General features: G+C 42.5%; 46 protein-coding genes and 1 riboswitch (2 of these 47 only partly in view). Of the genes, 7 read left to right on the top strand and 39 right to left on the bottom strand.

What is annotated here, in order from left to right; translation table 11 throughout:
* The 14 genes from tsaD to DWY07_RS06890 all read right to left on the bottom strand — a co-directional run.
* On the bottom strand, nt 1-905 hold the 5' portion of the coding sequence (tsaD, locus tag DWY07_RS06955) for a tRNA (adenosine(37)-N6)-threonylcarbamoyltransferase complex transferase subunit TsaD (RefSeq protein ID WP_117808589.1). It extends 127 nt beyond the left edge of the window; 905 of the gene's 1,032 nt are visible here — the first part of the coding sequence; its start codon is at nt 903-905; its stop codon lies beyond the left edge, outside the window.
* Nucleotides 906-935: 30 nt separating this feature from the next.
* Complete coding sequence (locus DWY07_RS06950; protein WP_021943129.1) at nt 936-1,844, bottom strand: ribonuclease Z; 909 nt, start codon at nt 1,842-1,844, stop codon at nt 936-938.
* 94 nt (nt 1,845-1,938) lie between these two features.
* Entirely contained in the window at nt 1,939-2,157 is a 219-nt protein-coding gene (locus DWY07_RS06945) for a hypothetical protein (protein WP_021943128.1), read from the bottom strand.
* Between the two features lie 108 nt (nt 2,158-2,265).
* Nucleotides 2,266-2,769 carry a ribosomal protein S18-alanine N-acetyltransferase gene (rimI, locus tag DWY07_RS06940; RefSeq protein WP_021943127.1) on the bottom strand — a complete coding sequence of 168 codons (504 nt, stop codon included), beginning with the start codon at nt 2,767-2,769 and terminating at the stop codon, nt 2,266-2,268.
* The gene (tsaB, locus tag DWY07_RS06935; RefSeq protein WP_021943126.1) at nt 2,762-3,472 is read right to left on the bottom strand and encodes a tRNA (adenosine(37)-N6)-threonylcarbamoyltransferase complex dimerization subunit type 1 TsaB; all 711 of its coding nucleotides are present in this window, start codon (nt 3,470-3,472) and stop codon (nt 2,762-2,764) included. The genes rimI and tsaB overlap by 8 nt, the downstream gene beginning before the upstream one ends.
* A 4-nt stretch (nt 3,473-3,476) precedes the next feature.
* Complete coding sequence (gene tsaE / locus DWY07_RS06930; protein ID WP_181983893.1) at nt 3,477-3,908, bottom strand: tRNA (adenosine(37)-N6)-threonylcarbamoyltransferase complex ATPase subunit type 1 TsaE; 432 nt, start codon at nt 3,906-3,908, stop codon at nt 3,477-3,479.
* A complete protein-coding gene (locus tag DWY07_RS06925) occupies nt 3,905-4,384 on the bottom strand; it encodes a dCMP deaminase family protein (RefSeq protein WP_021943124.1) in 480 nt (159 codons plus the stop codon). Before DWY07_RS06925 ends, tsaE begins: the two co-directional genes overlap by 4 nt.
* 99 nt (nt 4,385-4,483) lie before the next feature.
* Complete coding sequence (locus tag DWY07_RS06920) at nt 4,484-5,698, bottom strand: homoserine dehydrogenase (protein ID WP_117822542.1); 1,215 nt, start codon at nt 5,696-5,698, stop codon at nt 4,484-4,486.
* Between the two features lie 36 nt (nt 5,699-5,734).
* Nucleotides 5,735-6,848, bottom strand: a protein-coding gene (gene prfB, locus DWY07_RS06915) for a peptide chain release factor 2 (protein WP_117822541.1) whose coding sequence is annotated in 2 segments (ribosomal slippage) — nt 5,735-6,772 and nt 6,774-6,848 — 1,113 coding nt in all. Because the reading frame shifts where the segments join, the coding sequence is not laid out codon by codon here.
* Between the two features lie 45 nt (nt 6,849-6,893).
* A complete protein-coding gene (gene secA, locus DWY07_RS06910) occupies nt 6,894-9,467 on the bottom strand; it encodes a preprotein translocase subunit SecA (RefSeq protein ID WP_021943121.1) in 2,574 nt (857 codons plus the stop codon).
* A gap of 287 nt (nt 9,468-9,754) precedes the next feature.
* A complete protein-coding gene (gene raiA / locus DWY07_RS06905; RefSeq protein ID WP_021943120.1) occupies nt 9,755-10,282 on the bottom strand; it encodes a ribosome-associated translation inhibitor RaiA in 528 nt (175 codons plus the stop codon).
* A 310-nt stretch (nt 10,283-10,592) separates the two neighbouring features.
* Entirely contained in the window at nt 10,593-11,963 is a 1,371-nt protein-coding gene (locus DWY07_RS06900) for an NlpC/P60 family protein (protein ID WP_173783995.1), read from the bottom strand.
* A 173-nt stretch (nt 11,964-12,136) separates the two neighbouring features.
* Complete coding sequence (pyk, locus tag DWY07_RS06895) at nt 12,137-13,873, bottom strand: pyruvate kinase (protein ID WP_117822539.1); 1,737 nt, start codon at nt 13,871-13,873, stop codon at nt 12,137-12,139.
* A gap of 41 nt (nt 13,874-13,914) precedes the next feature.
* Complete coding sequence (locus DWY07_RS06890) at nt 13,915-14,823, bottom strand: hypothetical protein (RefSeq protein ID WP_117822538.1); 909 nt, start codon at nt 14,821-14,823, stop codon at nt 13,915-13,917.
* Nucleotides 14,824-15,047: 224 nt separating this feature from the next.
* On the opposite strand from DWY07_RS06890, the gene DWY07_RS06885 reads away from it, so the two are divergent.
* Nucleotides 15,048-17,645: a GH25 family lysozyme gene (locus DWY07_RS06885; protein ID WP_117822537.1), complete on the top strand. Its 2,598-nt coding sequence runs from the start codon at nt 15,048-15,050 to the stop codon at nt 17,643-17,645.
* A gap of 71 nt (nt 17,646-17,716) precedes the next feature.
* Here the strand turns inward: DWY07_RS06885 and DWY07_RS06880 are convergent, their stop codons facing one another.
* The 4 genes from DWY07_RS06880 to bioB all read right to left on the bottom strand — a co-directional run bounded on the left by DWY07_RS06880 (nt 17,717) and on the right by bioB (nt 20,720).
* Nucleotides 17,717-18,433: a response regulator transcription factor gene (locus tag DWY07_RS06880; protein ID WP_117808584.1), complete on the bottom strand. Its 717-nt coding sequence runs from the start codon at nt 18,431-18,433 to the stop codon at nt 17,717-17,719.
* A 21-nt stretch (nt 18,434-18,454) separates the two neighbouring features.
* Nucleotides 18,455-18,973 carry a hypothetical protein gene (locus DWY07_RS06875; protein ID WP_117822536.1) on the bottom strand — a complete coding sequence of 173 codons (519 nt, stop codon included), beginning with the start codon at nt 18,971-18,973 and terminating at the stop codon, nt 18,455-18,457.
* 19 nt (nt 18,974-18,992) lie between these two features.
* Nucleotides 18,993-19,568: a hypothetical protein gene (locus tag DWY07_RS06870; RefSeq protein WP_021943113.1), complete on the bottom strand. Its 576-nt coding sequence runs from the start codon at nt 19,566-19,568 to the stop codon at nt 18,993-18,995.
* Nucleotides 19,569-19,724: 156 nt separating this feature from the next.
* Nucleotides 19,725-20,720, bottom strand: a complete 996-nt coding sequence (bioB, locus tag DWY07_RS06865; RefSeq protein ID WP_117822535.1) for a biotin synthase BioB — start codon at nt 20,718-20,720, stop codon at nt 19,725-19,727.
* Nucleotides 20,721-21,258: 538 nt separating this feature from the next.
* Between bioB and DWY07_RS06860 the strand changes: the two genes are divergently transcribed.
* Genes DWY07_RS06860 through DWY07_RS06850 form a run of 3 tightly spaced genes read left to right on the top strand, consistent with a single transcriptional unit; the run spans nt 21,259 to nt 24,400 of the window.
* Nucleotides 21,259-21,912 (top strand): response regulator transcription factor, encoded by a 654-nt coding sequence (locus DWY07_RS06860; protein WP_117784708.1) that lies wholly within the window; start codon nt 21,259-21,261, stop codon nt 21,910-21,912.
* A gap of 12 nt (nt 21,913-21,924) precedes the next feature.
* Nucleotides 21,925-23,346 carry a HAMP domain-containing sensor histidine kinase gene (locus tag DWY07_RS06855; RefSeq protein WP_117808582.1) on the top strand — a complete coding sequence of 474 codons (1,422 nt, stop codon included), beginning with the start codon at nt 21,925-21,927 and terminating at the stop codon, nt 23,344-23,346.
* Entirely contained in the window at nt 23,339-24,400 is a 1,062-nt protein-coding gene (locus DWY07_RS06850) for a hypothetical protein (protein ID WP_021944213.1), read from the top strand. Before DWY07_RS06855 ends, DWY07_RS06850 begins: the two co-directional genes overlap by 8 nt.
* Before the next feature lie 337 nt (nt 24,401-24,737).
* Here the strand turns inward: DWY07_RS06850 and DWY07_RS06845 are convergent, their stop codons facing one another.
* Together DWY07_RS06845 and DWY07_RS06840 are read right to left on the bottom strand one after the other, a co-directional pair.
* Nucleotides 24,738-25,091: a hypothetical protein gene (locus DWY07_RS06845; protein ID WP_117822534.1), complete on the bottom strand. Its 354-nt coding sequence runs from the start codon at nt 25,089-25,091 to the stop codon at nt 24,738-24,740.
* Between the two features lie 163 nt (nt 25,092-25,254).
* Nucleotides 25,255-32,061 carry a DUF4430 domain-containing protein gene (locus tag DWY07_RS06840; protein WP_181983892.1) on the bottom strand — a complete coding sequence of 2,269 codons (6,807 nt, stop codon included), beginning with the start codon at nt 32,059-32,061 and terminating at the stop codon, nt 25,255-25,257.
* 76 nt (nt 32,062-32,137) lie between these two features.
* Nucleotides 32,138-32,285, bottom strand: a riboswitch (cobalamin riboswitch).
* 110 nt (nt 32,286-32,395) lie between these two features.
* Here DWY07_RS06840 and DWY07_RS06835 point away from each other — a divergent pair.
* Together DWY07_RS06835 and DWY07_RS06825 are read left to right on the top strand one after the other, a co-directional pair.
* A complete protein-coding gene (locus tag DWY07_RS06835) occupies nt 32,396-33,202 on the top strand; it encodes an N-acetylmuramoyl-L-alanine amidase (protein WP_021944216.1) in 807 nt (268 codons plus the stop codon).
* A 582-nt stretch (nt 33,203-33,784) separates the two neighbouring features.
* Nucleotides 33,785-34,642 carry an adaptor protein MecA gene (locus DWY07_RS06825; protein WP_117822533.1) on the top strand — a complete coding sequence of 286 codons (858 nt, stop codon included), beginning with the start codon at nt 33,785-33,787 and terminating at the stop codon, nt 34,640-34,642.
* Between the two features lie 100 nt (nt 34,643-34,742).
* On the opposite strand, the gene DWY07_RS06820 is transcribed toward DWY07_RS06825, so the two are convergent.
* Nucleotides 34,743-34,964 carry a DUF1858 domain-containing protein gene (locus DWY07_RS06820; RefSeq protein ID WP_021944218.1) on the bottom strand — a complete coding sequence of 74 codons (222 nt, stop codon included), beginning with the start codon at nt 34,962-34,964 and terminating at the stop codon, nt 34,743-34,745.
* A gap of 250 nt (nt 34,965-35,214) precedes the next feature.
* On the opposite strand from DWY07_RS06820, the gene DWY07_RS06815 reads away from it, so the two are divergent.
* Entirely contained in the window at nt 35,215-35,385 is a 171-nt protein-coding gene (locus DWY07_RS06815; RefSeq protein ID WP_004852414.1) for a 4Fe-4S binding protein, read from the top strand.
* A gap of 125 nt (nt 35,386-35,510) precedes the next feature.
* On the opposite strand, the gene DWY07_RS06810 is transcribed toward DWY07_RS06815, so the two are convergent.
* The 18 genes from DWY07_RS06810 to DWY07_RS06725 all read right to left on the bottom strand — a co-directional run.
* Nucleotides 35,511-38,183, bottom strand: a complete 2,673-nt coding sequence (locus tag DWY07_RS06810) for a hypothetical protein (protein WP_117822532.1) — start codon at nt 38,181-38,183, stop codon at nt 35,511-35,513.
* Nucleotides 38,180-38,680, bottom strand: coding sequence for a hypothetical protein (locus DWY07_RS06805; RefSeq protein ID WP_021944220.1), 501 nt, complete (start codon nt 38,678-38,680; stop codon nt 38,180-38,182). Before DWY07_RS06805 ends, DWY07_RS06810 begins: the two co-directional genes overlap by 4 nt.
* 89 nt (nt 38,681-38,769) lie before the next feature.
* Nucleotides 38,770-39,843: a 6-phosphofructokinase gene (locus DWY07_RS06800; RefSeq protein WP_021944221.1), complete on the bottom strand. Its 1,074-nt coding sequence runs from the start codon at nt 39,841-39,843 to the stop codon at nt 38,770-38,772.
* A 50-nt stretch (nt 39,844-39,893) separates the two neighbouring features.
* Nucleotides 39,894-40,490, bottom strand: a complete 597-nt coding sequence (recR, locus tag DWY07_RS06795; protein WP_021944222.1) for a recombination mediator RecR — start codon at nt 40,488-40,490, stop codon at nt 39,894-39,896.
* A complete protein-coding gene (locus tag DWY07_RS06790; RefSeq protein ID WP_008400312.1) occupies nt 40,490-40,840 on the bottom strand; it encodes a YbaB/EbfC family nucleoid-associated protein in 351 nt (116 codons plus the stop codon). Before DWY07_RS06790 ends, recR begins: the two co-directional genes overlap by 1 nt.
* A gap of 40 nt (nt 40,841-40,880) precedes the next feature.
* Complete coding sequence (gene dnaX, locus DWY07_RS06785) at nt 40,881-42,620, bottom strand: DNA polymerase III subunit gamma/tau (protein ID WP_117822531.1); 1,740 nt, start codon at nt 42,618-42,620, stop codon at nt 40,881-40,883.
* A gap of 245 nt (nt 42,621-42,865) precedes the next feature.
* Entirely contained in the window at nt 42,866-47,464 is a 4,599-nt protein-coding gene (locus DWY07_RS13200) for a prealbumin-like fold domain-containing protein (protein ID WP_173783998.1), read from the bottom strand.
* Nucleotides 47,465-47,505: 41 nt separating this feature from the next.
* Nucleotides 47,506-48,879, bottom strand: a complete 1,374-nt coding sequence (locus DWY07_RS06775) for a DUF6382 domain-containing protein (protein ID WP_117808575.1) — start codon at nt 48,877-48,879, stop codon at nt 47,506-47,508.
* Complete coding sequence (locus tag DWY07_RS06770; protein WP_117808574.1) at nt 48,863-49,336, bottom strand: hypothetical protein; 474 nt, start codon at nt 49,334-49,336, stop codon at nt 48,863-48,865. Before DWY07_RS06770 ends, DWY07_RS06775 begins: the two co-directional genes overlap by 17 nt.
* Nucleotides 49,337-49,375: 39 nt before the next feature.
* Entirely contained in the window at nt 49,376-50,128 is a 753-nt protein-coding gene (locus DWY07_RS06765; RefSeq protein ID WP_118484732.1) for a TadE family protein, read from the bottom strand.
* A gap of 254 nt (nt 50,129-50,382) precedes the next feature.
* Nucleotides 50,383-51,771 (bottom strand): DUF5702 domain-containing protein, encoded by a 1,389-nt coding sequence (locus DWY07_RS06760; protein ID WP_021943397.1) that lies wholly within the window; start codon nt 51,769-51,771, stop codon nt 50,383-50,385.
* 18 nt (nt 51,772-51,789) lie between these two features.
* Nucleotides 51,790-51,960, bottom strand: coding sequence for a Flp1 family type IVb pilin (locus DWY07_RS06755; protein WP_117784748.1), 171 nt, complete (start codon nt 51,958-51,960; stop codon nt 51,790-51,792).
* 57 nt (nt 51,961-52,017) lie between these two features.
* Nucleotides 52,018-53,334 (bottom strand): type II secretion system F family protein, encoded by a 1,317-nt coding sequence (locus DWY07_RS06750; protein WP_021943395.1) that lies wholly within the window; start codon nt 53,332-53,334, stop codon nt 52,018-52,020.
* Nucleotides 53,335-53,337: 3 nt separating this feature from the next.
* Nucleotides 53,338-54,081 (bottom strand): type II secretion system F family protein, encoded by a 744-nt coding sequence (locus tag DWY07_RS06745; protein WP_117808572.1) that lies wholly within the window; start codon nt 54,079-54,081, stop codon nt 53,338-53,340.
* Nucleotides 54,082-54,099: 18 nt separating this feature from the next.
* Nucleotides 54,100-55,260 (bottom strand): CpaF family protein, encoded by a 1,161-nt coding sequence (locus DWY07_RS06740; RefSeq protein ID WP_117808571.1) that lies wholly within the window; start codon nt 55,258-55,260, stop codon nt 54,100-54,102.
* Nucleotides 55,261-55,310: 50 nt separating this feature from the next.
* Complete coding sequence (locus DWY07_RS06735) at nt 55,311-56,270, bottom strand: hypothetical protein (RefSeq protein ID WP_117808570.1); 960 nt, start codon at nt 56,268-56,270, stop codon at nt 55,311-55,313.
* 34 nt (nt 56,271-56,304) lie between these two features.
* A complete protein-coding gene (locus DWY07_RS06730; protein ID WP_117808569.1) occupies nt 56,305-56,817 on the bottom strand; it encodes an A24 family peptidase in 513 nt (170 codons plus the stop codon).
* A gap of 259 nt (nt 56,818-57,076) precedes the next feature.
* Nucleotides 57,077-57,671 carry the 3' portion of a hypothetical protein gene (locus tag DWY07_RS06725; RefSeq protein ID WP_117822530.1) on the bottom strand. It continues 254 nt past the right edge of the window, so 595 of the gene's 849 nt are visible here — the last part of the coding sequence; the start codon falls outside the window, past its right edge; the stop codon is at nt 57,077-57,079.

Here is a 57,671-nt window from a genome sequence, read left to right as displayed (position 1 = left end):
GGATAATATAACTGAATTCCTGCTTTTTCGCAGGCCGCTTTCATCGATGCACGAAGTGCTGAGTTGGATGCAACACCGCCTGCCAGCGCAACTTTATCCATGCCATATTTCCTGGCTGCATAGATGGTATGTTCTGTCAGTACATCCGTTACCGCTTTCTGGAAGGATGCCGCTACATCTGCGCGGTTGATCTCCTCATTCTTCATTTCCTTCTGATTGATATAATTTAAAACTGCAGACTTCAGACCACTGAAGCTAAAATCATATGCAGAATCGGAAATCTTTGCTCTAGGGAATTCAATTGCATCCGGATTTCCCTCTTTTGCAAGCTTATCTACCTTCGGTCCACCCGGGTATCCAAGTCCGATAGCTCTTGCTACTTTGTCAAATGCTTCACCTGCCGCATCATCTCTGGTCACACCAAGGATCTCAAACTGCCCGTAGTCTGTCACCTTTACCAGATGGGTATGCCCGCCGGATACAACCAGACACATAAATGGCGGTTCCAATGTCTTATCTTCTATAAAATTAGCAGCAATATGTCCCTCTATATGATGAACGCCTACCAATGGGATATTCTTTGCATAGCTGATCGCCTTTGCTGCTCCTACTCCAACCAGCAAAGCTCCTACTAAGCCCGGCCCATATGTAACTGCGATCGCATCTATATCATCCAGAGTACAGTCTGCTTCTTTCAGTGCAGCCCTTATTACCTGATTCACTTTCTCGATGTGTTTTCTTGACGCTATCTCAGGAACAACGCCGCCATACAGTGTGTGAATGTCAATCTGTGAATATATGATATTTGATAATACTTCCCTACCGTTTACGACGACAGCCGCTGAAGTCTCATCACAAGATGATTCAATTGCCAGAATCTTTATATCTTTTTTCTCCATTTTCATCTTCCTCTTTTTCCTGTTTTACCGTCTGTATCAGTCTGCAAATTTTAACGTTGTCTCCATCCGGTCTTTTCCTGCAACCGCAGCCGGGAATATTTTTCTTACTTCATCCATGTACTGCATCGGCTTGATCAGGGACGGACTATAATGTGTCAGCCACATCTGTTTTACTTCTGCCTCTTTCGCAATCTCCGCCGCCTCATACATTGTCATATGCTTATGGGAAACTGCCTTTTCGTATTTGTCCGGTTCACCATACATTCCTTCGCAGATAAACAAGTCTGAGCCTGCCGCATGTTTTGTAATAAGTGGTGTCGGACGAGTATCTGTACAATATGTGACCTTAAGCCCTTTCCGATCCGGTCCCATAACCATATCCGGTGTATAGAGCCTGCCGTCCAGTTCTATCGTCATGCCCTTCTGCAATGTATTCCAGATCTGCATCGGAACCTCCTGTGCACGTGCACGTTCCACATCGAATTTACCAGCACGGTCAAGCTCAAATGAATATCCATAACAGGTAACATTATGATTTACCCGGTACGCATTTGCACGTAAGCCACACACTTCAAATTCTTCTTCTTCCTCTGTCAGTTCTTTAAACTGTATCTCAAATGGAAGCTCCGGTGCGATCACGCGCAGAGAGTTCACTACCCGTTCCAACCGTTTTGGTCCAACCATCAGAACCGGATCCTTTCGTTCTGCATTTCCGATTGTCAGGAGTAGCCCAGGCAATCCGCTGATATGATCTGCATGAAAATGTGTGAACAGGATCACATCGATCGGTTTGAAGCTCCATCCCTGCTGTTTGACTGCTACCTGCGTTCCTTCACCACAATCAACTAATATAGAGCTGCCATTGTATCGTATCATCATGGATGTCAACGCTCTGTACGGAAGTGGCATCATTCCGCCTGTACCAAGCAAACATACATCTAACATATTCTATCCTCCAACTTCTGTTTCCACTCTGTCTGTAAACCATTTCTCCTGTAAGGAAAAAAGAGTCATTTTATATTCAAATGACTCTCTGGTTCTACATATATTCTGCCGTTTCGTCTCTCTGTACCGGTACTGCAAAGCTGTCTGCCAGCCGGTCATAACAATCTTCGCATATACAGATCCTGTGGGTTTCTCCATCTTTCTTTGAGAAGTATCCCCACTTTTTTGAAATTATAATTGCATCTTCCATCAAAATGTCATTTCTGACTGACAATTCTTTCCCACACATATTGCAACGTATTACATCCATCATAATTTCCTCCTGATCTTCCGGTTTCCCGGCGATCTCTGTATCTTTTCTATTGTCGATTATAATAGAAAAAATGCATCTTTTGTAGTGGGAATTCCTGTCATCTATGTATTATGAATGTGAACACTTCAGTTCCATGATAACAGCATCTTCTGTTGGTTTTTTATAATAATCTTTCCTTCTGGAAATCTCATCGAAGCCTAGTGATTCATACATTGATATTGCTGCGTCATTAGACTCACGAACCTCCAAGAAGATCTTTTCTCCATTGTCTTCTACACACATGCGGATCATTTCTTTCATCAGTCTGTGTCCGATTCCACATTTCCTGTAATCTTTATCAACAGCAATCCGAAGCAGTTCACAATCCTCACACGGTGCAGTAAAGATACAATAACCAACCACCTTGTCATCCTTCGTTGTGTCAACTGCTGTAAGCACGGTATCATACGTTCCATACATGGATGTCGCAACCATCTGCTCATTCCAGGAACTCATAAATACTTTTTCTCCCAGAGAAACAATATCAAGCAACTGTTCCTCATCGCCTTCTCTTATCTCAATGTTGTCTAAATAGGGCCCCGCCGCCCCGCCATCACTGACGCTATTACTCATTTCTTTCACCTTTCTCTTTTCTTTCTCTTTCTGCCTGAGACATTCTCAGATATTCAGGAGCAAAATCATCTCCATTTATATATTGTTCATGCGCATACCGGTAAGCGCCGGCATATGCGACTGATCCAGCCTTCTGTTTGTTCAGATGTGCCGGTGCCAGACGTGCATGCTTCATCTTTGACAGGATCTGAGATCCATACACCTGTATGCCATCACCTGTAAACTGCACTTCTTCATCTTTTTCAAGAAGCAGATCGATCAACTCATTTACATCCATCGGTATCTGATCCATCTCTGTAACCAGATTACCTGCTTCGTCAAATCTGTACAATCCAGTATAGACCTGATTTCTTCTGGCATCCATGATCGGACAGATCAGCCTGTCACTTCCCCAGAAATTGTATGCAAGTCCTTCCAGTGTCGGAACAGGCACAACCGGCTTATCAAGTGCAAGCGACAGTCCTTTTACCGTTGCTGCTCCGATACGCAGTCCGGTAAATGACCCCGGACCTGCTGCGATCGCGATCGCATCTACTGCATCAAGCTCAATACCTGCTGCGTTTACAACCTCGTCCAGCATTGGAAGCAAGGTCTGTGAATGTGTCTTTTTGTTATTTACTGTAAATTCTGCAACCAGATTGTCATTCTCTAATAAGGCAACGGATGCAACCAGCCCTGAGCTGTCCAGAGCGAGGATCTTCATATCTTTAAACCTCTTCTATCGTTATCTTTCTATAATCTGTCCCTTTTTCAAGGTCTTTTTCAATCGTTATCTTCTGATAATGATCCGGAAGGATCTCTTCGATCAGATTTGCCCATTCGATCAGGCATACTCCATCACCGTATACCATCTCATTGTAGCCGATCTCTTCCATCTCATCCACATCTCCGATCCGATAGACATCAAAATGATACAACGGAAGCCGTCCGTCATCATATTCTTTCACGATCGTAAATGTAGGGCTGTTCACAATATCATCGACTCCAAGACCTTTAGCAAATCCCTGTGAAAATATCGTCTTTCCTACGCCCAGATCTCCAAAGAAACAGAATACCTGTCCCGGAACCGCCTGTTCGCCAAGCTCCCGTCCGATCCTGTATGTGTCTTCTCTGCTGTTGCTTTCTTTTACAATCATCATAAATCTATCGTTATCTTCTTTCCTTTTACTTCATATGGCCGATAAGTAACTCCTGCCATATCAAACATTCTCTTGGATGCCATCGTGCTGTCGGTACTGGCATATTTATCCGACAGATAGATCACCTCTTTTATCCCACACTGAATGATTGCTTTCGCGCATTCATTGCAAGGAAATAAGGTCGAATAAAGTCTTGCGTCCTTTAAGCTGCCGCCCCTGTAATTCAGGATGGCATTCAATTCTGCATGACACACAAAGAAATATTTATTGTTCAAAGGATCACCAATCTTTCCCCATGGCATGATATCATCTTCACATCCGGCAGGCATACCATTATACCCTTCCGACAGAATACGATTATTATCGTCTACGATACATGCACCAACCTGAGTGGAAGGATCTTTGCTTCTCTCTGCTGACAACAGTGCAATACCCATAAAATACTGATCCCAGCTAATGTAATCGGCTCTTTTCATCGGTGTCCTCCTTTTCTTTCTATCTGAGCATCTCGTTATATCCATATGCTGACAACACATTTTTGAAACGGTCATCTTATGGTTATACAACTTTTTTCTCTAAAATGCTACTCTGATTATGCTGAAAATTTTATCAATTTTAGCTGTAATATCAGCAAAACTGCCCTCAGTCATGGACGAAGTGATAAATGCAAGCTCTCCGTCCACACCTTCTGCTGTTACATATGTCACATCACCAAACAGCTTCTGGATCTCATCTTTTGTGATCGCATCTGCACTTACTCGTATGAAGAAACGGTTAACCGCATCTCTGAAATCACCGATTGGAAGCGCTTCTGCATCCCAGCTTGCCATAATATCCTTACCCATATGTTTTACTTCGTCTACAACATCGGATACAACGGCGGATGCTGTTGGAAGCTTTCCGGCTCCTCTTCCATAGAACATGATATCATCTACAACATTTCCATGTACAAATATGCCATTGAATACATCATGGATACCGGATAATGGGTGGTTCTCATCCAGCATCATAGGTGCAACGAAGGAGTATAAGGTATCTCCTTCCTTTTTAGTCGTACCTACTAATTTGATCGATACGCCAAGCGCATCTGCATATTTGAAATCTTCTGTTGAGATCTTTGTGATTCCTTCTGTATGGATCTTAGTGTAATCCAGATGCTTTCCATATACGATAGAAGTCAGGATAGCGATCTTTCTACACGCATCTCCACCTTCTACGTCTGCTTCCGGATTTCTTTCTGCATATCCCAGATCCTGTGCCTGCTTCAGCACTTCATCATAAGATGCACCTTCCTGATCCATCTTGGTCAGGATATAATTTGTTGTTCCGTTTAAGATACCTGTGATTTCTGTTACTTCATCTGCTGTGATAGAGGTATTTAATGGACGGATGATCGGAATACCACCGCCAACAGATGCCTCAAATAAGAAATTCACATTATTCTCTTTTGCGATTGCAAGTAATTCCGGTCCGTGAGAAGCTACCAGTTCCTTATTGGATGTTGCTACACTCTTGCCTGCTGCAAGGCACTGTTTTACAAATGTATAGGCAGGATTGATTCCTCCCATTACTTCAACAACAACCTTTACTTCATCATCGTTTAAGATGTCATTGAAGTCATGTGTCAGTATCTGCTGTACAGGATCTCCCGGGAAATCTCTCAGATCAAGAACATACTTGATGTTAATCTCTTCTCCCGCTCTCTTATTAATGATCTCGTGATTTGTATTGATTACTTCAACCACGCCTGAACCAACTGTACCATAACCTAATACTGCTATATTTACCATGTGGGTGTCTCTCCTTTTTGCATTCTTTTTTGTATATTACGACTCACTCCGGCTGCACCATTTTAAATATGCATTCATAAATCCGTCGAGTTCTCCATCTAAAACTGCGGCAACATTTCCGCTTTCTTCACCTGTCCGGTGATCCTTCACCATCGTATACGGCTGCATAACATAAGACCGGATCTGGCTTCCAAATCCATTCTCCAGTATCTCACCCCGAATATCCGAAATCTTATCCAAATTCTCCTGTTTCTTGATCAGATACAGCTTAGACTTCAGCATCTGCATAGCCTTATCCTTATTCATATGCTGTGAACGCTCATTCTGGCATTGTACTACGATACCGGTCGGAATGTGCGTGATACGAACCGCCGATGATGTCTTATTGATGTGCTGTCCACCGGCTCCGCTCGATCTGTAAGTATCGATCCGGAGATCATCTTCATTGATATCCACTTCCAGGTCTTCCTCTATCTCCGGTATCACATCGCAGGAAGCAAATGAAGTCTGCCGCTTGCCCGCTGCATTGAACGGTGAAATACGAACCAGACGATGTACTCCTTTTTCTGATTTCAGATATCCATAAGCATTCTGTCCACTGATCTGTATCGTAACCGACTTAATGCCAGCCTCATCACCTTCCAGATAGTCAAGCACTTCCACCTTGAAACCGTGCTTTTCCGCCCATCTGGTATACATTCTGTATAACATCGATGTCCAGTCACAGGACTCTGTCCCACCGGCTCCTGCATGAAGCGTCATAACGGCATCGTAACCATCAAACTCATCCGACAGCAGAAGACTGATCCTGTAATTTTCGAATTCCTTCTGAAATGCTGTCAGCATCTCACCGATTTCCTCTATCATAGAGGAATCGCCCTCTTCTTCCGCCATCTGAATCAGGGTTTCAATATCTGAAAAATCCTGTTCCAGCTTCTGATATTCCTCCAGCGAATCCTGCAGCTCCTTTAACTGTCTGGAAACACTGGTTGACTTTGCTACATCATCCCAGAAGCCCGGCTGTTCCATCTCATATTGTAATTTTCCTATGCTGTCTTTTCTGCCAGCGATGTCAAAGTGAATCCCTTACTTCCATTAATGGTTGTCTGTACTGATTCAATGTGAACTTAAACTGGTCTGTCTCTATCATTAATTTCTCACCTACTTTATCGGTTGCAGCTGCAACACATTATTTCTATTCGTTCCGTCCGCAGCAGTTCTTATATTTCTTACCGCTGCCGCATGGGCACAGATCATTTCTTCCGATTTTTTTTGCTTTCTTTACAGGCCCTCTGGATACAGTATCATCCTTGTTTGTTCCTGTAACTTTATTTACTTCCTCACGTTCAACCTTCTGTTCAACCTTAACACGAAGAAGCAGTTTTACTGTATCCTCCTGAATTGCTCTTGTCATTTCATTGAACATGTCATAACCGGCAAACTTATATTCTACAACAGGATCTCTCTGACCCAGTGACTGAAGTCCGATGCCCTGCTTTAACTGTTCCATATCGTCGATATGGTCAGTCCATTTTCTATCAATTACCTTCAGAAGGATAATACGCTCGATCTCACGCATATCTTCCGGACTTGGGAATTCTTTTTCTTTCTCATGGTAGAGTTCCACAGCCTCATTATACAATCTCTCTTTGAGTTCTTCTGTGTCACCCTTTTTGATCTCATGCTCAGTAAGTGCGATTGGTTCTGTAAATGGAATGATTTCACGGATCATATTGTCAAGCTCTACAATATTCCACTCTTCCGGTGCAACTTCTGATGAGCATACAGTATCTACACATGCATTGATATCATCCTTGAGCATCTTCAGGATAACTTCATGCATATCTTCACCGTCTAAGACTCTCCGGCGCTCCTTATACATGATCTCTCTCTGTTCATTATTTACACGGTCATACTCTAACAGGTTCTTTCTGATCGCGAAGTTGTTGCTTTCGATCTTCTTCTGGGCCTTCTCTACGAAGTTCGAGATTGTCTTATGCTGGATCTCTTCGCCCTCCGGGATCTTCAATGTATCATAAAGGCTCATAACTCTCTCAGAACCAAACAATCTCATCAGATCATCTTCCAGAGACAGGTAGAACTTGGATTCACCCGGATCTCCCTGACGACCGGAACGTCCACGGAGCTGATTATCGATTCGTCTGGACTCATGACGTTCTGTACCAATGATACGAAGTCCGCCAAGTTCAGCAACGCCCTCGCCAAGCTTAATATCCGTACCACGACCAGCCATGTTCGTTGCGATCGTAACTGCATTCTTCTGACCTGCTTCTGCAACGATCTCTGCCTCAAGCTCATGGAACTTTGCATTTAATACCTTATGTGGAATTTTTTTCTTGCTGAGCATGTGGCTGAGTTCCTCAGATGCATCAATATTGATTGTACCAACCAGAACAGGCTGTCCTTTTCTGTAACTCTCATTGATCTGCTCAACAATAGCGTTTAATTTCTCTTTCTTTGTCTTGAAGATAGAATCCGGGTGGTCAATTCTCTGTACCGGAAGGTTGGTTGGGATCTCTACAACATCCATACCATAGATCTCTCTAAATTCTTCTTCCTCTGTACTTGCTGTACCTGTCATACCTGCTTTCTTCTCAAACATATTAAAGAAGTTCTGGAATGTGATCGTAGCAAGTGTCTTGGACTCTCTCTTAACCTTTACATTTTCCTTTGCTTCGATCGCCTGATGCAGTCCGTCTGAGAAACGACGGCCCGGCATGATACGTCCTGTAAATTCATCAACGATCAGAACCTCGTCATCCTTTACAACATAATCACGGTCACGGAACATCAGGTTATGTGCACGAAGTGCAAGAATTATGTTATGCTGGATCTCGATATTCTCAGGATCGGACAGGTTCTCGATATGGAAGAACTGCTCTACTTCCTTCACACCGTTTGCTGTCAGCATAACGTATTTGTCTTTTTCATTTACAAGAAAATCTCCGTCTTCCTCAATTGCTGTATTCATCAGCATATCCATCTTGGAGATCTCGCCATCACCTTCACCACGCTTCATACGTCTTGCAAGGTAATCACACATCTTATAAAGCTCTGTCGATTTGCCGCTCTGTCCTGAAATGATCAGAGGTGTTCTCGCCTCATCGATCAATACAGAGTCGACCTCGTCGATTACACAATAATGAAGCCCTCTTAACACAAGCTTTTCTTTATAGATAACCATGTTATCTCTTAAGTAATCGAAACCGAGTTCGTTATTTGTTACATAAGTAATGTCACATGCATATGCGTCACGTCTTTCATCATTTGTAGATGAATTCAAAATAATACCAACTGTAAGTCCAAGGAACTCATGAACCTTACCCATCCATTCAGCATCACGCTTTGCCAGATAATCGTTGACTGTTACGACCTGAACACCTTTGCCTTCCAGTGCGTTTAAGTATACAGGAAGCGTAGACACAAGGGTCTTACCTTCACCGGTTCTCATCTCGGCGATACGTCCCTGATGTAATACAACGCCACCGATCAACTGTACTCTATAATGCTTGATGCCAAGCACTCTGTATGCAGCCTCTCTTACAACTGCAAATGCTTCTACCAGCAGATCATCAAGCGTTTCCCCATTTGCAAGTCTCTCTTTGAATTCTGCTGTCTTTGCTCTTAATTCCTCATCGGACAATGCCTGCATGTCAGAATCAAGTGCTTCTATCTTGTCCACAATAGGAGCGATCTTCTTCAGTTCTTTCTCACTATGTGTGCCAAATACTTTTTCAAATAATCCCATTCTATTATTCTCCTAACTGTTTTCTTGGTTTCATATCCAAATCTTATTACTCAGGGTACATAATACCATCATATGAAATTTATATCAAGAATGAATCTGAAAAGCTTTGGTAAAGCATTTATGAAATAATGATGAATAATCAACATTCATTCTTTAAATCTGACCACAAAAAAAGAGCCGCCAGCGTTAATTGTCTGGCGACCCTTCTTTTTATCCGAAAATCTCAGGCAGACATTCTTCAGACTATAGCTTCTGAAAATATCTGTCCCTGCTCAGCAGGTACGAGATTAAAATTCTGGTTCGATCAATCCGTATGTATTACCCTTTCTCTTGTAGACAACATTTACTTCTTCTGTCTCTGCATTTCTAAATACATAGAAGTTATGTCCAAGCAGATCCATCTGGATGCATGCATCGTCCGGATACATAGGCTTTACTGCAAATCTCTTGCTTCTAACGATCTTAATCTCATCATCTTCATCTGTTTCTTCTTCTACAAATGAATTCTGGAGATATGCTGCATTCTGCTCCTTGTCGATCAATTTCTTCTTATGCTTGTTCACCTGTCTCTCGATTACTTCTAGCACAAGATCGATCGATACATACATATCATCACTTACCTGTTCTGCACGAATGATATGTCCTTTCATAGGGATCGTAACTTCTATCTTCTGTCTGTCTTTCTCTACACTAAATGTAACCTGTGCAACAGCATCTTCTGCGAAATATTTCTCAAGCTTGGACAGCTTGTCATATACTGCATTCTTTAAACCTTCAGTAACATCGATGTTTTTTCCACTAATTATGTAATTCATGTTGCCCAACTCCTTCTTTTTCGGGTGTCCCCGAATTGATAATCTTATTATAACATAAACCACCATTTTTTCAAGTCATTTTAAACAAAAGGAAACCGTTTGTTTTTCATTTTTTAGTCAAATTAACAACTATTTTATATAATTTATGAAAACTACACAAATGCATATGTATCTTTTTTCTATCTCCCATATTTTCTTAATTTACAGTCTTGTATTCATCGAATGCAAAAAAGAAAGCCGATACATACCGGGAGAAACAAGAACCTGTTCACTCACCATGTACCGACTTTTCTTCTATTCTGTTTATCCTTTATTGTCCAAGCAGTCTGACTGCCTTGATCGGAGTTCTGTAATTATATACAGATGTCTTGATTCCTGTTGCTTCTGTACTTGCATGTACGATCATGCCGCCACCTGTATAGATTCCAACATGTCCGATATCTCCGTCTGTTCCGTAGAATAACAGATCACCCGGTTCCAGCTCTGAAAGACTTACTTCTGTTCCGTAATAAGACTGAGCAGTTGCGGAATGTGGAAGTGAAATTCCAAAGTGTGCATATACGGATAATGTAAATCCTGAACAGTCAGCACCATTTGTAAGGCTTGTACCGCCATATACATAAGGATTGCCAACAAACTGTAATGCATAATTTGCAAGGTCTACACCAGTTGAACCGCTGGATGGCACCGGATCCTCAGAAGGTGCTTCCGTAGGAGCCTCAGTTGGTGCTTCCGTAGGGGCTTCTGTTGGTGTCTCAGTTGGTGCTTCTGTAGGAGTCTCCGTCGAAGCTTCCGTAGGGGTTTCTGTTGCCTGCTGCTCTTCCTCCTGCTGCTTCTGCTGTTCTTCCTGTTGTCTTCTCAATTCTTCCTCTTCTGCTGCTCTTGCAGCTTCAGCCTCTTCTACCGAGATAGCCTTTACTGTATTATATGAAATTTCAACATAATCCGAACTTACATAACCGGCAGTCTCATCATCAACCTTTACTTCTGTCCAGCCATCTGCCTGACCGATTACTGAATATGATTCTCCACCAGGGATCATTGTAAGACATTCACTGTCTGCATCTGCCTCGGCACGTACATTCAAGGTTTCTGTTGTAACAGTTGCCAACTTGCTGCAATGTTCTTCTGCATAAGCACCTGCATCGTCACCATATACAAGGAAATCGTTCTTTATGTATCCTTCACAGCTACCGGATGCAACCTTTGTCCACGTATCACCTTTTTCCTTTACAAGGGCAATACCATTTGCTCCAAGTGTTCCGACCAGTTCACCGTCTACACTTGCTGTAGCACGGATATTAACCTCATCCGTTACAGTTGTAAGACACTTTCCTTCAAACTGTGGATACTTACAGGTTTCCTCTGCCGCTCCCGTTTCCTCTGTCGCAGCTTCTGTTGTTTTTTCTTCTTTCTTGGTACTCTTTTTTGATGTCTTCTTTGTCTCAGTCTTTGCTGTTTCTGTCTTAACTGTTTCAGAAGAAGCATCCGTCGGTGTACTTCCATCTCCGGCTGAAGCCGTTTCAAGCTGAACAGATTCTACATATCTGTCAAGCGCTGATGAGAGTCCGATCGTTGAATCATCATATATGTTATTTGCTTTGATCACGCCAAATGCCGTTGTAGCTGCCAGACTGACTGTTACTACCGCAACGGATATCTTTCTGGTTCCTTTGGACATCTTATTACCTCCCTGACATGGAAATGCCATGTCATCAAACATTTGTTACGAAATTGTTACATTTCTGGTTCATTATAACAACAATTCAAATGCTTGTCAACATGGCATTCCCGTGTTTTTGCTTGTTTTTCAGCGTTTTTTTAAAATTAAGATTTATTACATTTGTTACAAACTTAAGAAACAACTACTCCATCTTTGGCTTTTACTGTAACGATGGCACCTGTTTTTAATATCTGGGTCGCATTCTTTGCTCCGATGATAACCGGAACATCACGGCTGAGGCCTACGATCGCAGCATGTGAATTTTTCCCATCCTTTTCACACACGATCGCAGATGCAGTCTTTAACTGTTCCATGATATTATTGCTGGTCTCTTTCATTACAATAATATCTCCCGGATTATAATTTTTCTGAAGATCTTCTTCTGTTTCTGCTACACATAAAGGAGCACATACCGACTTCTCGTTTACAGAAGTACCTTTTACAAGGATATGTCCAACAACATGTACCTTGATCAGGTTGGTTGTTCCGGCAACACCAAGCGGAACGCCGGCAGTGATAACAACGATCTCTCCATCCTTGATGTAATGATTTCTCTTCGCAGCTTCTACAGAATGCTCAAACAGATCATCCGTATTATTCTCCTCTGCGATCAGAAGCGGCTGAACGCCCCATGACAGATTTAACTGACGACATACCTTTGCAACCGGTGAACATCCGATGATCGGACATTTCGGTCTGTATTTAGAAATCATGCGGGCTGTTTTTCCTGATTTTGTTACGGTTACGATCGCTGCTGCGCCAAGATCGATTGCTGTTGTACAGGTTGCATGGGAGATTGCGCTGGTGATATCCGGATTCTGGATATTTCCTCTCTCATAAAAACGTTTTGTATAATCAATATCTTCTTCTGCACGTTCTGCGATCTTAATCATGGTATGGAGTGCTTCTACCGGATACTTGCCTGCGGCTGTCTCACCGGAAAGCATGATCGCGCTGGTTCCATCATAGATTGCATTTGCAACGTCTGTTGCCTCTGCTCTTGTCGGTCTTGGGTTCTTGATCATGGAATCAAGCATCTGGGTTGCTGTTACAACCTGCTTGTCTGCATTGTAAACCTTCTTGATGATCATTTTCTGGATTACAGGAACATCCTCTAACGGAATCTCTACACCCATATCGCCACGTGCTACCATGATACCATCTGATACACGGATGATCTCGTCGATATTTTCCACACCCTGCATATTCTCGATCTTGGAAATAATATTTATATTATCACAGCCATGCTCATCTAAAATCTTACGGATCTCCAATACATCATCTGCCGTTCTTACAAAGGACGCTGCAATAAAATCAAAGTCATTCTCAATACCAAATATGATATCTGCACGATCCTGCTCACTGATGTATGGCATGGACAGATTTACGCGTGGTACATTTACGCCCTTGCGATTGGATACCGGACCGCCATTTACTACACGACAGACGATCTTATTCTCGGATACCTGCTCTACCGTCATCTCGATCAGACCGTCATCGATCAGTATCGTATTTCCCGGTTTTACATCATTTACAAGATTCTTATATGTGATTGAAACCATCTTCTCATCACCTTCAACCTCATCGGTTGTAAGTGTAAATGTCTGCCCCGGCTTCAGTTCAATCTTTCCATTTTTGAAATCTTTTACACGGATCTCCGGTCCCTTTGTATCCAGCAGTGTTGCAACCGGAAGGTTCAGCTCTGTTCTGAACTTCATGATACGTTCCATGTTGCGTTTATGCTGTGCATGATCTCCATGTGAAAAGTTGAATCGGGCAACATTCATTCCCTCGATCATAAGCTTTCTCAAAATATCATCATCATCTGTTGATGGCCCTAATGTACATATAATTTTAGTTTTACGCATAATGCCTCCTAATTTGTTGTTTTTATACTAAGAAACTATTATCAGTCTCCATAATACTCTTCATCCGGCACATGATCTTCCTGTTCTCCTGCTTTTGTTTCCGGTTTCTCCGGTATCCGTAGGATCTCATCTGCATATAATTTGACTGCTGCGATCAGATAGACAAATGTTATGATCACACACAGAATATACATAAATACAAACTGTCCCTTTAATACAAATCCTGCGATCAGGATCGCCGCTATAAACCACGGAGTTCTGATAAGTGTGGACGCCTTTACGATATCCGAAAAACCGATCTCATCACTGATACCAAATACATGCTTGAGTGCATTTATGATAAATCCCCATATCAGGGTCCCGACATAGTAGACAAATATCAGCAATACCGCCAGCACAAGTGTAATCCCGATCAATAACGGAGTATCATATTTTCTTGTCAGATTTAATAATGTATCCTTATCATATACATCCCGCTTCTCGATCGAACGCAGGTGCGAATAAACACTGTTCCAACTGATCCTGGTCGGTGAATCATCGCTGTACAGCAGAATCTCCTGATTGCTGACCACTACCATTGTCTTATAATGTCCAACCTCAAGAAGTTCATCGATCTCATCTGATTCCGTATCGTAATCCGTAGAATTGATTCTGATATATGCTTCTCCCGGACGTTTTAATTCATACTGCTTCTTACAATAAAATCCGTCTTCACTTACACTGAAATATGCAATTCTGTCATCGATCGCATCTGCCAGGCGGTTATATCCGATTCTCTTGCTGACCGGCATATAAAATACTAACGTCGGAAGAATCACGCATACAAGGATCACCAACAAATGGATGGAAAACCATGTTGCACTTTTTCCTGTCTTAATATATTCTGCCGGGCGGACCAGTCCTTTTAACATACCGCCTAATGCCCCAAAAAATCTTGTTTTTTTCTCCATATGATGTTCCTTTCATTTTTTATTACCGTGTTGATTATAACACGTCATCGACTGACTTGGCACTACAAAAATGCTTTTTTTGTGCAAATTTCTGGTAAAGATTTTATCTGATCTTTTACCTGTTTTTTTCATAGTTCTTAAATTTCCCCAGATTATTGACATTTATATGAAAAAAAAATATTATAAATTAGTTAAGGATAAATAAAAATTGGAGGTTGCTTATCGTGAAAAAACTTATTACCACGGTATTGTGCAGTGCTGTCGCCGGTCTCACGATCTTCAGCGCACCTAAGATCGCCGGTCAGGCCTATGCGCAGTCACAATATGCGTACACAACAGTTTCTACCCAGTCATCCAGCATTTCATATGCTGACGAAATTGATGAAATGGTGGAAACAGGAACATTTGACAGTTCTTCATTAACAAAGGAACAGATTGCCCTTATCAATAAAAAATACGGAGAAGATCCACAGGCAATTCAGGAGCTTCAGAAAAAATCTGACAGCATCAAGAATCCTTCTCTGGCTTCCATTGATACCAGCATCTATGCCCATGATGCACAGTTCAAGGGCTATGACATTATAAATGGTATTGATATCTCCCGCTGGCAGGGCAATATCGACTGGAAGAAGGTCAAGGCAGACGGAATTAATTTTGCTCTGATCCGTGTCGCACTCCGTACCACAGAATCCGGTGTGCTGGAAGCAGACGCATTATATAAGGAAAACATCGAAGGTGCTCTCGCCGCAGGACTGGATGTCGGCGTATATGTCTATTCCCAGGCGATCACAACGGCCGAAGCAAGAGCAGAGGCCAACTACACCATGAAGCTGATCAAGGGCTATAACATAAAGCTTCCGGTTGTTATGGACTACGAATACTACATCAATCATTCCGGCAGACTTGCACGGGCAAACTTAAGCCCTGCTGCCGCAACTACGATCTGTACTGCTTTCTGTGAAGAGGTAGAGAAGAATAATTACACCGCTATGGTCTATGCAAATAAATCTTTACTCACAGATGATGTATATGCAGATGTACTGGCAAAACGGTTCCCGATCTGGCTCGCCCAATATCCGGGATGGGATTCTGTAACCAACAGTGTGCATGCATCTTACGAAGGTAAATATTCCTACTGGCAGTACACATCTTCCGGCTCTGTAGCCGGCATCAGCGGTAATGTTGATATGAATTTCCGGTACATCAAAAAACCGGAAGCCGTTAAGAATCTGCATATCACTTCGACTTCCATGCAGAAGGTATCCTTGAAATGGGATAAAGTACCGTATGTATATGGTTATAAGATCTATCGTCTTGACAAGAGCACAAATACATATAAGCATGTCGGAACGACAGTCGGTGCAAGCAATACTTCATTTACAAACAAGGGTCTGGAGGTAGAAACCTTATACAGTTACAAGGTACTTGCGTTCTACGGAACAAATTCCGGTGCTTACAACGGTGGAGAGTCCAATATCGTTCATGCCGCTACACAGGAAAAGAATATTGATAAAGTTTCAATCGCCAAACGGGCAAAGGATTCTCTTACTTTAGAATGGACTCCGCAGACCGAAGTTTCCGGATACCACATCGTACGTTTTAATCCGGCAACCGGTAAATACAAAACCGTTGCTTATGTAAAAGGAGCCAAAAACAATACTTACACAGATACCAAGCTGGCAAGCGGAACAACTTACACTTATAAAGTGCGTGCTTACTTTGAAGAAGGCAGCCGCCGCGCATTTTTCAAATACTCCTCTTCCATAAACGGAAACACCCGTCCCGGACAGGCCACAGGTGTAACTGCTTCCTCTACAAAGAATACCGTAACCGTTAAATGGAATGGTCAGATAAATGTTGCCGGCTATATCGTTTACCGTTTAAACGACAATGGTAAATGGGTACGCGTTAAAACGATCACAAATAAAAACACAACCTCATATACAGATAAAAAATTAAGTGGCAATACCATTTACAAATACTGTGTTGTTGCTTACTACAAGAAATCCGGCAACAATGTCCGTACAGATCGTTCCAAAACAGTATCTATTATGACAAAACCAGCAAATGCCAGAAGCGTGTCCGTTATCCCATCCAAGAATAACTCTGTAAGTATTTCCTGGAAATCTTCTAAGAATATTTCAGGTTATCTTGTTTATATGAAAAACGGAACCACAGGTTCTTCCTGGAAACGGATTGCAAAATTATCTTCCGATAAGACTTCCTGGACACAGAAGGGACTGTCCGCAAACGGAACCTATAAATTCAAGGTTAAAACCTATTACCGCGGAAACGGTGCTACTTCGATCAGTGATGCAGCTACGATAACCGTTAAGATCCCACCGAAAAAGGTAACAGGAGTAGCTGTAAACAGCTACGGTTCCAAGCAGTTAATGACATGGAAGGCTCAGACAGATGCAGATGGGTATTATATCTATCGTTATACAAATAAAACAAAGAAGTATACAAAGCTGAAAACGATCACCAACTCCGCCGCTTCTTCCTATATTATCAATGAAGCCGGATCATCCAAATACAGCTATTGCATCGTTGCCTACAACAAGTCAAATGGAAAGGCTTACAAGGGAACCAGATCTGCACTTACCGCTAGCAAGAAAGGCAGCCAGAAGATGCGGGTTATATGCAGTGTCTTAAATGTAAGAAAAGGTCCCGGAACCGGATATGATATTATTCAGACAGTTTCTTATGGAACAGAGCTTACACTCAAAGGCTTATATCAGGACTGGTATCAGATTTCCTTCACAAAGGACGGCAGAACCTACAACGGCTATGTTTCAGCCGCTTATGTAAAATTGAAATAAGTAATAACCATATATAGCAAACGGCAGGAATGCATTCCAAGCACTCCTGCCGTTTATTTCTATTACTGTTTTTACTTATTTGCTGAGTCCGGAACAAACATATAACCAATCCCCCGGACAGTACGGATATATGCCGAATCCTCTTCCAGCTTATCTCTCAATCGTTTGATATATACCGACAAGGTATTATCATCCACAAATGACTCATCGACATCCCACAACCGTTCGATCAACTGTCTCCGTGTCATAACCTGATTCTCATGAAGCGTCAGTTCCCGAAGCAAACGAAATTCACTTGGTGTACTGTCGATATTCCGTTCATTCCGGTAGATCTTATACTGTTTATTATCTAGTCTGGTGTGTCCGAAAATGAAATCTTCTCCTGCTTCATTTTCCAAATCTGTTTTTTTGATATTGTTATACCGCTGTCTTCTCAGGATCACAGAGATCCGTGTCAGCAGTTCCTTTACCCGATATGGTTTTGCTATATAATCATCTGCACCAAGCTCCAGTCCCTGTACCAGATTCACTTCATCTGATACTGCTGTAAGAAATATGACCGGAACATAATTATCTGCCTCACGGATCTCTCTGCAGAAATCATAACCATTTCCATCCGGCAGCATAACATCAAGCAGCACCAGATCGATATCCGGCTGCAGACACTTTCTCGCAGTCTTAAGATCCGAAGCATGCACCACTTCATAATGCTCTGTCTTTAATGTATATTCCGTCCCCATTGCCAAAGCAAAATCATCCTCAACTAACAGGATCTTCTCATTTGCCATTTCTCACACCCCTGTTCTATTTTATTCACGATCCAGTGCAAAGAAACACACCGCACTGACCAGACTGATAATGATACCTGCCAGAAACAGATAGAAGCCCATCCGGTATCCTGCAAAGCCTTTATAGCCATTTTCCTGCATACTGCGTGTTGTTTCTTCCATAATCCCATGAATCGCCCGAATCGTCTTACTGTGTGTCAGCAGGAATAATTCAATACCGGAAAGAACAGCCGGTATAAAAAACATCAGATTGAAGATGTCCCAGGTATCCCGGTCTCCACGCAGATAGATCACAACCAGTACAATTCCCGCTATCCCGGTAAGGATTGCCAGATAAGGCAATATCCGGACAAACAGATTGATATCTCCCATCGCCTGATAACGGTCTGCAAGCTTTTTCAGATTTAAAAGCGGAAACCATTCCTTTACATCCTGATAATCCTTCATAGTAAACCGGTATCCCAGGAATGGGAAACATCCGGATATCAGGATCATAACCATCCCAGCCAGATACGTCAGGCTGAATTTATTTACCTTCATACACCCTCCATGCCAGCAATTATTTGATACGGAACGTCGCTTTTACATAACCATCTGCGAACAGCACATGATCTCTTCCGTCAAATGCCCACTTTAACTCTTCTTCTGCATAAGATGGCTCTACAAATTTAACATCAATTCTGGATACGTCCTCTGATTTTACAGCCGCTGTGCGAAGAAGCAACATACCCTGAACAACCGGATGATCGGTCAGATGAATCTTATTCTGATCACCTGTCTCCTTGCTGAAGCTGTAAACCTCTTCTTTTGAAAATGTGTGGAACTCCTCTGCATTATCATATGATGCAGCCTCTACGCGCTTCAATTCCTTCTCTTTATCGGATGGCTTTACAAGTGTCACGGTAAATTTCTCTACCGGTGTCTCTACACCATCCACATAACCGAGGATCGGAAGGATGTACATAAATGCATTCTCCTTTACAGCCCCGAATTCATAGCGGATACTGTCTGCCTGTCCAGCCTGTTCCTTCTCTGCCATATATGAGATCTTGCCGATAAATGCTCCCTGATATGTCGATGCATCCATCTCTGTCATCTTTGTTCCTATCGCCATCATTCTGTCATAAATATTCATATTGTACCTCTTTCTTTCTATATTATTAAAATCGCCTGATTTTCAATTAAATATATCTAAATAATTTTCCTGATCACATTTAAACCTGATTCTATGTTCCAATCATATTCATAATATATGTTTCTCTCAGAAAATTCAACAACCGGTAGTTTCATTTTAAAAGTCCATGCGGGTGCCGGGCTCTGGTGCTCCAATCTCGTATCCCTGTTCACGGATCATCTGCAGGTCAGTTTCAAATGTGATTCCGGTCGTTGTCAGAAAGTCACCGCTGATCACGGCATTTGCCCCGGCACGAAGAGCTGCCTTGCCATTATCCGGCAAATAGGCTCTGCCTGCCGCCAGACGGATAAAGGTATCCGGAAGGATAAAACGAAAAACAGCCACCGTCCGGAGAAACTCCTCCTGCTTCATCGGCTCCTGATGTTCAAAATACGTTCCCGGAATCGGATTCAGCATATTGATCGGAACCGAGTCCACATCCAGCTCTCTTAACGAAAATGCCAGATCGATCCGATCCAAAAGTGTCTCTCCCAGTCCGATCAGTCCACCACTGCACACTTTCATACCAGCCGCCTTGGCTGCACGGATACTCTTTCTCTTATCATCTGATGTATGCGTCGTGCACAAGGTCTTAAAGAACGCATCCGATGCTTCCATGTTATTATGAACCATTGTCATACCAGCTTCATGAAGCTTTATGAAATCCTCCTCATCCAGCATACCAAGAGATGCGCAGACATGGATATCTGCTGTCTTCCTGATATCCTCCACATTCTGAACTGCCAGTGCTACCTCCCGTTTCGACAGCCGCCGTCCAACAGATACAAGCCCGTACCGGTAAGAACCACGGCTCTTATCCTGAACCGCTATATCGGTCAGGATCTGCTCACCCAGTACACATTCCGCCGGGACCTTCTCCTTTGCTCTGGTTGACTGTGCGCAGTACAGACAGTCCTCACCGCACTGTCCAACCTTAACAGCCGCCACAGAACAGACATCGCAGACATTTCCACAGAAATGCAGTCGGATCCGGTCTGCCGCTTCAGAAAGTTCTGACAGATCTGCATCGATAAGCCGCTCTGCTTCCTCCCTGCTGATACGATATCCATCCATTATCTTATGTTCCAATCTCTGAAGTTCATCCTTTGTCATAATTCATCATTGTCCTTTATTAAGAAATATTGCCCTTTTCTATAAAACACATAGCGTGTTCGTTTTTCATCCAATTCCTTATTAATATACCATCTAAATAACATCTTGTGAACTACCCAATGTTCCGCATTGCCACGCCCGGCTTGTCCTCGCACCTGCCCACTACCGGCTGTATATTACCCCGCTTCATGTCTGCCCCTCCCGGCTGGATTCTTTGCATATAAACATAAAGCAATATTTTCGTTATGAACTTGTACCTTGCCAGCGAATGCGGGTGCATGTTTGAGCCGAAGGCGAGTTTGCGCAGGAGCATGAGCAAATAAGACAGGTACAATTCATAGAAAATATGCGAGTTTATATGCAAAGAATCCAGCCGGAAGGGGCAGACATGAAGCGGGGCAATACACAACCGGGAGGAGCCGGGCGAAACCTTAAATCTCTTTTTTTCGGCATTATTCTCTTTCAAGTTTTTGTAAAATATAGTAGAATTACAAGGTATGGGGTCATTGGAAGGCGAACCCCTTTGGAGGTTATATCTATGATTAATATACTAGTAGTTGAAGACGAAAAACCTATTGCAAACCTGATCAAAATGAGTCTGACAAAGGCAGGCTATTCCTGTACCTGTATTTATGACGGACTTGCTGCCGCAGACATACTGGAAGAAACCCCTTTTGATCTGGTTCTGCTCGACATCATGCTTCCGGGTGCATCCGGCTATGATGTTCTTGAATATATCAAACCATTAAAAATACCGGTTATCTTTATTACAGCAAAAAACTCCCTGAACGACCGTGTCATGGGTCTGAAGATGGGAGCCGAGGATTATATTGTAAAACCATTTGAGATTGTTGAGCTTCTTGCAAGGATTGAAGTTGTTCTCCGGAGATATAATAAGCTGAATACAACGATCACCGTCCGCGATCTTGTTATTGATACAGTTGCGATGAGCGTCACAAAAAATGGAAAAGAGATTCCACTGACGAACAAAGAATATGAGCTGTTATTGTTATTTGCACAAAATCCGGGAGTTGCGCTCTATCGTGAAACGATATATGAGCGTATCTGGGGTGGTGACTATCCTTGTGACAGCCGGACGGTTGCTCTTCATGTCCAACGTATGCGAAAAAAACTCGGACTGGAAGACTGCTTAAAGACCATCAACAAGATCGGATACCGTCTGGAGATTTAAAAAGGAGTTTCTATGAAATTTAAGCATAAACTTGTATTATGTATGGTTGCACTTCTGGGACTGTCCTTCGGTCTCGGAGGAACCATGCTGATCCACCGATCATTCAAAACCTCGTTATCTTCCACCATCGACAGTGACCTGCAAAATTATGAGAGTATTCAGAGTACTCTGCTGATTGCTGTTGATACAAATTCTGTATCATCTTATATCGACATGTCTAATATCATTAACCAGCTTTCAGCTCAGGGAAACTCCAACCGTAAGAATATCATTCTTCGAAATTCGGATATGGAAGTCGTAAGCATCATGAATTCATCCTTTACATATAAAGAAATGAAACCATCGGATGAAAATACCTGTAATTCGATCATTTGGAGAGAAAATAATAACTACTATCTGCAATTATGCAGTTCCATGGATATCAATACAGAAAATCTGGACATCTCACAGATGGACATTGTCTATGACATCACTTCCGTGTATGCTGCTCGTGCGCAGGAACAGAATACATTCCGTCTGCTGTTGATCGCGATCTTCGTTGTCGGAAGTATCACATCCATGATCGCAGCCAGCCTGCTTACAAAGCCGTTGGAAAAATTATCATCACTTGCGCAGCATATCTCCCACGGTGATTACTCTGCCCGTCTGCACATCCACTCCGGCGATGAGATCGAGGCACTCGCAAATGATTTCAACAACATGGCAGATACTATCGAAGATAACATCTCAGAACTTCATTTCTCTATGGAAAAACAGGAACAGTTTATGGGAAGCTTCGCACATGAATTAAAGACCCCAATGACTTCGATCATCGGTTATGCCGATCTTCTGCGAAGCCAGAATATGAGTGAAGACGAAACAAATGAAGCAGCCAACTATATCTTCTCAGAAGGAAAACGTCTGGAGAGCTTATCTTTAAAATTACTGGATCTTCTGGTTGTAAAAAATCAGGAAACCATATTAACACCGACCGATCCTTCCCTCGCGATCCAGAATGTGATCAATGTTATGAAGCCGGAGCTGGCAAAGGAACATATCACATTAAAGTCAAGCTGCCGAAAGGGCTGCTGTATGATGGACATCGACCTCTTTCAATCTCTGATCATCAATATCATTGATAACGCCAGAAAAGCGATCGACGACAATGGTCTTATCCATGTAGCCGGAACTGTAAGGGATGATAATTATGTAATCATTATCAAAGATAACGGACGGGGAATGCCACCGGAAGAAATCACACGAATCAGTGAAGCTTTCTACCGAATCGACAAATCCAGATCCCGTGCGCAGGGCGGAGCCGGACTCGGACTTGCTATTTGCAGCAAGATTGCAGAGATCCATCAGGCTAAGATCAAATACAAGAGTGCCGTCGGACGCGGTACGGTTGTCACTATTACATTACCAAATATAAAGGAGGCGGCACATCATGAGTAACGAAGAAAATAAAGAATCTGTCATTGCTTCCTATGAACTGACCGCTGCCCATAAGGAAGACGATGATATCTCTGAATCAGAAGTAAATGATATGATAAATGAGAGTGAAGAAGGTACTGTTCCCTCTGTCGAACATACCGGAAAAGCACGCGGTATTCTTCATTTCCTATACAAGAATCTTCTCTGGTTTATAATATGCATTGCAATTTTTGTGATCTGTATCATTGCCTCGAATCTGTATTTTCGTATTCAGGACAGGAAAACATTGAATTCCGTATCCAGCCATGAGATCAGTCCGAACAATCTCGATGTAACAAATAAACTGACACTGCTTGAGAAGATCAACATCATAAACGGAGAATGTTATTACACCGATCTAAACTTTGATTATACGGACAAACATTCCTACAGTGAGATCCATGATGTAACCGTAAATGAACTGACATCGTATTTCTCTGATTATTTCTCCTGTGATTTCACTGTAAATGGTATCTATGAGATGTATATATCCAAATATCTTGCAACGTCAGACGAAAATTCTTACCGCAGTTTTACGATATGGGTGGTTAATATCTACTATTTTGGATTTGAAATGAATTGTTTTCTGGATTATGACACGAACAAACTGATTACATTTACAATGAATCTGGACCCTAATTCTAACACTTTCTATAATAAAGAAAGTCTGGTAGAACTGGAATATTACAATGATTATATACTTCCACTGTATAACTTTTTAGGAAGCCATGTCGGTAATTCAACTACGTTCAGTGACACTTGTTTTGACACTCTATACGATATATTAGTCTCTTATTATGAGCTCAGCTTTGAGAAAGGATCCGGAAACGGTGCAGGTATGACTCCAACAGAGATACCGGATTCTGATCTGCAGTTATTTGAAAAGCTGACAGGAACACCTCTGACCGCTCATACCTATTATACTTACACTACTGAGATTAGTATGGAATTAGAAGCCGATACAACAGAAGAATACAACTTTTATATGAAAAACGGATTGTTCTTCTACCAGATGAATCGATATTTTTATAATTAACAGATGCTTAATACTTCTTTAGAAGAAATATGCAGAATAGATGCATTTTTTTGCAAATTATGATGCATCCATCCTTTATAGTAACATCATCAAGACAAGGGATGGTGCTTATGAAGTATTCAAGCAGAGAACAGAACAGGATTGAGCGCAGCACATTTTTTAAGACAGAGAGGTCTTTTACACGCTGCAATTATCTCAAAGTTAAGTTTGGTATCTTTGCCACATGTTGTTTTATTTTGTTTGTTGCCATTTTGCTCAAAGGTACCATCCTGTGATTTCTTGAGCCCCCTCATATTTCAGACTAGCTCCAGATGCGTTTCCCGGCATCTGGAGTTTTTCATTGTTTCTTATCATCTGTCTGCTCTTTTAATCTGCCCTGACGTTCCAGCTTATACTGTGTCTGCCGCCTTTTCGCAGCAATCCGTTTCTGCAGCTTTGCTGCCTCCCGTTCCGCCGAACGATCCGGCAGTATTCCACACGCTTCCAGTGCCCTTGGCCAGGGGCCAAAATAGGATTTGACCGCAGCAACCTCTTCCACCGTGAAGTCTGATTTTTTCGGATACCGTTCCAGTTGTTTATATGCATCACGCAGCATTTCCATACAGTTTTCTTTTGTCAGATCGTTTTCTGCCATAATCAGCTTTCCTCTTTCCTGTATTTCCCTACAGCTATATGCTGTATCTGTCTTCATAGATTATCTTCTATACCATACAATGTTTCCCGGTATATTGCAAATACCGGCTGCCATCCGTTCGTTTCACAACGCTTCCGGATAGCAGCCGGTATTCCTTTTACTGACAGATCAATGTTTGTCCGTAATACATATCACCTTACGGCTTCATGTATCTTTTTTATTATTTTGTCTTTACAGATGTCTTACCACTGTAAACACTGTAGAACTTCTTTCCATTGATCTTCTTATATGCTCTTACCTTGACATAATATTTCTTACCCTTTTTCAGGTTCTTGATCACAGCACTTGACTTCTTGCTGCTTACATATGTACTCTTTGCATTCTTGAATGCTTTATTTGTTGCATATGTGATCTGGTAACCACTTGCACCTGATACCTTCTTGTAAGAAACCTTGATTGCCTTGGTCTTATATGCAGCAGCCTTCTTTACAGTCGGTGTTGCAGGTACAACAATCAAGGTGATCGTTCCTGTACTCTTCTTGTAATTTGCTGTTGCTGCGGCTGTTACTTTGATCTGTACCTTACCTGGCTTCTTTGCGGTAACAAAGCCGGTCTTCTTATTTACAGTTGCGATCTTCTTATTAGAAGATGTATAAGTAACCTTGCCCTTTGCAGAAGCCTTCATCTTCACATACTTACTGTATGCATATACTGTCTGCTTCTGGATCGTCTGTGATGCTTTCTTGATCACAAATGTGCTTTCTACTTTACCGGCATAGTTGCCCTTACCGGTAATAACTACCTTTGCGATTCCTGCATTCTTGTTATTTGAATATGCTACAGAATAATCATCGGTTGATAATGCCTTGCCGGATACTGTAACCTTTACAGCCGGTTTCTGTGCCTTACCTGTATATGTAACACTTGGAACTGTTACAACAGTGTTTTTGGCAGTCAGTGTAACCTTCTGATCCGGAGTCTCTGTAGTTGGCTCTTCTGTACTTGGTTTCTCTGTTGTCGGTTCTTCTGTAGTTGAATCAGAAGAATCTTCTGTTGTCTTATCAGGATCTTCTGTATCCGCCTTTTTCTTAACAGTCAGACGAACTACTGTTTCTGCAGCTTCGTAATTTGCTGTTCCGGCAGTCTTGATCGTAATATCTGTAAATCCTGCTGCCTTTACTGTTACAAGACCTGTATCATCGATCTCTGCAACTGCAGGTGCCGATGAAACGAATGTCAATGTACCATGACCATCGGCTGCAAGAACAAACGGATCTGTACCTTCTGTTACCTTTATGCTCTTAGATGCAACCTGGATTTCCTGTTTTGCCTTCACAATTTCAAATGTAACTGTCTGTGAACCTGCATATCTTCCATCGATTCCACGAATCGTTGCTGTAGCCTTTCCGACAGATACACGCTGTCCTGAAACCGTATAATCAACATCCTTTACAAGCTGATATGTGCCATCTGTGATTGTAAGTTCCGGTACGATCACCTTTCCGGTATATTCTACAGAAGCAACCGGAGCAATTGTTGCCTTGCTCAGATCTCCCATAACTGTAACCTTAAAGGAAGCTGTAGCTGCCAGATAATTGTCACTCTCCGGTGCTGTAATTGTAATAACTGCTGTTCCGACACCATTGATCTGAAGCTTGCCATCTTCTGTTACTGATATAACATCTTCTTTATCAGATGATAATACAGGAGTTGTCTTTGCTTCTGCTGCAACTTCGATATCTGTCTGCTGTCCGTATACGACCTTCCGGTCTTCCGGTACATTTGTGATCTGCTGTTCTGCTTTCTTAATCTCGAAGGTTGTCTGAACCTGTCCGGAGAATTCGCCCTTACCTGTTACCGTACAAGTAGCTATTCCGGCATTCTGCGCATTTTCAAATACGACATCATAGTTTTCTTCTGTTATCAGATTACCGTTTACATATACCTTTACTTCCGGTTTTAATTCTTCTCCGGTATAAACTGCATCTGCAACTACTACCTTTGTATTTGCATCTGTCAATGCCTTTTCTGTCTCTGCTGTCGCAGTGATCTTGTACCATGCAGTTCTTCCTGCTCCGGATGTTACATGACACAGCACTCCATCTGTCAGATCCATAACATCGGAAAGTCCATCAACTGTTACATAATGTGAATCTGCCTCTGTCTTGTAGCTGACTGGCAGAGCTGTAAGGTCTGTGTCCTTGAATAAATCTACGTTTACAATAAATGGATCATTCTCTGTACCGGTTCCGGCAAGTTCTTCTCCATTCATCCTATAAGTAATAATCTGATTCCACTGAGCATCGTATGTAGATGATACCTCAAAGTTCATCTGACTACTTCCAATTATAAGCTCTTTCAATGTTGGAAGACCTGAATATGCAGATGCAACATCGCCACCTGTAAGCTGATAGTGGAATTCTAATACATCTCCATCCTGGATCGTTGTAGCTGATAAGCCCATATTGGAAAAATCATCTTTGTTGTATGAGAACATCCATCCTGACATCGTATATTCAGCCTGAACTGTCAGTCCATTGATGGATTCCATATATGGTCCATATCCTGTATCTGCCAGAACATATGGAATGTTGTTCTCCTTTAACACCTTCTCAACAGCATCCACCGCAGTCGCTGCATCAACTTCTACATCATCAAGGATCACACCATTTTCAGATGCACCCTTAATTCCCGCTGCTGTTGCTGTATAGTCATATACACCGACTTTAACATGCTTCTGATCAGCAACCGCTGCCTGTAACTCTTTATAAAGATCTACAAATGTCTGATCTTCTGCTGATAACGGAACATTTGCAAGCACATTGATAACTGGAGCTATACGATCCAGCGTATCCTTATCAGCTTTCTTTGAAACTGTTTCTGCTGTCAGCTTCTTTACTGCTGCTATATCAGCAGGAGATACATATACTGCCTGATCCTCTGTAAATGTGCTGCTTGCTTCATCTGCACATGAATAAACCGAATCAGATAATGTCATATATGCTGACTGTCCTGTAAATATTGTCTGTTCCTTTGTCTGGCTGGTGCTCAGAATTTCTCCGCCACTATAACAACCTGACATCTCTACACCTGCGTTGTTTGCTGCCTTGCCTTTAAAGCATCCGGCAATTCCACCTACATTTGTCTGACCTGATACTGAACCGGCATTATAGCAGTCAATGATCTTACCGGCAGGTGCTTTTGAACTGGCTTCATTATGAATACCAAGAATACCACCTACGTTATTCTTTGCTATAACCGTTCCATAATTTGAGGAATTCTTGATTGTAACATTTCTATTTGTCATTGCACCAAGAATACCACCTGCGCAACTGCCATTTTTAGCAGTGATCGTGCCGTAATAGCTACAGTTGTCAATCACATTTGTACTGGTATCTGAATTTGCTCCGCAATATCCAACGATACCACCTGCATAAACATAATTTGAAGTTCCTGTAAATGTGATATTAACCTTTGAAACACAATTTGAGATCAATACATTTTTTCCTGCATTTTCCTTAAGCATACCTGCAATTCCGCCGGCATGTGTTGCTGTGCTTGCAGAAATATTTCCTTCTACTGTCAGATTCTTGATCTGACCTGTTACTGATCCGAATAAACCTGCATCCTGAACATTGTCCACATACAGATTCTTGACTGTATGCCCCTGTCCATCAAATGTTCCTGCATAACCATAACTTGAACTATTCGGTTTGACAGGGATCCACTTATATCCTGCAAGATCGATATCTGCAGTCAGAACCGCATTGATCGTGTATTTTGTCTTTACTTCATTTGCGAACCAGTAAAGTTCTGCTCCGGTTCCAATCTGGTATACACCATCTGACTGTTTCGGTTCAGTCATAGTCTGTCCATCCCACGCCTGAGCATCGGCAGGTGTCAGACGGATCGTCTTTGTAATACTGTCTGTATCCTCCGGAATCTCAATCGTTCCTGTCTTATATATATAACCTGATGCACAAATGACATATGAATATGTTTTTCCTACAAATCCCTTGAAAACTCCATCCGTTACTTTTGTTTCTTTCTTATCTTCATCTAAGATCTGAATTGTATAATCTGTAACCGGTTTTTTCGTCTGACTGTCTGTTATATTCAATGTTACCGGTACGAAATCAGAAGCTACAAGCTTGAATTCTACATCCGGAAGATTACACATATAAGCGGTATGACGGCTGGCTGCCATCTGTACCGGTACACCTGTGTCATGGCGAACTGCCCGATGAGAACCGTATGGTGAACCATAAGCACTCCATCCACCTATTCCGTTTTTCAGACATCCTGTCAGACGGAATGTATCACCTGCAAAATAAGTCGGGATCGTAACCGTAATCGTCTGTGAAGCCGGTGTTGATGCAAACATATACTGGTTTAGTTTTCCAACATATTCTGTTCCTGTTGTGTCAAAAAAGCAGATTGCTGCATCCATATTATACACACCTGCTAATTTACTGGCAGGATTGTATAAGCCATTATAAGAACGCTTACCGTCTTCACTTCTTTCTCCATAGCTGATCTCAATGGAATCACCCGCTGTCAATTCATCTGCGGTTATTTCATTTCCATCTGCATCTTTATATTTGTATGATACTGCAACTTCTTTTGCACGTATCACCTGATAAGTACTGACACCATTCTTTGTAACTTTAACAATATTTGGTCCTTCTGTAAGCCCTGCGACTGTATAACTGCCATCTGAATTTCTTGTGATGTTCTTTGCAGAAAATCCGCCGTATGTCAGCTTATTGTCTATGATCTCCGGACGAAGGACAGATACGGATACTCCACTCTCCGGTGTAAATGTATACTCAGCTCCGTCTGTTCCTGCCTCATAATAAAGAACATCCAACTGTGCATCCAGTCTGTCGCCAGTTACTTTTTCCTCTTTTTTATTTTTACCTTCATTTATGGTCATGTTGGTCTGAATAGCTGTGCCATCCTTATCAACAGTAACCACTACAACACCGGTGTTTTCAGGCCATATTGCACTAAACTTGGTATACTTCGTATATCCCTGCATATTAATCTGTGCATCGTAGGTCACAAGCAGAATTGCTGTTCCTTCGGATTTCGCCTGAATCTCCGCTATTTCTGAATGTGCTCCCGGTGTAACTGTGATCACATCATTTGATGGATTTCCATTCTCATCAATAACCGTGTAATGATAATCCGGTTCTGCACTCTTAGCATTCGAAGTACCTTCGATCGCCTGCCAATTACGGAAACATTCCAGACTGTATGTCTCACCCTTCTTCATAGAAAGGTATCCATGTTCATCTGATGTAAGATAAATATCTGCTACATCATACTTATTCTGAGACATATCATGATATATAGTATCCGGATTAAAAGAGTCATCCCCGATATACATATCCGCCTTACTAACCATATAATCTGCATCTTTATTGGTAGAGAACCAATCCCAGTAGGTAACACCACCGGCACCTGTCACACGATAGTAATATGTAATACCAGCTCCGACCGTAAATTCATATGTCTCATATCCCGGCTCTTTGGCTTCTATCTTTGTTCCCGGTTCATCTTTATAAATATAATATGTAGACAATGTTCCCAGTCTAAGCTCTGCTCCTTCCGGGAATGTCACACTTACTTTTCTGGCTTCCGGTGCACTGATCGAATACCCATATGAACTGTTTGCTGTAAGTGTTTTTGAAACTGTCTTTTCTATATAATTCTGTGCATGGTCTCCCTCAGGTGTTACAGTTACAGATACCATATCCGCATAATAAAAAGGCACTGCATACTGAGCTGCTTTCTGACTTGTTTCCGCCTGCATCAAACCAAGTGTAGCATGACGATCAACATTATCTGGAGATACTACCTTTACATTAAAAGTAAAATCTTCTCCTTCTTGCCAAAATTTTCCACTGCTGGCATCCTTATTTGTACATGCAATACCTGACAGACTATATACTGCATATGACTGCTCTGCTTCATCGGTTACGATCAGATCAATTGAACCCATATCAACTTTATTAATACCACTCATTTTATATGTTGATAAGCGATAAGTACCTTCTGCAAGCTTCACTGTGTATACATAATTACTATCCGGATCTCCAGCCGCCACTGTATTTCCATCTGCATCTGTAAGTGTCATATATGGAACACTGCTGTTCATCTTGATCGATACCTGTTTTTCTCCTAATGCTTTGATCTTCTTTACAGCAGCTGCCACATCATCTGCTGATGCATCCAGATCTGCCATAACTGCCTGAAGTTCCGCATTTAATGAGGCATCCTTTGCGATCTCTTCTTCATTCTCTGCATAAAGTGTATATAACTCTGTCTTGTCTTGGGTTACATAATATGCTTCATAGCCTTCAAATCCACATCCAATATCTGCTCCATAACCGGCAAGTGTAAACTGCCAACGGAGAACATTGGTATTTGCTCCGGTTCCCTGATCTACAAGATATGCGCCTGCGCTTGTATTGCAAGGCACATTATCAACTGTGATCATCCAGCCGGACCATGATGTGTAATCATGTTCTGCAAGGTCTGTACCTGTCTTCTCCTCCAGTTCCAGATCATTTCCATTGTTACGTGTCTTATATGCATCCAAGAGTGCTGTTGGAACTTTTACAGTTCCTTTATCAATGCCTTTGATATTTGCCAGATAAAAGTTGCTGTCATTATAGGCACTTGATCCTGCAGGCTCTGTCTGAAGTCCTGCTTTCTTGAAAAATGCATAAGTTGCCTGTGAAACGGTCAATTTAGACAGATCAATGTCTATCCCTTCCTGTTTCCAGACATTTCCAATCTCTTCATAAGACATACGAGTCGGTGTGATATAAAATCCCTGTCCGATCGTAAAGCCCTCAAGAGACAGCACAACATATTTTGTGCTATAATCGGTCGTACTTTCATCTTCTTCCGCTGCCGCAACATTCTGAATACCATAACCTGCATTTACTGCAAATGGCACGAATAAAACTGCGCACGCAAATAAAAACGAAAGCACCAGTGTCCTGATTCGTTTCATTCGTTTCGATTCCTTTCTTCTATTGTATATTTTTTATAAGCTGGGAATTAAATCTTGCTTTTCCCTCGCCCAAAAGCTGTATGTAGAATAAATCTGCGGGTATTCTGACTGAAAGACCATCTTATGATCTTAACACAGTAATGGCGGTTGCACCGGATTCTCACCGAATTTCCCCCTGATCGGACATTTAAAGACACGTCCGAGCAGATCCAATATAGAACATACATAGTTTATCTTATAGCCTTGTATGCGGAATGTCAACAAAATCCACAGGCATTGACCGGAATGTTTCTGCATATTTATAGAAAGAAGAATTCTGACAGGTGATCCTTTTATGAAACCTGAACTCCGGTCTCTTATTCCAAAACTAAATCGTTATCTTCTTCTACTCCTTGTATTTATCTGCTCTCTTTCTGTATTTTTGCTATTGTATCCAATATCGTCAAAATCACCTCAGTCCGATCTGGATAATAAAGCCACGCTGCCGGGTGTCAGAGATTCAGAGTCTGATCCAAATGACGAAACACAAAGTGACACCACAGAAACTGCATTTTCCGGCTATATTATCACACTCGATGCCGGACATGGCGGATACGATCCTGGGAAAATAGGAATTAACGATTCAAAGGAGAAGGACATTAATCTTCAGATTGCTTCTTATCTGCAAGAGATTCTGGATTCTCTCGGTTTTGAAGTCTATATGACCAGAACGGATGACTCCTCACTGAATACAGAAACTGCCGAAAGCTTAAAGACATCCGATCTGAATCATCGGATTGAGATTGTGGCATCCCATAACTCCGACTTTTTTATCAGTATCCATCAGAACAGCTTTTCTGATTCTTCCGTACATGGAGCTCAGGTTTTTTACTATGCGAATTCTTCAGACGGTGAACAGCTTGCAAAATCAATCCAGGCCTCGATCCATGCGATCCTCGATTCTGATAATGAGCGTCCGGTCAAAGGTAATCTGGACTATCTTATTCTGAAAAAAAGCCCCTGTCCTGCTGTTATCGTTGAATGTGGCTTTTTAAGTAATCCGGATGAATGCAGCAGTTTAAATACTCCAGACTATCAAAAACAGGTTGCCGCTGCGATCGCAGATGGGCTTGTTAATCATATCCAGGCGGGCACAGAATAGGCAGGGGGCTGTAACCCCTGCCACTGTTATTTTGTGCATGAATGTAACGGTTCTTTTTTATCGATACATTTTTTCATTTTATTCCCATTTGCTTTTTTACATATTCGTGCTGTGATGTGTCAATATTAATCTTATATACAAACCAATGGCACAAATACACCATTGTTTTCGTGTTTCTTTTCATATCTATATGTAATAAGCAATATCTGTCTGCCAGAAACGGAATTATGCAGACCGGAATCTGTCTGCAGCGAACCGATGAAGGGTTCATAAGATGTCTGCTCTTATATTACATTATATTTGTACGCCTGCCAATCACTTTATGAAAAATTAATCTTTTCTGATATTTTCTGTCCTATTCTGCTCATTTTCACATTCTGATCCATATATACATAATTTATACTGTGGAATTATTTTTTATTCATATTCGACAGGATTTTATAAATTATTTTTGAATTTTTCACATTATATCCTATTTACTTGTCAGTTAAATATGGTAAACTATAGGTGCGTTTTAATACACAATTGTATGACTTATTTTCTACCCTTCATGGGTATTCTATCAGAAATGGGGTGATTCTATTGAAGATTGAACGCTTAAGTGAAAATCAGATCAGATGTACTTTGAATAAAGCAGATTTAGCAGACAAACAATTAAAGATTTCCGAGCTGGCTTATGGATCTCCAAAAGCAAAAGAACTGTTTCGTGAGATGATGCAGCAGGCATCAAACGAACTCGGATTTGAGGTTGATGATATACCACTGATGATCGAAGCTATACCGATTTCATCAGATTGTCTTATTTTAATTGTCACAAAGGTAGAAGATCCGGAAGAATTGGATACACGTTTTTCCAGATTTACCAGAAATAATGACGATGGCGACACCGATTATGACGATGATATGGATGATGAATACGAAGATGAGGACTATCCCCCATCTGATGATAATGTAATATCCGGTCATATCGATATCGGTATAAATGGCGATGAATCCCAGATTCCGGAGGCAATTTTTAATGCTCTGGAAGGTTTTGTAAATAATCTGACAGGTCTTGCAGGTAAGAATATCGAGATTTCAACCGATATTCCATCCAGCGCAAAAGCACCTGTAAAACAGACACAACAGGAAGAGGATGCTCCACAGACTTTAACGAGACTGCTTGTATTCGACTCGTTAAATACCGTTATCAACGCATCCAAACAGGTTGCAAGTTTTTACTTCAGCAGCAACACACTCTATAAGAATCCGGTTAATAAACGTTTTTATCTGTTATTTACAAATGATAAGAATACTATTCCCGAATTCAACCGGGTATGTTACATTCTTGGAGAATACGGCACAGCACAGAAAATAACAGATGCCATGCCATATCATTTCAAAGAGCATTTTAAAACGATCATTGAAGAGGAAGCAGTTCAGACTCTGTCTGCTCTGTAATTTTTAAGAAAACTGATTTGACAAAACAAATACGGCGGATCCTTTTTTTCATTGGATTCCGCCGTATTTTTCGTCTGGCCAGATACATATTCTATATGAATTATGCCTGTGCCTGTTCTTCTTTCTTTGCAAGGTAGTCATTGATCTCAAGTTCAAGCTCTACCGGATCCAGACCATGAACGGCTGCTGCTTCCTCAAGAGTTTCACCTGCTGCTGCAAGACATCCGATACAATGCATACCTGCTGCCATAAGAATTGCTGCATTTCCTGCATCTACTGCTAAAATATCATTTATAAGCATATCTTTACTGATCTTTGCCATGTGTATATTTCCTCCTGTTTCCTATAATCTTTCTTAATCTGATATGACATTTTTCGATTTTAAAAATATCTTCACCATTATAGTATACACATTTTTAAATGTCTATCCCTTTATAGGAAAAAGATAGGCAGACTCAAGTTAGCAGGAACTAATTTTTTACAAATCATCTCAATTCACTTGATATAAGAAACTTTTTGATTTAAAATAGGTAACGAGATGTGATTATTATTACTAAAAGGAGGACAATCATATGGCATTCGTAATTGGTGATTCATGTATCGGTTGTGGTTCATGTGCAGGTTCATGCCCTGTTGGAGCTATTAGCGATAACGGTGGTGTTTTCGTTATTGATGGTTCACAGTGTATTTCATGTGGTGCATGTGCAGGTTCATGTCCTGTTGGAACAATTTCAGAGGAGTAATCCACACAGAACGTTGTTATCATAATATAGAAAAGCTGCCGGAATCGGCAGCTTTTCTTTTTGTCTTATACAGAAAAACAATGATGTCCTCCGACGGATCTGTTTTTCTGTATATCTTTTTATTTCTACTCCTGAACATAGGAATACAGTTCATTATTTCCCTGACTCATGGCAGCTTCATATTCTTTTCTTGATACCCGGACTTCTGTATCCAGTACCGGATCATAATAACGAACCGCTTCACTGTTATAGCTTACGACCATTACATATCTTCCATCATTGATACGACTGATAACCGGAATACCATTACTGATATATCCAAATACCAGATCCAGCGAGATTCCTGAAATATCTGCTCCCGGATATTTTCCAAGCTCTGTCAGCACCTGTACCGGATCTGTACCGGATGCTTTCATATCTTCATATGTGAGATCAGTCACACCCTCATAGATCAGTGTCATATATACACAATCCCACAAGGATGCATCCACACTGCCGGAGCTTTGGTGATAGATTGACGATGCGATCGTATTATAAGCCTGCATCTCCGACTGCCTGTATACGATTTCTCCATCCTTGGAAACAACAATACCTGCGATCTGCGTTGCCCGGTTGATTGCATCTCCTGCCTTTTCATAGATTCCGGTCAGTCCCAGATTATCATATACCATATAGCCTGCATATTCATCTTCTACCGTGATCAGCATATCTGATGAACGATCTCCCACCGTGTTCTTTGTGATATTCAGATACGGAATATAGGTCAGATATATGTTTGACGGTACTGTAAAATACAGCTTCGCAATTCCTGATGTTGTTTTTGTCGTGATATCAACTCGTTTTACATCGTCGCTTTCTTTATAGGTGATAAAGTCATCCTCTGCCAACCGGAATCTGTCTGTTTTCTTGGATCCTTTGGTCATATAGATCAGATCATCCTCTACGCTGATATCTATGATATAATTGTCGTCCTTCTGATATTCTTTGATCTGGTTTCCATTTTCATCCACGATAAATAATTTGTATGATGGGATCCGGCTGTATACCTTTTCACTCAGATTCTTTTTTGCAAAGGAATCTTTATCTATAGAAATATCACTGTCAGCCGTATTACAGATCCCATATATCAGATCCCGGTTCTTAAATCCATAGCAGACCAGACTCTTTCCTGCTCCCGCATCCAGCGTATAGGTCTGTCCGGTTGCAAAATTAACCAGCGTCAATGTCGCATTATCGGCTGCCTGATCCGATGAATCATATGCCATTACCTGCATATCATCGGATACATATACATGATCGAGCGATACATGATCTACATAATAGGATAACTGTTTTGCTTCCACGTTAATACAGTTCACCTTGTTGCCAAGCATAAAATAAAAGTTTGTTCCATCATAATAGGTCAGTCTGGACACTTCATCTTTCATGGCTGCATATGGTTCATTACATTCTGCAAATACCAGCTCCGTAACCTCCTGCTCTGCTGCATCGTAAGAACACAGACTGATTCCCAGCTTTCCTTCATGAGCACCACGGTTCATATAGCCATATACTGCAAATATCATATTGCCATCATCGTCCATGGAGATCATATTGATACCATAATTGTTGTATGTGTTTCTGACATTTTCCACATCATCCATCCAGAATCCAAATACCATGGAGATCTGATTTTCTGAATAATTATACAGCCAGAGCTGTCCGTTTCTGACAAAACCGATTTTCTTATTATCTGAGCTGTAACGATAATCCAGCTTTTCGTCAAGAACAACCCCGATCTCATACACATTATTTTTATTATCGACACCTGTCCGGTTGAAATACTCGTCGATATAACGATCAAAGTTCATAACGGATATTGTGCCTGCGTTATCTGCTTCCCCGGTATCCTCTGATGCTTCAGCATCCTCTGCTCCGGTGGCTGTTTCTGTATCGTCTTCTGTCTCTGGCTCTTTATAGCTGACACGATAATATTCCCTGACCGAATAATAATCTGACTCGCCATCGGTGTTTTCTGCCATGGTCACATAATCCAGTTCAATTACTGCATAATTGACATCAATTTCCTTGATCTGTGGAATGATCGAAGTTATCCGAACCGGATTCACTCCACTCCAGACAAGCTCTTTGTAGCTGCTTGTCAGATTCAGATGTCCCATAGAAAGGCTGTCATCATCCTGTCCTTTGTATGCCTGCATGTATGGATAGATAAAGGATCCTTCTTCATTTGCCTCGTAGTCAAATGTCGAAGCATTAAACTGTTCCACAAAGTCCAGAAGCTCGGACGCATGATAATTGTCATTTACAACGATACGGGTATAGTAGCGTACGGTCTGTCCATCCGCTCCATCTAATTTGAATATCAGCATGTATTCCGTATCCGGCTTGATATCCATACGGATATCAATATCAAATATCCGGTATCCATTCTCCTCTGTATCGGATGTCAGATCTCCGTTCTCGATCAGAGAATCGCTTGAGATCGACCGCAGCTCATAGCTGTAGGTCTTTGCATAACCATTTTTGTCATCTACTGCAAACGTTACTTTTTTGTCATCTGTCACCGGAGTAATACAGTCACGAAGCATCGTTGTATCGACTACGGTTGTATAGCCATGAAGGCAGTTGATATATCTGCCCTCATAGTCTACATATACTAAAGGCAAGGTGGCATTTTCCATCTCCATTGCCAGATTCTTATACTGTCTATTCTGAAATTTATCAACTAAAAAAATAGTAATCACAAAGAAAACTGCCATTACTATTATTCTTATAACAAGTGTTCCTATTTTCTTCACAGGTAAAATCGTCTCCTACATCTTCTGTAGCGTTCCCGTCTACAGTAAAATTCATTACAGATCAATGTTTCTATCAGATTCCGCATCATGCAGTTACCACAGCCTTTTCCTTTTGGAACATACGGTGGTTCAGATGGCGCAGCCTCCATATCCAGATGAATATCTACATATGGATCCGGAAGCTCTGCATAGACATCCCGTGCGATCTTACGGATCACCTCCGGATCTGGATATTCCGCAAACATCGGGCTTCCTGCATATTCTAATTTATCACATTCTTCTTCCACCATTGCACTGATACGCCGTACCCGTTCCGGATACATTTCCTTCAGATAGGCCCAGTCCTTTTCTGCTCTTGACTGTTCCTCATTTGGATCATCCGGCAGCAAAAGCCCCGACATGCTCCGTGTCAGATTATATACATTTCCATTTTTTATCAATCCACGGATATTCGTATCCTTTCTGTCATATGGAATGTATTTAAATTCATTCTGCATATAAATCTCCCTGCCTGCATTCTTATTCCTATATAGTATATATGCAGACAGAGAGATTATGTTACTGCCATTTCTTATTTGAACTGAAATTAATCACCAAATGAGATACCTAATGTCTTTGCTGCAAGAACGGTATCATCGTCCGGAGATACATATTTGAGTTTTCCTGCTGACTCTGATAACGGAATCGCAGTTACTTTATTGTCCTTGAATACAACGAGTTTTCCAAAATCCTTTGCTTTGATCAGCTCGGCTGCCTTTGCCCCGAATCTGGATGAAATCACTCTGTCATATGGACATGGGCTTCCGCCTCGCTGTGTATGACCAGGAATCGCAATGCGGATATCCTGTGTTGTGAACTCCTTGAGCTTGTCCGCCATCTCATATGCAACAGATGGATACGGAGAATTTGCAATTGCTTCTTTTCTCTTCTTCTTTGGAAGCTCTGCAACCTCTTTGGAGATTGCTCCTTCTGCTACTGCAACAATCGTAAATCCTTTATTATTCTTTGTTCTCTTGTCGATTGCCTCGTATACCTTCTTGATATCATACGGAATCTCAGGGATCAGGATAACATCTGCTCCACCTGCAATACCGGCATGTAATGTGATCCAGCCAACCTTATGACCCATAATCTCTACGATAAAGATACGGTTATGGGATGCTGCTGTTGTATGGATACAGTCAATCGTCTGTGTTGCCACATCTACCGCACTCTGGAAACCAAATGTCATATCGGTTCCCCAGAGGTCATTATCGATCGTCTTTGGAAGACCAATTACATTTAAGCCCTCTTCACTTAACAGATTTGCTGTCTTCTGGGAACCATTTCCTCCTAATACACATAAACAGTCCAGTTTGAGTTTTTTATATGTGTCCTTCATGGATTTCACCTTATCAAGACCATCCTCTGTAGGCTCACCCATAAGCTTAAATGGCTGTCTGGAACTTCCAAGAATCGTTCCACCCTTTGTCATAATGCCTGAGAAGTCATCCGGCATCATCTTGATATACTGTGCTCTCATCAAGCCCTTATATCCATTCAGGAAACCATAGATCTCTACTTCATCAAATAACTCGTACAATCCTTTTGCTACACCACGCATGGTTGCATTCAGTGCCTGACAATCGCCACCACTGGTAAGTAATCCAACTCGCAACATCCCTAAACACCTCTTTCTTCTTTTTTATGTAAAATGCTATTTAATTGTCCCTATAAATATACGCGTCCTTCCAATGCCCGGAGCAGTGTCACTTCATCAATACATTCCAGATCTCCGCCAACCGGTACACCGCTTGCGATCCTACTGACCTTGATCCCTGCCGGTTTGACCAGCTTTGATATATACATCGCCGTTGCTTCTCCCTCCGGACCGGAGCCTGTTGCAATAATCAGCTCATCCACATCCCCCTGCAACCGCTTCATCAGTTCTGCGATCTTGATATCCGCAGGTCCGATTCCGAGTGCCGGATTGATCACTCCATGAAGAACATGATATACACCATCGTACTGATTCGTCCGCTCATATGCTGCAAGATCTCTCGGTGTTTCTACCACCATGATCACCTTATGATTCCGATTTGCAGATCTGCAGATCGGACAAAGATCACTGTCTGTGATCGTATAACAGTTATTGCAGTATCGAATCTTCTTCTTTGCATTTACGATTGAATCGGCAAGTGCCTGTGCTCGTTCTTCCGGCATACTGATGATATAAAATGCCAGCCTTTGTGCTGTCTTTGCTCCGATACCGGGAAGTCTGCCAAGCTCTTCGATCAGACGGTTTACTTCTCCACCATATATATCCATTAGAACGGTAAGCCTCCAAGACCCATACCGCCGGAGATCTTATTCATATTCTCCTGATAATCTTCATCCTGCATACGGAATGCTTCATTTACTGCAGAAATGATCAGATCCTCTAATGTCTCGATATCATCCGGATCAACAACCTCCGGATCCAGCTTGATCTCCATCAGTTCTTTCTTACCGGAAACCTTTGCTGTTACAACGCCGCCACCAACGGAAGATTCATAGATCTTATCCTCCAGCTCCTTGGTTGTTGTCTCCATCTGCTTCTGCATTCTCTGTGCCTGCTTCATTAAGTTGTTCATATTGCCAGGCATCATACCCATGTTATAGCCGCCTCTTTTAGCCATCTTATATATCCTCCTTGATTCTTAGCTCTTTTTTATATTTTTATTCATACTGAATAGCAAAATTAATCTTCGACAAGTCATTCGCCTCGATCTCCTGTGCCGCTTCACTATTCTTCGACACGACCTTCAGTTCGATCTTCACCTGTCTGCCGGTCACCTGTTCGATGTGCTCTCGCAATGCCGCCATCCGCTCTTTTCCTTCAAAATAAGCGATTGCCTGCTTGTTCTCTTCATTCTGGACATATGCCAGATACAGACCATCTCTGGCTTCGTTCATATTGATCCTTGCTTTTTCCAGAAACTTCTTCGTAATATTCTGATATCCTTCCATAATGATATCCCATTGTTCTACGAATTCTTTTAATTCATTGTAATTTGCTTCCGGAAGTTCTTTTTTCAGTTGCTCGGACAGCTTCTTCGATGCCGCTTCTATCTCTGCACCTCCCATCGCAGGTGCATTTCCTATCTGCATTCCTTCCTGCTTCAGTCTTGCACAGATCTGATCCAGCAGTTCCTGTGATACTGCTCCGGCTCCCTGCACTGCCTCGCCTGCCAATGCTGTAACGCCTGCCGATGCCGAGCTTCCTTCACCGTTATTATTCCCGCTAACCACCGATCCGGCGGCTCCATTCTCTAACTTCTGTTCCAGAACTCTGACCCGGTCAAGAAGCGCGCTGTAATCGGTTTCCATCTCAGGCTTGCATAATTTGATCACTGCAAGTTCTAAAACAATACGCTTCTGTACTGCATATTTGATATTTGCAGAGGTATCCGAAAATATATTGATATACCGGATAAGTGCATCTGTTTCGAGCTGTGCAGCAAGCTGTCTTAACCGTTCCAGATTCTCCGCCGACATATCAAGCTTCTGATCAGCCTCCGGTGAAACCTTCACCAACAATACATTTCGAAGGAACCATGTAAATTCTGATACAAATCTGGACAATTCCCGTCCCTGCCATACTACCTCATCCACCAGATCGATGGCACCGACAACATCCAGCCGAATCACACAATCTAACAATCTGGCAAATACATCGATATCAACTGCTCCGATCGTATCCAGTACATTTTCATAAGTAAGCTCCTTGCCAATGTTGAATGCGATACACTGATCCAGAATACTGAGTGCATCACGCATTGATCCATCTGCAGCCTTGGCAACGTAATCAATTGCTTTTTTCTCTGCCGCAATCTGTTCTCTTCCAAGCAGCTCCATCAGACGGTCACTGATTGTTTCCACCGAGATCCGCCGGAACTCGTATTTCTGACACCTGGAAGATATTGTGATCGGAATCTTATGGGATTCTGTTGTTGCAAGTATAAAAATGACATAAGACGGTGGTTCCTCCAATGTCTTTAACAGAGCATTAAACGCTCCCTGTGTCAGCATATGAACCTCATCTATAATGTATACCTTATATTTTCCTTCTGATGGTGAATACTGTACTTCCTCCCGGATCTGACGGATATTATCCACACCATTGTTTGATGCTGCATCAATCTCGATCACATTCATAGATGATCCATCTGCGATCGCACGACATGCCGCACATTCATTGCATGGGCTTCCGTTTACCGGATGCTCACAGTTTACTGCTTTTGCAAACAACTTTGCTATCGATGTCTTTCCGGTTCCTCTTGTTCCGCAGAAGAGAAATGCATGTCCGATCCTGTTATTTATAATCTGATTCTTTAGTGTTGTTACAACATGATCCTGGCCTTTTACTTCTTCAAAAGTATCCGGTCTCCATTTACGATATAATGCCATATAAGACATGACGGTTTCCTCCAAAATACAACTAAAGATATTATATCCGAAATGGTGATTGATAGCAATTATTAGTTTTTGTCCTCTTTTAAATAATATATCCATAATAGCGCACTTATTTACTTTACAGGGCAGCCTTTTCTATATAGTAAAAATGCCGGACGCCTCTGTTTCAGGCATCCGGCATTGGAGATGAACATGAAGTTCACGAACGAGCCATATTATATAATTTTAAAAGTACCGTTTTCATTCTGTCAATGTTCCCTGTTTCCCGGTCTATCTTTTCCATGTTTTCCCTGCCGTCTTTTTATGATCACAAGAATTACTGCGCCAAGCATTGCTCCAAACCCGATATATGAAAACAGGATCACTCCTGACGAGTCACCGGTTCTGACCGGTGGTTTCTTCCTGTCCCCGGTGTCCGGTTCGGTCGTCAGCTCTGTTGTAGTTTCTGTTGTGATCTCCGTCGTCTGTTCAGTCGTCAGTTCGGTTGTAGACTCGGTTGTGGTTTCCGTTGTGTCCTCGGTCGTAATCTCGGTTGTCTCCCCAGTTGTGGTTTCTGTTGTCAATTCGGTCGTGATCTCCGTCGTCTGTTCGGTTGTAGACTCGGTTGTGGTTTCCGTTGTGTCCCCGGTCGTAGCTTCGGTTGTTGTCTCCGTTGTGTCCCCGGTCGTGGTTTCGGTTGTCGTCTGTTCTGTTGTATCTTCCGAAGACTGATTTTCATATGTACCAAGCTCCCGGATTGTCTCTGCATTATCAATGTCCACGATCTGACGCTGCATTATTACAAATCCCCGGTTACCTTTACAAGGCAGCTCCTCGATCATGTAAGTTCCCGGCAGCAACGCTCCCAGATCCGCTTTTTCTGTTTCTGAAGCTTCTCTTATGGATGTGTTTTCTTCGCTTTTTGTAGCTCCGTCTGCCATAATATCTTCATCGAAAACTTCCCTCTGTGTACTCTCATCTCCACAAAACCAGATCCCGGCTGTCATATCATATTCCTTCCATGCACTTTCTTCCTGCGTCTGGTTGTATTCATAGATAACATCATTGATATTGAATTTACCACTTTCCTTGCGTCCGGCCGAATCAAAACGTCCATTTGCTCCGGTTACCGCAATATGGCTCTCAACAGGATTTCCTGCTTCATCCAGCAACGAAATACGAAATACGATTCCCTGCATGGATTCTCTGGTTCCTGCATTGATCTTGTCAAATGCAATATCCACCCGTTCTGCCTGCTCGTACACCTTTATCAGTTCCGCTTCTATGACATTCCCACTCTCCACAGAAAAAGTCTGCAGCTCTTTATTCGGATTTCCTGCATCCAGATGAAGTACAATTTCATTTCCGGTAATTTGCTGTTTCTCTCCTGTCAGTCCGGTTACTTCGATATACCCCTGTCCATGTCCCGGCAGCATATACCCCTTTGGTGGCTGGTATTCTGTTATGACCACGGTTCCAGCCGGAAGAATTACTGCACCTGTCTTTTTATCCGTAAATAGAGGATCACTCTGTCCGGTAAGATAAGCTGCATCCAGCTTTGCCTCATAACTTCCGGTCTGCTCGTTATATACTGTCTTAATATACCAGGTTCGGTATGCAGCAGATGCTGCCAATTCTGTTTTTTGCAGGAGTCCCTTATAATACCGCACCTGAAAGACTGCATCCGCAAGAGATGCTCCATATTTTACAGTTCCGGTTCCATTCTCTCTGTCATATTTTGTTAGTGACAGTTTTCCCTGATATACCATTTCTTTCTCTGCAAGCTGCATGGTTGCATTAATCTTGTTTTCCACCGTATCCGGGGATATACAAATATAATGCACATCCGCATCCAGTTTGTAATTTTTTGGAGCACGCTTTTCCTTTACTGCATACCAGCCAAATGGCAATCCGGTAAAACAATGCTTACTCTTATCTGCCTGAATGGAAACGACCTCTCCTGATATCATTCGGAATGCATTTCCGGTTCCGCAGGAATTCCTAATCTCCGGTATTCCGATCACGGTATTTGCCGCATTCATTTTTTCTGTCGTAAATATGCCAACCTGATTTTCTTCTTTATATGGAGCATTCTTTCCTGACACCATATAAACACTATATTCTGCATGTAATAACGAATATGCTGTATTTTCATCCGTCCATTCTTCACCGGCGCTCTTCTTTTCCAGATACAGTTCTCCGGTATTTGGCTGATCTGTAACTTCGATCACATGCTCGATCTCTTTTTTTCCTGTTTCTCTTCCGCCACTGGACAGACATTCTTTTTTTACCGGATCTGTATTCAGCCTGTAATAGCGGTTTGTTTTTGTTTCCTTTGCATAATAGCTTCCACATGGTAGTCCGGAGATCGTATCTGTCCCTTTTTTCTTAAGCGAAACGATCGTTTTATTTCCTCCGGTCGGAATAAATTTCGTGTTTATATCTGTAACAATTCCCGTTCCATCCTTTTGCACTGTAAATGTACCTACATAGAGATTTCCGGTTCCCGGCCTTCCATTCTTGTCCGCCATGTATACCTGATACTGAATATCGGCAAATGTATATCCACCCATATCGGAAATTTCTTTCATCGCACTGCTTTTATGAAGCTGAATTCCGATCGTAATCGGCGATTCCAGTACATCGATCTGCTGCTTGGGATATTTCTCCAAATTTTCTGAAACTCCGATTCCACCATCCTCCTTATCCAGATAGATCCACTTCTGATAGTAGGAAGCCGCTTTTTTATCCTCTTTATTTACAATATAACCTCCGGCATAGGAATATTCATTTCCATTCCACCCTTTCTTTTTCCCTGTTTCCGCAATGTAATACCAGCAACCAACCGGAACTCCGCGCACTTCATATATCCGGTTATCAGAACCATATACCGGATAATATCCTGCATCCGAATTATATTTTGTAACAATTCCTTTTCCGGATGCATCGGTTGTAAAGGTGCAGACATAAGCATCGGTTGATGTATCATTCTTTTTCCCAACCTTATACACATTATATCTGGCTCCCTGCAGACTATATGCATCCGTTTTGCCATCTGCTCCTGTAAGTTCCGGAGAGTCACTGGTTTTTTGAAGACTGAGCCCGCCCCGGACATTCTGAATGACAAACTCATATTCCAGCTGGTTATCTGTAATTTCATAATAATGGTCTATCGCGGGCAGATATCCTCTTGCCAGTGCCAGTTCAGCATCCTCATGCAGCATATAATAGCCCGGTGGCAGATTGTAGATATTCCGGCATGTGGATCCATCTATATCCTCTCCGGCATAATTACTTTTTGCTCCATAAAATCTGCCTTTTTCCGTAATATAAGTTGGCACACCTTTTCCTTTGGAATTAACCGTATATGTTCCGATCTTTACCGCTTTCCCCTCTGACAGATCTGCAAATGGCTCGTCCAGTTTATAAAGGTAAAATTTTATTCCTTTCAGATTATTCAAGGAACCATCACCAAGCTTTGTCAGATGCAGTTTTCCGGTTTTTAATTCACTTCCCCAGTTAATCACCATCTCCATTGCATATTCATAAAGCACACCTGCAAAGCAGGTCTGAATCTCTTTGTTGTCCGGGCAGACAGCATAAGCTGTAAACCCATCCCGTTCGGCAAAGGTCTTTGACAGTCTGCTCACACCCTTCTTATCCGTACCGGCAGTAAAGAAATATCTGCTTCCTGCCTTTAATACAGCTTCTTCTCCTGACCGGTATGCTTTCCAGTCCGTATCTGCAATCGAACCTTTCCAGTCCGTACATACCCACAGTTTAATATCTGTATCCGGCACTATGATACGAAACGCATTCTGACCTCCTGTGACCGTACGCATCTTCGTTCTTTTTGCATATACTCCATCCGGAGACACAGTGCTTAACAAACTCTCTTCTTCCATGTGTATGGTATACCGGTATTTCCATCGCGTCTCCGGCTGCCCCGGTGATATATCAATCTGCTCTGTCTTTGGAGTTTCTGTTCCGATCCGGATCTCTGCCTGTGCTCTCGTATATGGAACTTCTCCGCTCATGCTTTTTCCATGATGCCGGATAGCATTCAGATTATCCTGTAATGCGCTTTGAGACTGCCTGTTCTTATATCCCTGATACAATGCTTTCCGGATATCGGCTGTTAACAGTCCGCTGCCTGCATGTATATAACCATCTGTCGTATCATCACTGTATACAGTTGCTGCTGTTCCCTGCAAATGCTTTCCATCCGAAACATATTCTCCATACCACGGAACATCCAGCTCCTTGTCTCCACAATATACGGAAAACAGCTTCTCACAATCCGTAATACTATGATACCTGAAGATCCGGAAATCTCTGCAGGTATCTCCCGCTTTTGTTCTTCCCAGTCTGTATCCAACGACAAATTCTGAATATAACATCGGAAAGGACATTACCGTCGCCAATGCATCTATATTAAATATATACGACTTTTTCTCTTTCTTTATTTCTACTTTCATATCCGGAGTATATACATCTCTCGATATAGCATCTGAGATCGTAGCGATCTGTTTTGCCTGATCTTCATATGATAATGCTATATCCTGCGTGGTCATCGCATCTGCATCTTCCGAGGTTGCTCTGTCGGTATCTTCTGCAGCCACCCCATCTACAGCTTTCGCAGCCACCCCATCTGCATCTTCCACAGTTGCTCTGTCTGCATCCTCCGGAGTTGCCCTGTCTGCATCCGTATCCGTTGCTGTCGCATTCTTTTCAAACAACTGCGTTACCGCCTGCTCCGCATCTCCTCCCATGGATGCTGTCTGAAGGATCGCATGGAATGGCAGATTTATCAGCAGAAGAATTCCCACCAGTACGATCAGTAAAATTTTATTTCCGTATTGTTTCATATATTTCTGTCAGCTTCCCAGAAAAAGCTGTTTCCTCCTTCCTATATTTGAGCCCGCAGCTCATATTCTATATTCCCAAATGAAATAATATCTCCGGGCAATACCACTGCCGGATAGTCCACTCGCAGTGGATAACCATTTACATATGTCCCATTTGTCGAACCCATATCCTCCAGTACATATTTATGATCGACATATCGGATCCTGCTATGAACCCGACTCACAGACTTATCGGAAATACAAAAATCTGCCATATCCCCACGTCCAATCAATCTTGGAAGTGTATCCAGACAGATCACCGGATTCGATGTAGCTTCCGCTTGCCCTCCAACCGGAACTAACATGCATACCGGATCGGTTGCCGGAAGTATGGTTGTCTCCTGTTGTGTATCACCGGCTGTGGGTTGTCCATTTCCATCCGCTGCTGCCGGAAATATAGTTATATCCTGTTCCTGTATACAAGGTTCAACAACCTCCTCTTCTTTTTCAGTCTGATCTGTTAAGAACAGCTCCATCCAGACAAATAATTCCACTGCCAGTAAGATGCATACACCGAATAAAGGTTTCATATGTTGGATCCGTCCATTTGCCCGGTACTGCATCCATCCATAGCTGATCCCAAACAACGCCGTTGCAAGCATACAGGCAATAACGACCGTCTTATACACGATCGTCCGAACCGATGTCTTATCATCGTCAATGTCACTCTGTACTATCGTCCTGTTCCGGTTCGATTTCTTCCATTTATTCCGGTTTGGTTCTTTTCTCAAAAATGCAGCCAGTCCTGCTGCCTCTTCCTCTTCCTCAGTTTTGCCCGTTTCTTCCGTTCTATATATATCTGTATTTCCCGTACCATCTGTATCGCCGCTTTCTTCCGTGCGGAATTCTGTAAAAAAATCTACCAGCTTTTCAAGATCATAATTTGCATCCATGATCTTCTGATACAGATCATATACCCGGTCACTGCCCGCCCGGTCTGCATGATCCATCCTGCATATCATCTGATCTAACAGCCTCCGCATCTGCTCCCGGACCCCACTCTGATATCCCGGAAGATAGATAAAACCAAAGCATTTCTGCGCTATATCATAAAAGATACAATCTTCCACCAGGATCAGATTATTAACGGACAGCAAATATCTGCCAAGCTGGTGAAATACCATAACCAGTTCCTGAAACAGTTGTAATATAAGCACCGGAGTTATCGTGATCGTCTGCTCTATTACTGCAAATTCTGTCAGTCCGTTAACCTCATAACAAGGAATCGCATCTCCATCTATGAACATCACGTTAAATGGAAGAACATATGGGATGAAGTTGTTCTGAAGCATTTTGGTTTCATAGGAGACCTGATAATCGGTGTCGGTAAGCATCAGATATACATTTATCCCATCAGTGTCATAATGTTTTTCCATACAACTGCCACCTCCTGAGATTATTGCTGATATCCCGGATTTCTTTCTCAATCTTTACTTTTCTCTGTGTTGCCTTTTTATCTGTCAGCAGTCCAATTCCCGGGTGCAGCTCTTCATATTTGATAACTGCATCTATGGTTCCTGTTATACCGGAAAGTAACGCATTTCCAGAAGGACGAAAGCGCACGCTTGTTTCCAGTTCATCCAGATGCTGCATGGATGGCCTGACCATCTGATCTAACGCCTGATTCAATGTATCCTCTGCGCTGTTTCCACTTCCAGACATATATCGTTCCCGATTACAGACCACATGATATGCCTCGCCGGTTGCAATTCCGTTATTCAACTGCACAATCATCATATTGATAACAACAAATATAACAGTGATCACGATTGGCATAATAATGCACATTTCGATCACGATCGTTCCACGATCATCCTTTTTCCCAGAATTCATATCTTTCACCTTTCCTGTTCCTGCACCCTTACAAGAATTTCATCCGTTACCACAGTTGCTGCATGGTGGTATGTTTCCAACATTCTTTTGTTTGACACGCATAACCGTTCGTTTTAATCCAGAACAGGAAACAGAGAGATGGTATCGGTCTCCCGTCTCCGTTATATATACCGTTCCATCCGTCGTCCTGCCCTCCGCACACCGCTCACAAGGAGACAGATTCTGATACCTATCAGAAAGCTCTCCATCCGGAATCTGCCGGATCGTAAGTTTTATATGATAACAGGTTCTGCTGGTATGATAGACCTCTCCGGTCTCCGTGATATAAACGTATCTATTTTCTTCTGTCTCATTATTTTCTAATTGCATACCGATAAATGCACGCTGCCGGATCTGTTCCTGAACCTTCCAAGTCAGTTCTCCAAAAAATGGGACATTGATCTGCAGTTTATATCGCAGCTTAAGATCAATGCAGCCATCTGCTTCACTGTAAGCTGATCTTGTAACCAGAATCCCTCCGGTTCCACCCACAATACAGGAAGCATCCACCGGGGATATATCCAGATAATGCTGCAGTCTTTCTTTTGCTGTCAGAACATTGACACCGTTCCCCGGTAAATCCACTGTTTTTTCATCCTGTACATATGAATACGCATATTGATATTCCGCCAGGCACTGCGCAGTGTCCTGCATGGCATCATAGACGATCAACCGTGTCTGCAACAGATTTCCCATCCAGAAAAACACAACTGCTGCCATGATAAAAAGCGGCAGGATCAGGGCTGCCTCCACCGTGGCACTACCCTCCTGCCTGTTCCATATACAAAATATCCTCTGAAAGAAAGGAATGGTCTTATACACTCTCTTACCATACTGTCTGCTCAAATGTTTTCTGTTCAGGTCTTGGAGAGACGGAGAAATTCTTTTGATTTTATTATTTTTGGAAATGGAATATGCCACCGCATGGATAATAGACTGCAGCCAAAATATATAATAAGAGAGCATATAACACCATCCTTTCCATCTGATATTTCTATGTTTTATATTTAATAAACTGCACTGACCGAAGTTGCATACGACCGTTTCCCTTTTGTAATATCAATATCGATCGTAAATGCATCCACACAGTTTGTAATAAGAAATCCATCCTGGACAAGTGCAGTATTTAATTGGATCAGATCACACATCCGATAGTACATTCTGTTATTCTTCTCTGCTAATAACAGCATCAGAAACGCTTCATAATCCAGTCCTTTTTCTGTCTGACCGGATGCCGGCTCTACACTGGTGAGATTCCCTATATGCGCAAGATCCAGCTTCCAGTCTGCTGCCTTCTTGATCAGGGGAATCTTTCCTCCCGCCAACAATGTCCGTATCTCAAGTATCGTTTCTCCATAGGAAAAACAGGCTGCAAGCAGATATTTTGCTGCTCCATATGTAATGCCCGGTACAAGTGCAAGTGTCGCTGCCATACTGCTTATTTCCGCCATTTTCTCTGCATCCGATAACAGTACCGCCATATTAACCGGAAGTCTGTGAAGTATGATCTGGTTTACAACACAGGTCAGATTATCATAGTCATTGTCCTTCCCTGCGATCAGATATTCCACTTCACACTGGAATACGCAGTTATCCAGCTCCGCGTCCGTAACATTTTTAAAGCACTCCATCGCGTAAAGAATCCCATTGATATCCGTGCCTAATTCCGATTTTCCTGTCCCACGAACCTTTCCAAGCTCTGCTTCCAACCGGTCAATATCCGAAAAAGAAGTGTCCATGCTCTCCTGAACATTTTCCTTTCCACATGCAGTCGATGGTACATCCTGCATGGATACTTTCGTTTGTGATACAGATTTTCCGGATGGAAGAACGAGCTGTAGCAATCCGATCCCAAGCTCCTGTTCCAACAGTTTTCTGGGATCCTCTCCCTGCCAGTTACCTTCCTGTTCTGTTTCCTCGCTCTTTCCATTCCGTATCTCCTCTGCTACCTCTTCAGCATCCGCATTGTCATATGCCAGATCTTCACTTATCGTTTCCAGTGCCTTTGTTTCCAAATACAGCGTCATATATTCCTCTATCTGTTTTTTTAAGTCATAGCAATCATCAGCAACCACCGTTCTCACATCTGTCAGGCAGGCATCCTCTACAGCAAATCCATAGCCGGAGAGTGTATAGTCCATATAATCAGATACCCGTTCCTCCAGCATTCCTTCACCATAACCCATATAGCTTTTATCCAGTAATAACAAGTGATACCGATCAAATATCCGGGACTGGTACTCTGCCTGTATATGGAGGGATGCACCACGGGCAGCTTCTGCCACCCGTGCCCTGTTCATGTAGATTCCTGTAATCTCAACTGCTGCCAGAAATAATCCCAGCAGGCTGACCAGCACCAGACTTAAAAATACTGTAATCTGTCCGTTATTTTTCAAATCTGCAGAGTCTCCTTACTAATAAATCTTCTTCGCACTCTTACCGATCGAGGTCCAGATCTTGTTCACAAGACTTGTAATCTTCTCCTGAAAGATAAGTACCATGGCGATCAATACAACTGTGATCAAAAGGATCTCTACAACTCCCATTCCACTTTCATCTAATAAAAAATTCTTCACATTTCTCATACTCTTTATTGTCAGCAATGACTATTCCACTGCCGTTTCCTCCTTCTTTTTGTTCTTTTAAAATCCCAGCAATGCCGGGGCTATCACTATGATCATTACAATTCCTAACTGAAGAATCATCGGAAATAAAAGCTTTGTTCCCGCCTCTTCTCCTTTTCGTTTTGCCAGCTCCTTTTTTAACTGCAATGCAGCAGCCTCCTCTTCTGCCAGCAGATTCAGGATATCCCTTGTCCCTTTTTTGATATTCTGTGACAAAAGAGTAAATATCTTCTGATAAACCGGAAGGCCCAGCCGGTTGCTCAGCCGGTAATAGCCTTCTGTTTCCGGAATTCCCGACTGTATCTCATTCAATGTATAATTCAGCTCCTCTGCCAGAACCGGGCTGTCACTTTGCACCACAGCTCTACTCAGAGACCCCTTCACCGTTAATCCGGCTCCCATATAAAGGCTCATCAGATCCACAAAAGATGGGTACGCCATAAGCAACTCCTCATTTCTCTTTTTCTCCTTCGTCCGTATATCCGAATATTCTTTATAGACGAGCAAAATACTGAATATCCCTCCAAGAACAAATACCAGTACCGGAAGCCGCATCGTACCGGTATGCTGCAGATGATATCCCGCAACTGTCTCCGGAAGAACCAATGATGAAGTATCTGACTTACGCTGTAGCATATCTAACGCCTCCTGAATCGTCTCTATTGCCTTTTCCGTCTCATTCTTTTCCCTGCCTGCAACCTTTACAGGATAGTTTCTGGATGCCGAAAAATCTTCATAAGACAGAGTTGCCACCAGATTTACAAGAACCGGTTCATCCAGCCGATGATCAATGATCTCGCCTCGGTAATCAACAATATCGCTTTCATCTTCAATCTCCCATGAAACCCGGAGTCCCAGTTCATCAACAGAATCGATCAGCTCCAGATCCTCCGTAATATGATCTGCATTCTCGTTTGTTCCCAAATATACGGAATCAATGTAAGCAAATCCTTTATCAAAAGCCTCTTCAATGCTCTCTGCATCATAGGTCAACGGAAGCACATCCACAGATATCATCTGCTTTTCACCATTGATCTCTGTTTCCAACTGCGTGACTGTTTCATCTCCACCGTAGGATTCCCTGTTCAATACAATCGAAGTCTTTGTCCGGTTCATATATACTGCCAGACCAACGGATAAGACCAATGTTCCAAAAAATACCAGCAGACTGTTCGACAGGATTCGGATACAATATTCCTCACATAACCGAGTCAGTTCATCCTCCGGTACAACATGGATCTTTCGCATCCGTTCCCGGATCGTTCTCATATTCAAAAACCTATGTATCTTCCGGTACAGAAAGCTGCCAACCGGTCTTTTTAATTCTCTCATCATCCATCACACTCCAATATTGATCAGTTTTCTGCTCCAGAAATATGAAATGATTCCTGCCAGCAGACATAATGTCATCACGATCCGACCTGCCACTCCTTCATATAAAATACAGATATAACTCTGGTTCACCATACGAAGATATCCAATGATCAGAAAAGGAATGACCAGCATGATCCTCTGTTCATACCGTTTTGCTGCGATCATAGTCGCAATCTCCATTTCCACTTCTACCTTTCGGGCAATTCCAGCCGCAGTCGTTTTCATGATCTGTACCATATTGCCGCCTGTCCTTTTTGCCACAGCAACCAGTTGGGAAAAATTATGGATCTCGCGGATACCGGAGCGTTCTCCAAAATCCGCAAGAACATCTTCTATGTTCTTATGTAAGCGGATCTCATGCATGATCAATACAAGCTCCCGGACGATCAGCGCATCTTTTCCGTATGTCCGTGTCAGCTCCTCATGTGCTGCTATAAAAGCATTCTCAAATGAATATCCGACGCTGAGACTGGCGGCAAGTGCCTGCACCATATCCTTAAACTGAAGATATAATTCCTGCTGCCTCCTCTTCCTTTTGTATTCTTCAAACAGCCTTCGCACATATACACCCGTGGGCAGCATCAGAATCAGCGGAAGAAATGAATCATAAAATATAATGCATACCACTGCTGCCGCAACCAGATATCCCATTCCAAAAACAATGTTTTCCATCAAAGATAACCGGTATCGTGTATAATCTGTTTTCACATCCTGGCCCCTCCTTTCCTATTCCAGCCCTGCCCGTTTCAATTTCTCCTTGTTCTGCAAAGCTGCCTTCTTTTTCAAATATCCCTGAACGGTTTTCCTGCCTTTCTCTGCCTGTTCTTCAAATTCATAAAGTGACGTCAACTGAACCTGTCCATTCTCTATTCCTGTTACTTCACAGATCTCTGTTACCTTTCTGGATCCATCCCGGAGTCTTCCCAGATGAATGATAATATCCACAGCCGAAGCGATCTGCCGCCTAACAGCTTCCATCGGAAGTTCTATTCCCATCAGCACCATAGATTCCAGCCTTGTGATCATGTCATATGCTGAGTTTGCATGGCCGGTCGAAAGACTTCCATCATGCCCGGTATTCATTGCTGTCAGCATATCGATCGCTGCCGAATCCCGGACTTCACCTACGATCACCCGGTCCGGCCGCATACGAAGACTTGCCTTGATCAAATCCCGTATCGTGATCGCATTTTCGCCTTCCACATTGGAATTTCTGGTTTCCATCCGTACCAGATTCTCCACATCACGCAGCTGCAGTTCTGCCGAATCCTCGATCGTGATGATCCGTTCGGTCTTTGGTATATAATCCGACAGCGCATTCAGGAATGTCGTCTTTCCTGCTCCCGTTCCTCCTGATACAAATATGTTGTATCTTGCCTTTACCAGCAGCTTCAGGAATCCGGCAGTTTCCTCATCTAAAGCCCCAAGTTCAATCAGCCTTTCCATCGTCATTTTCTCTTTTGGGAACTTACGGATCGTCATGGTCGGTCCATCAAGGGCGACCGGTGGCAGCACCACATTCACTCTGGAACCATCCGGCAGTCTGGCATCTACGATCGGGACTGCTTCGTTCACTAAGCGGTTACATCCGGCTACGATCTGCTGAATAATCGATGCCAGACGATCTTCGCTCTCAAAGCTCTGGGAAAAGGACTGAATACGTCCATCTTTCTCTACAAAGATCTGATCGTACCCATTGATCATGATCTCCGTTATGCTGTCATCCTCTAACAAATCTGATAACACATCCATCCGTCTGACCGCATTGAACAATTCCTTTCTCAACCGAATCCGTCCTTCCAGACTGACATATCCGATATCCGGATGTTCCAGAAGCGATCGGTCGATCAGTTCCAGAACCTTCTCATCTATGATCTCCTGAGACATATCCAGTTCTTCCAGAACGTGCTCTTTTAATTTCTTTCTGTCCTCTGGGCTTATATCCCCACCAGCCTTCCCGCCAATTGCATCATCTCCGCACTGTCATATGCATGATCCGGTACAACGACCTGCTGCATCCGCATGACTACCTTCTGTAATTCCTGTTTCTCCAACAATCTTTGAAATGCCGCAACCTTTTCTTCTGCATACCCGCCATCCAGAACCGGAACAAATACATGATCGAACTCACCAAGTATCGTAATATCTCCAAGCACGCTGCCATCAATATCAAATACGATCGTTGTGTATCGTCCATATGCAATCAGCTTCTTTATGAACCAGCTCACATCCGACCGGTTCAGTTCTCTGATATCCAGATATACTTCCGGTGACGCGATCATGCTAATCCCTCCTTCCACAACCACACTTTTATCCAGATATTCAAAAATCTGCCCTGATTGTATTCGGATCAAATATGCAAGCTCAGACATACCACAAGTCTTATCCGTTACTGTCTCCGAAGTTTCCTGCTTCCTTTCTCCATATGCTTCCATCCCGATATACAGCCCACCACGTACCTCGTCCATCAGGCAGATGCTTTTTGCCAGTCTGGTCTTACCCGACCTGCCGATTGGGGAGATAACTGCATAAGTCGCAAATAACTCCCATTTTCCTTCTGCCTCCTCCGCTTTTATGATCCTCAACACCCGCTTCAGTATTTCTTCCACACTCAGATACCGGTAAATTGCTTCTTTCTCCGTCTTATCCGGTGCCTGCTCCGCCAGCTTGATCGTACAAATATTTTTTCCTTCCGGAAGTCCTACGATCACAGGCATCATGCTTTCTTCATACAACAGCGCATCTAATGTGTGCTCCTTCAGATAATTTTCCAATCGTTCTTCTGTCGAAAATGCCATTGCGAAGAATGGATTTCTTTTATCTGCATTAATGTAATTCATCAACCCGATCACATAGTTTGATTCCATTCCAACTATGCCAAGTTTTAACTGCCGCACTTTTTCCTCCTTTCCCAGCTTCTTTCTTCAAATATCAACCCCATTGGCAATACAACAGACATCCCAGTAATATTGCCATGGAAAAATGGATCTTATTCCTTCGGTGCCGTCTTCGTCTTCGATGCTTCAGCCATGGGATCCATACATTCTTTACCATATACAGCAAAGACAAAACCCCACCAAACAGAAACGAATACAGAACGATCCGCCAGACCTCCATTCCGATAAATGCACCAAGGGCTGCAAACAGCTTGATATCTCCGGCTCCCAGGAATCCAAATTGATACAGAAGGAACAGCAATGCAACCGGAAGGACAATACCAAGTACCACCTGTATGCCTCCCATTCTCCAGCCCTCTCTCTGGATCGTCACAAATATCCCGGTTTCCATCCCGATCAATACCAGCCAGTTCGGAATCCTCCATGTCTTGAAATCCAGAACTACTGCTGCACTTACCAACAGGATCATTAATGTCTTCTCAAAAACAAACGCTGTATCACTCTCCTTTTTTTCATTTTTCTGATGTCCTGCCATCAGCGTATCCATACGTTACCATCCCGAAAAAACATTGTAAATACGCAGAAAATAAACTAATTTTTACCATTCTTAACTTGACACAATCATTTAATATCTGTCAGTTTTGCACACATTTATCTATCCCTTTTCAGGCAACAAAAAAAGACCTGCCGTAACAGATCTTTTTCTGATTCTTATGTAATTTCTGAAGTTTGTGCTTCTTTTTGTCATATACGCATTTTGCAGATATTTATCTGGATTTTTGCATTTCTCTGACCTTATGCACTCACTACCGGGATACTTCTTCATTCTGCGGAACCGCTTCCGGCTGGGATGTCGGTGCAACTGCAGGTACGGATTCCTGTACAGGTCCTGCCTGTGGAGCAGGTGCAGGATTCTGCTGTGGTGGCATCTCATTCATCTGTGGTGCCATACCCTGTGGTGGCATTCCGTTCATCTGTGGTGCCATACCCTGTGGTGGCATTCCGTTCATCTGTGGTGCCATACCCTGTGGTGGCATTCCGTTCATCTGTGGTGCCATACCCTGTGGTGGCATTCCGTTCATCTGTGGTGCCATACCCTGTGGCGGCATTCCGTTCATCTGTGGATTATACATGCCCTGCTGTGGCATTCCATTCATCTGTGGTGCCATACCCTGTGGTGGCATTCCGTTCATCTGCGGTGCCATGCCCTGTGGCGGCATTCCGTTCATCTGTGGATTGTAGCCTTGTGGTGGCATTCCATTCATCTGTGGATTGTACATACCCTGTGGTGGCATTCCGTTCATCTGCGGATTATACATACCCTGTGGTGGTGTCTGCTGATACTGATTGCCACTGTTCATGATACGGTGTTCCTGTTCTTCTACTTCTCTGTATTCCTTC

Source organism: Clostridium sp. AF23-6LB, assembly GCF_003461085.1.
GTDB lineage: Bacteria > Bacillota > Clostridia > Lachnospirales > Lachnospiraceae > Coprococcus > Coprococcus ammoniilyticus.
Note: the sequence above shows the minus strand (reverse complement) of the source record. Positions and strands in the feature narration are given on the sequence as shown.

What these genes read in the sequence shown, in the direction of transcription:
- DWY07_RS06950 (WP_021943129.1), bottom strand. Translation starts at nt 1,844, where the DNA reads ATGTTAGATGTATGTTTGCTTGGTACAGGCGGAATGATGCCACTTCCG.
- DWY07_RS06945 (WP_021943128.1), bottom strand. Translation starts at nt 2,157, where the DNA reads ATGATGGATGTAATACGTTGCAATATGTGTGGGAAAGAATTGTCAGTC.
- rimI (WP_021943127.1), bottom strand. Translation starts at nt 2,769, where the DNA reads ATGAGTAATAGCGTCAGTGATGGCGGGGCGGCGGGGCCCTATTTAGAC.
- tsaB (WP_021943126.1), bottom strand. Translation starts at nt 3,472, where the DNA reads ATGAAGATCCTCGCTCTGGACAGCTCAGGGCTGGTTGCATCCGTTGCC.
- tsaE (WP_181983893.1), bottom strand. Translation starts at nt 3,908, where the DNA reads ATGATGATTGTAAAAGAAAGCAACAGCAGAGAAGACACATACAGGATC.
- DWY07_RS06925 (WP_021943124.1), bottom strand. Translation starts at nt 4,384, where the DNA reads ATGAAAAGAGCCGATTACATTAGCTGGGATCAGTATTTTATGGGTATT.
- DWY07_RS06920 (WP_117822542.1), bottom strand. Translation starts at nt 5,698, where the DNA reads ATGGTAAATATAGCAGTATTAGGTTATGGTACAGTTGGTTCAGGCGTG.
- secA (WP_021943121.1), bottom strand. Translation starts at nt 9,467, where the DNA reads ATGGGATTATTTGAAAAAGTATTTGGCACACATAGTGAGAAAGAACTG.
- raiA (WP_021943120.1), bottom strand. Translation starts at nt 10,282, where the DNA reads ATGAATTACATAATTAGTGGAAAAAACATCGATGTTACTGAAGGTTTA.
- DWY07_RS06900 (WP_173783995.1), bottom strand. Translation starts at nt 11,963, where the DNA reads ATGTCCAAAGGAACCAGAAAGATATCCGTTGCGGTAGTAACAGTCAGT.
- pyk (WP_117822539.1), bottom strand. Translation starts at nt 13,873, where the DNA reads ATGCGTAAAACTAAAATTATATGTACATTAGGGCCATCAACAGATGAT.
- DWY07_RS06890 (WP_117822538.1), bottom strand. Translation starts at nt 14,823, where the DNA reads ATGGAGAAAAAAACAAGATTTTTTGGGGCATTAGGCGGTATGTTAAAA.
- DWY07_RS06880 (WP_117808584.1), bottom strand. Translation starts at nt 18,433, where the DNA reads ATGGCAAATGAGAAGATCCTGTTAGTTGAGGATGATTTTGCTTTGGCA.
- DWY07_RS06875 (WP_117822536.1), bottom strand. Translation starts at nt 18,973, where the DNA reads ATGAAGGTAAATAAATTCAGCCTGACGTATCTGGCTGGGATGGTTATG.
- DWY07_RS06870 (WP_021943113.1), bottom strand. Translation starts at nt 19,568, where the DNA reads ATGAATATTTATGACAGAATGATGGCGATAGGAACAAAGATGACAGAG.
- bioB (WP_117822535.1), bottom strand. Translation starts at nt 20,720, where the DNA reads ATGACAAAGGATGAACTTCAGAGATTGGAACATAAGATAATGGATGGA.
- DWY07_RS06860 (WP_117784708.1), top strand. Translation starts at nt 21,259, where the DNA reads ATGATTAATATACTAGTAGTTGAAGACGAAAAACCTATTGCAAACCTG.
- DWY07_RS06855 (WP_117808582.1), top strand. Translation starts at nt 21,925, where the DNA reads ATGAAATTTAAGCATAAACTTGTATTATGTATGGTTGCACTTCTGGGA.
- DWY07_RS06850 (WP_021944213.1), top strand. Translation starts at nt 23,339, where the DNA reads ATGAGTAACGAAGAAAATAAAGAATCTGTCATTGCTTCCTATGAACTG.
- DWY07_RS06845 (WP_117822534.1), bottom strand. Translation starts at nt 25,091, where the DNA reads ATGAAGACAGATACAGCATATAGCTGTAGGGAAATACAGGAAAGAGGA.
- DWY07_RS06840 (WP_181983892.1), bottom strand. Translation starts at nt 32,061, where the DNA reads ATGAAACGAATCAGGACACTGGTGCTTTCGTTTTTATTTGCGTGCGCA.
- DWY07_RS06835 (WP_021944216.1), top strand. Translation starts at nt 32,396, where the DNA reads ATGAAACCTGAACTCCGGTCTCTTATTCCAAAACTAAATCGTTATCTT.
- DWY07_RS06820 (WP_021944218.1), bottom strand. Translation starts at nt 34,964, where the DNA reads ATGGCAAAGATCAGTAAAGATATGCTTATAAATGATATTTTAGCAGTA.
- DWY07_RS06815 (WP_004852414.1), top strand. Translation starts at nt 35,215, where the DNA reads ATGGCATTCGTAATTGGTGATTCATGTATCGGTTGTGGTTCATGTGCA.
- DWY07_RS06805 (WP_021944220.1), bottom strand. Translation starts at nt 38,680, where the DNA reads ATGCAGAATGAATTTAAATACATTCCATATGACAGAAAGGATACGAAT.
- DWY07_RS06800 (WP_021944221.1), bottom strand. Translation starts at nt 39,843, where the DNA reads ATGTTGCGAGTTGGATTACTTACCAGTGGTGGCGATTGTCAGGCACTG.
- recR (WP_021944222.1), bottom strand. Translation starts at nt 40,490, where the DNA reads ATGGATATATATGGTGGAGAAGTAAACCGTCTGATCGAAGAGCTTGGC.
- DWY07_RS06790 (WP_008400312.1), bottom strand. Translation starts at nt 40,840, where the DNA reads ATGGCTAAAAGAGGCGGCTATAACATGGGTATGATGCCTGGCAATATG.
- dnaX (WP_117822531.1), bottom strand. Translation starts at nt 42,620, where the DNA reads ATGTCTTATATGGCATTATATCGTAAATGGAGACCGGATACTTTTGAA.
- DWY07_RS13200 (WP_173783998.1), bottom strand. Translation starts at nt 47,464, where the DNA reads ATGAAACAATACGGAAATAAAATTTTACTGATCGTACTGGTGGGAATT.
- DWY07_RS06775 (WP_117808575.1), bottom strand. Translation starts at nt 48,879, where the DNA reads ATGGAAAAACATTATGACACTGATGGGATAAATGTATATCTGATGCTT.
- DWY07_RS06770 (WP_117808574.1), bottom strand. Translation starts at nt 49,336, where the DNA reads ATGAATTCTGGGAAAAAGGATGATCGTGGAACGATCGTGATCGAAATG.
- DWY07_RS06755 (WP_117784748.1), bottom strand. Translation starts at nt 51,960, where the DNA reads ATGAGAAATGTGAAGAATTTTTTATTAGATGAAAGTGGAATGGGAGTT.
- DWY07_RS06750 (WP_021943395.1), bottom strand. Translation starts at nt 53,334, where the DNA reads ATGATGAGAGAATTAAAAAGACCGGTTGGCAGCTTTCTGTACCGGAAG.
- DWY07_RS06740 (WP_117808571.1), bottom strand. Translation starts at nt 55,260, where the DNA reads ATGTCTCAGGAGATCATAGATGAGAAGGTTCTGGAACTGATCGACCGA.
- DWY07_RS06730 (WP_117808569.1), bottom strand. Translation starts at nt 56,817, where the DNA reads ATGGATACGCTGATGGCAGGACATCAGAAAAATGAAAAAAAGGAGAGT.